Raw genomic sequence first — 45,552 nt, forward strand, 5'->3', positions numbered from 1 at the left:
CGACGTCGTTGTGGGGAGAGCCGGGCGATGACCACCGCCACCGTACTGACCGACCACGAGCGCGCCGCCGTGCAGGCCTATCTGCGCCTCCTGCACACGGTGCGGGCCGGCTTCGACACCGCGCCGGGACCGCCCGGCACCGCCCGCCCGCCGATCGTCCCGCCCTCGGTACTCGCCGAGGCGGACCGCGCCCTGCAGGCGGCGGGCCTCACGGGGAACGAGGGGGAGTTCTTCCGGCTGCTGAGAAGCTGGTGCTCCCACCCCTGACGCCCCCTCAGGCGTGCGGCACCGTGACCGCCGAGGCGACCAGGCCGTCGCGGGCGTTCCAGCGGCCGTCGAAGTGGGTCACGCGCCGCCCGCCCACGGTGGGGCCGGGCACGAGGAGGGCGGCGCGCAGGGTGCCGCGGCGCGGATCGACCGGGTCCACCGTCAGCTCGATGTCCGCCTCGGAGAAGTCCAGCCACAGCCCGGTGAGGGGGAACCACGCCTTGTAGACCGACTCCTTGGCGCTGAACAGCAGCCGGTCCCAGTGGATGCCGGGCCGTCGCTCGGCCAGCAGCCGCAGCCGCTCCACCTCGGCGGGCAGCGCCACGCCCTCCAGGACGCCCTCCGGGAGGGGCCCGTCGGGTTCGGCGTCGATGCCGAGGGAGGCCAGGTCGGTGAGGCGGACCAGTGCGGCGGCGCAGTAGCCGTCGCAGTGGGTCATGCTCCCGGTCAGCCCGGCCGGCCAGCGCGGCGCACCGCGTTCCCCGGTCAGCACGGGCTGCGCGGGCACGCCGAGCTTCTCCATGGCCCGGCGCGCGCAGGACCGGACCACGGTGTACTCGCGCCGCCGCTTGGCGACCGCCCGTGCGATCAGCGGCTCCTCCTCCGGGAGGAGCGGGAGGTGCCCGGTGTCGTCGAGGCCGCGCGCCTCCACGGCCACGACCGTGCCGGGCAGCAGTTCCTCGATCAGGGGAGCGGTCAAGGGGACACCTCCTCGGACACCGGCGACGGCAGGATGCGGCGCAGTTGCCCCGGCGGACCGGTCCGCTTCCGCCACTCGCGCGGATAGCCCACCGAGACCTCCTCGAAGCGGACGCCCTCGTGCCAGGTGGTCCGCGGGATGTGCAGGTGCCCGTAGACCATGGTGGCGACCCGGAACCTGCGATGCCAGTCGGCGGTCCTGTCGGTACCGCACCACATGGCGAACTCGGGGTACCACAGGACGTCGGTGGGGTGACGGTCCAAGGGGTAGTGGTTGACGAGGACCGTCGGCAGTTCCGCCGGGAGCGCGGCCAGTCTGCGCTCGGTGTCCGCGACCCGCGCCCGGCACCAGGCCTCGCGGCTCGGGTACGGGTCGGGGTGCAGCAGGAACTCGTCGTTGCAGACCACGCCGGTGCCGTGCGCGTACGCCAGCCCCTCGTCCATGGTGGCGCACCCGTCGGGCAGGAACGAGTAGTCGTAGAGCAGGAACAGCGGTGCGACGACTGCCGGACCGCCGGCCCCCTCCCACACCGGGTAGGGGTCTTCGGGTGTGGTCACGCCCAGCTCGCGGCACACCTCGACCAGGTGTTCGTAGCGCGCGACGCCGCGGAGGGTGACCGGGTCCTTGGGATGGGTCCACAGCTCGTGGTTGCCGGGGGCCCAGACGACCCGGCGGAAGCGGTCCGCGAGGGTGCCCAGGGCCCAGCGGATGTCGGCGACGGTCTCCGCGACGTCACCGGCGACCAGGAGCCAGTCGTCGTCGGAGCCGGGCCGCATCTTCTCGACCAGCGCCCGGTTCTCCGCGTATCCGACGTGCAGGTCGCTGATGGCCCACAGCTCTCCCCGGCCACCGGACGTCGACGTCATCCCCCACCCCTTCGGCGTGCGCGTTTGCACGCCACGAGATCACATCCCCCACCCCGTCACAAGAGCGGCCCGCCCCGGCCCGGAGCATCCGTGTGACGCTCGTTGCGCTCGGGGGCGCGGGTACCCCTATGATCGCCCCAACACCACCGCCACGACTCTCCCTTCACGCAGAGCGGCCCCGGTGTCCCTCCAATCCCCTGGCCGGGCACGGCCCGCTTCGCCGTGCCCGCGAACCCCGAAAGGCGGCTTGCATGGTTTCTCCCGTACGCGTCTGGCTCAACCGTACGTACGCGGAGAACGTCTTCTTCATGGATCAGCTGCGCAGAAATCCCGCCGACCGGGCCGTCGAGATCCATGCCACGCACGGCGACCCGGACTCCCCGGTGCTGGCCGCCGCGGACACCGCCGACCTGGAGCCGGAGGGGCTGTCCCCGGCCGGCTACGTCGAGTACGCCCTGGCCCAGTGCGCGCGACGCGGCATCGACGTGTTCGTGCCCCGGCTGCACCAGTCCGCGATCGTGGCCCACCGCGCCGAGTTCGAGGCGGCCGGTACCGCGCTGCTCGCGCCGCCCCCGGAGGCGGTGGCGGTCTTCCAGGACAAGGTGATCGCCTACGAGGCGGTCCGCGCGATCGGCGTGCCGGTGCCGCCGTGGTGGCGGGTCCGCACGGCCGACGAACTCGTCCTCGCGGTGGAGGAGCTGGAGGCGCACGGTCACCGGGCGTGCTTCAAGCCGGCCTCCGGCGCGGGCGGCGTGGGCTTCCGGATGGTCACCCGGGACCCCTTCTCCCTCGCGCACCTGAACGGGTTTCCGAGCCCGTCCGTCCCGCTCCCGCTGGTCGTGGAGGCGCTGCGGGCGGCCGAGGAGCCGGTCGACTGGCTGGTGATGCCGCGGCTCGAACAGCCGGAGGTGTCGGTGGACTGCCTCACCGGCCCCGACAACCGGGTGCGGCTCGCGGTCGGCCGGACCAAGAACGGCCGCCGCCGCGGTTTCACGCTCCACGAGCAGTGGCTGGCGCCGGCGCGGCGGATCGCGGAGGCCTTCGGGCTGCACCACCTGTCCAACGTGCAGTTCCGGATGTACGGGGACCGGCCGGTCCTGATGGACGTCAACACCCGGCCGGCCGGCGGGCTGCACCAGCTGGCGCTGTGCGGGGTCAACGTGCCGTGGGCGGCCGTCCGGCTGGCCCTGGGCGACGACCCGGGCGAGCTGGAGCCGCCGTTCCTTGGCCAGGACTACTCGGTGGTGTCCGGCCCGCGCCCGCTGCGGCCGGTGTCGCTGCCCCCGCAGCGCACGGACCTCACCGCCGGTCCGGCCCAGGCGCCCGCCCCGGTGGCCCCGGTCCCGCTCGCGGCACGGTCCGCCCGCCCGCTGGACGTCCCCGCACCGGACCCGGCCGCGGGGGCTCCGGCCTAAGGTGCGGGTCCCGCTGAGGATCTCGCGGGCGACTTCGTCGGCGAGTGCCTCGCCTTGACCGGGCAGGTTCCGGCGTCGGGCGATGGCCTGCGCCATGCGGGTCGGCGGAGGCGCGCCGGCCCGCTTCGGTGCCGGTGCCGCCTTCTCGTGGCCGCCGGACAGGTCGTCGGCCTCGCCTTCGCCCCGCCCGCTATGATCACGGCGCTATTGATCACGGCGCTGTCGAACTGCGCTGCAAGGTGTACCGGTCGAGTGAATCCGGGTCGCCGATCCAGTAGAAGAGGACGGGCTTCTCCTCGGTGCCGCCGGAATGCCAGTCGATGCCCTCCATGCAGCCGCTGACCCGGAGATCGAGCTGCGGGGTTCCGGACGGCGATTCCCTCCGCGTCCACGAGCCGGAGCCACCGCACTGCTCGGGGGCGTCCCCGTCGTTCGCCGGCTCCGCGGTACGGGCCCCCAGATCGTCGGCCACCGCGGTGCCGTCCGCCCGGAGGACGAGGGTGCCGCCCTGGTCGTCGGTCCAGGTACCCACGAGCTTCGCGGCGGTGAGCCGTGGCGGCTCGTACAGCTGGATCAGGCCGGTCCCGTAGGCCACCAGGCCACCGACGAGGACCACCGCCGGCAACGTCACTCCGCAGACGGACACCACCCCGGCCAGACCGAACCGCCGACCGGTGCCGCGCATGACGGTCACGGCCCGTGCGCACAGGACGGCGGGCACCAGGCCGAGGAAAGCCGCGACGAGAACCAGCGGGAGCACCGTCCAACCGCCGCCGAGCAGCCCCGTCGGAACCCCGGAGCACACGGCGGCCACCGTGGCGAACACCCCGCAGGCGGCCAGAGACCGGCGCACCGTCTCCGGCCGCCCGGTCCTGCGGGCCGACCAGCGCGACAGCCGCACGACCGGCAGGACGGCCGCCGCCGATCCGATCAACGCCGCCAGGCCGAGCATGACCACGGTCACCACGGTCACGAGGAGATACCCGACGTAGGCCGGGAGGCCTGCGGCGAAGTAGTGCTCGTCCCGCAAGCCCGCCAGGAAGTAGACGACCAGCGCGAGCGCGCCCTCCGCCGCCAGCGTGACCGCCCCGGTCAGCCACGCGGCCGTCCAGCCCGCGCCGCCGACCCGCTCCGGCCCCGCAGGAGCCGTCGCCCCCTGTCTCTCCACCGTCCAGTGCGCCATCCCCGCCCCTTCCCTGCCATGTCCGCTACATCATCCACCTGACCTGCAGGACCGCCGCAGCAGGGGTGCCGGCCTCCCTCCCGTGTGCACCCTGGAGTCGATACGCGGCTGGGGCCTGTCACCTCCCCGGCGGGCCCCGTACGCTCGACCCCGCAATCCTCCCCCTTCTCGTCCCCTCCCCTCCGGAGGACGCCCGGCCATGACCGACCTCCCTCGCTCCCGCCCCAGCCCGGCCGAGCACACCCCCACCGCGCCCGAACGACTGCTCTCCGTCCTCGCCGCCTTCGACCACGGGCACCCGGCGCTGTCCCTGACGGAGATCAGCCGCCGGGCCGGGCTGAGTCTGACCACCGCGCACCGGCTGGTACGCGCCCTGACCCGGTGGGGCGCGCTGGAACGGGACCCGTCGGGCGTCTACCACGTGGGCCTGCGGCTGTGGGAGGTCGCCGCGCTCGCCCCGCGCGGCCTCGCGCTGCGGCAGGTCGCGCTGCCGTACCTGGAGGACCTGTACGAGGCGACGCACGAGAACGTGCAGCTGGCGGTGCGGGACGGCGGCGAGGTCGTCTACATCGAGTGGCTGGCGGGCCGTTCGTCGGTCGGCGTGCACATCCGCGTCGGCGCCCGCTGGCCGCTGCACGCCACAGGGGTCGGACTCGCCCTGCTCGCGCACGGCGAACCGGAGTTCCAGGAGGCGTACCGCGCGGGACCGCTCGCCTCCTTCACGCCGTACACGATCACCGACCCGGGGCTGCTGCGCCGGGTGCTGGCGGAGGTGCGGCGCACGGGCGCGGCGGTGAGCGACCGTCAGGTCACCGACGACGCGCTGTCGGTGGCCGCTCCCCTGTACGGCCCGGACGGGACGGTGACCGCGGCCGTCTCGGTCGTCGTACCGCACGCCGGTGCCCGGGTGCCGGCGCTCGTCCCGGCCGTGCGGGTGGCGGCGCGGGGGATCTCCCGGGCTCTGGGGTGGCGCCCGGAAGCCGCGGCGGGCAGCCGGGGCACGGAGGATCCCGGGCGGTGCTCGTGACCCTGCCGTGCGCCGCGCGGTTGGAGGAGATCCGCTTCTGCGTCGACGGCAACAACTTCCACACCGTCCGCGCCAACCAGGTCGACGCGACGACGTGGGCGAACGCCACCGACCACGGCTGCTTCATCATCCTCAACGTGGCGATGGGCGGCGGCTTCCCGGACGCCTTCGGCGGCGGCCGCGACGCCTACAGCGCCGTCGAGGCCGAGTCGTACGACGCCCAGTCCGGCACCGTGACCGAGGGCAGTTCGGCCGCGGGCGGCGGTCGCAACCTCGGTTGCCCTCGCCAACGGGGACTGGGTTCAGTACAAGGGCGTCGACTTCGGTTCGACACCGGCCACGCAGTTCAAGGCCCGGGTGGCGAGCGGCGCCCCGGCCGGCGTCAGCGGGCTGGTGGAGGTGCGCCTGGACAGCCGCACCAGTACGCCGGTCGGCAGCTTCGCCGTGGGCAGCACGGGCGGCCGGCAGTCCTGGCGCACGATCCCGGCGAACATCGGCTCGGTGACGGGCACCCACGACGTGTATCTGACGTTCAGCAGCGGGCAGCCCGCCGACTTCGTGAACGTGAACTGGTTCAGCTTCGGCCGCTGAGCCGCGAGCGGCCCGGCCACAACCCGGCCAACAAGCCCCCCGCAGGAGGGCGAAGGGGCTCCACACACCGTGGGGCCCCTTCGTCGTACGTCCGCAGGCGCCGGCGACCGGCCGCTCAGCGCAGCTCGGCGCGGAAGGCCGCCGGCGTCTGGTCGGTGTGCTGCTGGAAGAACTTGGAGAAGTTCGCCGCGTCCGGGAAGCCGACCGCCGCGCCGACCCGGCCGATCGGCATCTCGGTGTGGGCGAGGAGCCGTCTGGCCTCCAGGACCACGCGCTTGTCGATGAACCCCTTGGGCGTCTCTCCGGTGGCCGCGCGCACCGCGCGGACGAGGGTGCGGCGGGAGTAACCGAGCGCGTCGGCGTAGGCGCTGACGCTGTGATTGGTGGCGAAGCCCCGCTCGACCGCCTCGCGGAACAGGGTGAAGGTCGTGTCCCACGGCGTGTCCGCCCGCCCCTCGCGGGCCGCCTGGGCGGAGCTGACGGCCAGATGGGCCAGGCGGAGCAGGAACGCGGAGAGCGTGTGGCGCAGCACCGCGGTGTGCAGGCTGAGCGGCAGGGTCGTCGCGTCCTCGTACTCGCGCCGCAGTTGACCGAGGGCGGCGGTGAGGCCGGCCAGCCGCGCCTCGTCGGGGCGGAGCAGCGGGGGCAGGTCGTAGCGGTAGAGGCCGGTGGCCTCCACGGTGGCGCGCGGCAGGAAGCCGGGCTGCATGGTCAGCACGGTTCCGCGGTACTCGCTGTCCGGCGAGAAGCGGTGGACCTGTCCGGGCCGGATCCACAGCAGATCGCCGGCCGTGGCCTCGTACTCGGTGAAGTCGATCATGTGCCGGACCGGGCCGCCGGTGAAGAGCATGACGACGTGGAAGTCGATGCGGTGGACGCGGTGCAGCGGGGCGTGCGCGTGCCAGGTGCGGCCGGCGCCCATGGGACCGATCTGCATACCGACGCCGAGGAGGCTGAGATCGACCGGGAAGGGGAACGTTCTGATCCCGTCGCCGCCGCTGCCGTCGCCGCCGTCTTGGCTGTTTTCGTCCGCCATGTCCTTCTCGTGCCGTCCCGCCCGTGCGCCCCGGGCCCGGGGCGTGTCCCAGTTTCACCACAGGCTGGCACAGGACGACCTTCCCTCTCAAAAGTCAGACTTTTAAGTTTGAACGCGTCAGGCCAGGTATCCCGCTCCGATCGAGGATTTCTTGAAGATGAGCACGCAGACAGTGGACAGCGCGGACCGCTTCGCATGGACCGAACTCGACCGGCGTGCCGTCGACACCGCCCGCGTCCTGGCGGCCGATGCGGTGCAGAAGGTCGGGAACGGACACCCGGGCACGGCGATGGCCCTGGCCCCGGCGGCGTACACGATCTTTCAGAAGGTGATGCAGCACGACCCCGCCGACCCGGAGTGGACCGGCCGTGACCGCTTCGTCCTCTCCCCCGGCCACACGTCCCTGACCCTCTACACCCAGCTCTACCTCGCCGGGTACGAGGTGGAGCTGGACGACCTCAGGGCCTTCCGCACACACGGCTCCAAGACGCCCGGCCACCCCGAGTACGGACACACCGCGGGCGTGGAGACGACGACCGGACCGCTCGGCCAGGGCGTGGCCAACGCGGTCGGCATGGCGATGGCCGCCCGCTACGAGCGCGGCCTGTTCGACCCCGCGGCGCCCGCGGGCGAGTCCCCCTTCGACCACACCGTCTGGGCGATCGTCTCCGACGGCGACCTCCAGGAGGGCGTCTCCGCCGAAGCCTCCTCGCTCGCCGGGCACCAGCGGCTCGGCAACCTCGTCCTCCTCTACGACGACAACCACATCTCCATCGAGGGCGACACGGCGACCGCGTTCTCCGAGGACGTGCTCAAGCGGTACGAGGCCTACGGCTGGCACGTGCACCGCGTCCAGCCCGCCGAGAACGGCGACGTCGACGTGCGCGCGCTGTACGAGGCGCTCACCGCGGCGCGGGCCGAGACCGGCCGCCCGTCCATCATCGCCCTGCGCACGATCATCGCCTGGCCCGCCCCGAACGCCCGGAACACCGAGGCCTCCCACGGCTCCGCCCTCGGCGCGGACGAGGTCGCCGCCACCAAGCGCGTCCTCGGCTTCGACCCGGAGCTGTCCTTCGAGGTCGCGGACGAGGTCCTGGCCCACACCCGCGAGGCCCTGGACCGGGGCGCCGAGGCGCACGCCGCCTGGGACAAGCGGATCGCCACGTGGCGCGGCGAGCAGCCGGAACGCGCCGAACTGTTCGACCGCGTGGTCGCCGGCCGGCTGCCCGACGGCTGGGAGGACACCCTGCCGGTGTTCGAGACCGGCAGGTCCGTCGCCACCCGCGCCGCGTCCGGCAAGGTGCTCCAGGCGCTCGGCCCGGTCCTGCCCGAGCTGTGGGGCGGCTCCGCCGACCTGGCCGGGTCGAACAACACGACGATCGACAAGACGTCGTCCTTCCTCCCCGAGGGCAACCCCCTCCCCCAGGCCGATCCGTACGGCCGCACGATCCACTTCGGCATCCGCGAGTTCTCGATGGCCGCGGAGATGAACGGCATCGCGCTGCACGGCAACACCCGCGTCTACGGCGGCACCTTCCTGGTCTTCTCCGACTACATGCGCAACGCGGTGCGCATGTCCGCGCTGATGCAGCTGCCGGTGACCTACGTGTGGACGCACGACTCCATCGGCCTGGGCGAGGACGGCCCTACCCACCAGCCGGTCGAGCACCTGGCCGCGCTGCGCGCCATCCCCGGCCTGAACGTCGTCCGCCCGGCCGACGCCAACGAGACCGCGACCGTCTGGGCCGAGATCCTCCGGCGGCACGCCACCCACCCGGCCCCGCACGGCCTCGCCCTGACCCGGCAGGGCGTGCCGGTGTACGAGCCCGACCCGGACGCGGCGCGCGGCGGCTACGTCCTCGCCGAGGCGTCCACCGGCACCCCGGACGTCGTCCTGATCGCCACCGGGTCCGAGGTCCAGCTCGCGGTGGCCGCGCGGGAGACGCTGGAGGCGGAGGGCACGCCCACACGGGTGGTGTCGATGCCGTCGGTCGAGTGGTTCGAGGAGCAGCCGCGCGCGTACCGCGAGGGCGTGCTGCCGCCGTCCGTGCGGGCCCGGGTGGCCGTGGAGGCCGGGATCGGCCTGACCTGGCACCGGTACGTGGGGGACGCGGGCCGCATCGTCTCCCTGGAGCACTTCGGCGCCTCCGCCGACGCCGAGACCCTGTTCGCCGAGTTCGGCTTCACCGCCGGCCACGTGGCCGCCGCCGCCAGGGAATCCCTGGCCAGCGTCCGCGGCTGAGCCGACCGGATCCCACCCCGATCCGGACCCCGACCCGATCGCAGAAAGAGAAGATGATCACTGTGACCGAAGCAACCGCTACCGCGGGAGCACTCACGCGCCTGGCCGGCCAGGGCGTCTCCGTCTGGCTGGACGACCTGTCGCGGCGGCGGATCGAGTCCGGCAACCTCGCCGAGCTGATCAGGACGAAGAACGTCGTCGGCGTGACCACCAACCCCTCGATCTTCCAGGCCGCCATCGGCTCCGGGGAGGGCTACGAGGAGCAGCTGGCCGACCTGGCGACCCGGGGCGTCACCGTGGACGAGGCGGTCCGCATGATGACCACCGCCGACGTCCGCGCCGCCGCCGACGTGCTGCGCGGGGTGTACGACGCGACCGGCGGCCGGGACGGCCGGGTCTCCATCGAGGTCGACCCGCGCCTGGCCCACGACACGCGGGCCACGATCGCCGAGGCCCGCCAGCTGGCCTGGCTCGTCGACCGCCCCAACGTGATGATCAAGATACCGGCGACCAGGGCCGGTCTCCCGGCGATCACCGAGGTCATCGGCGCCGGGATCAGCGTCAACGTCACGCTGATCTTCTCCCTGGAGCGCTACGGCGAGGTCATGGACGCCTACCTCGCCGGTCTGGAGAAGGCGCGGGCGGCCGGCCTCGACCTGGCGGACATTCACTCCGTCGCCTCCTTCTTCGTCTCCCGCGTCGACAGCGAGATCGACAAGCGCCTGACGCTGCTGGGCACCGAGGAGGCCCTCGCCCTGCGGGGGAAGGCCGCGCTGGCCAACGCGCGACTGGCCTACGAGGCGTACGAGAACGTCTTCGCGGGGCACCGCTTCACCGCGCTGGCCGGGGCCCGCGCCAACCCCCAGCGTCCCCTGTGGGCGTCGACCGGGGTGAAGGACCCGGCATTCCGGGACACCCTGTACGTGGAGGAGCTGGTCGCTCCCGGCACCGTGAACACGATGCCGGAGGCCACCCTGGACGCCGCCGCCGATCACGGCGACGTGCGGGGCGACACGGTCACCGGCGGGTACGCCCAGGCCCGGGCGGATCTCGCGGCCGTGGAGCGGCTCGGTGTCTCGTACGACGAGGTGGTGGAGCAGTTGGAGCAGGAGGGCGTGGCCAAGTTCGAGAACGCCTGGCAGGACCTGCTCGATGCCGTGACGAAGTCCCTCGACAGCAAGGGAGTTGACGGGGAATGAGCGAGGAGCTTCCCGCTACGACGGTCCACGAGACCAAGGCGACGAAGGAAGCCAAGGAGGCCCGCACGGCCCGGGAGGCCGCGGGGCCGCTGCACGCCGAGGAGGCCGAGGAGTCCAAGGCCGCCGGGGCGGCGAAGGCGGCCGGTCCCGCCAAGGCGCCGCGGAGCGCGAAGAAGACCGGGCCGGCCCGCGCCGCCAAGGGGGCGAAGGCGAGAGCGGCCGACGGCAAGGCCGTCACGCCCGTGGCACCGCTCGACTGGAGCAACCCCCTGCGCGATCCGCAGGACCGCCGTCTCCCTCGTATCGCCGGCCCCTCCGGACTGGTCATCTTCGGCGTCACCGGCGACCTCTCGCGCCGCAAGCTGATGCCGGCCGTGTACGACCTGGCCAACCGCGGCCTGCTGCCGCCCGGCTTCTCGCTGGTCGGCTTCGCCCGCCGGGACTGGGAGGACCAGGACTTCGCCGAGGTCGTGCACGACGCGGTCAAGGAGCACGCCCGGACGCCGTTCCGCGAGGAGGTCTGGCAGCAGCTCTCCGAGGGCATGCGGTTCATCCCGGGTGACTTCGAGGACGACGACGCCTTCGAACAGCTGCGCAAGGCCGTGGAGGAGCTGGACGCCTCCCGCGGCACCAGCGGCAACTACGCCTTCTACCTGTCGGTGCCGCCGAAGTTCTTCCCGAAGGTGGTCCAGCAGCTCAAGAAGCACGGACTGACCGACGCCCCGGAGGGCTCCTGGCGGCGCGCGGTGATCGAGAAGCCGTTCGGGCACGACCTGGACAGCGCCCGTGACCTGAACGCGCTGGTGCACGAGGTCTTCGACCCGGAGCAGGTCTTCCGCATCGACCACTACCTGGGCAAGGAGACCGTCCAGAACATCCTGGCGCTGCGCTTCGCCAACCAGATGTACGAGCCGATCTGGAACCGCTCCTACGTCGACCACGTGCAGATCACGATGGCCGAGGACATCGGCATCGGCGGCCGGGCCGGCTACTACGACGGCATCGGCGCCGCCCGCGACGTCATCCAGAACCACCTGCTCCAGCTGATGGCGCTCACCGCCATGGAGGAGCCCGCCTCCTTCGACGCGGCGTCGCTGCTCACCGAGAAGCTGAAGGTGCTGAAGGCGGTGCGGCTGCCCGACGACCTCGGCGACCACACCGTGCGCGGCCAGTACGCGGGCGGCTGGCAGGGCGGCGCGCAGGTGCCGGGCTACCTGGAGGAGGACGGCATCGACCCGGCCTCCACCACCGACACCTACGCGGCGATCAAGCTGGGCGTCGACAACCGCCGCTGGGCGGGCGTCCCGTTCTACCTGCGCACCGGCAAACGGCTGGGCCGCCGGGTCACGGAGATCGCGGTCGTCTTCCAGCGGGCCCCGCACTCCCCCTTCGACTCCACCGCGACGGAGGAGCTGGGCGAGAACGCGATCGTCATCCGCGTCCAGCCCGACGAGGGCATGACGGTGCGCTTCGGCTCCAAGGTGCCGGGCACCTCGATGGAGATCCGGGACGTGTCCATGGACTTCGCGTACGGCGAGTCGTTCACGGAGTCCAGCCCGGAGGCGTACGAACGGCTGATCCTGGACGTCCTTCTGGGCGACGCCAACCTGTTCCCGCGCCACCAGGAAGTGGAAGAGTCCTGGCGGATCCTCGACCCGATCGAGCAGTACTGGGACACGCACGGCAGGCCCGCCCAGTACGACTCGGGCGGCTGGGGACCGCGGGAAGCCGACGAGATGCTCGCACGAGACGGACGGAGCTGGCGCAGGCCATGAGGATCGACCTGACCGACACCACGGCAAGCAAGATCAACAAGGCGCTGGTGCAGGGCCGCCGGGCCATCGGCACACCGGCCGTGGGCATGGTGCTCACGCTGGTCATCGTCACCGACGAGGAGAACGCCTACGACGCGGTCAAGGCGGGTGAGGAGGCCTCGCACGAGCACCCCTCGCGCACCCTGGTCGTCATCAAGCGCCACCCCCGCAACCTGCGCGACCGCACCCGCTCCCACCTGGACGCCGAGGTCCGGGTCGGCTCCGAGGCCGGCACCGGCGAGACCGTCGTCCTGCGCATGTACGGGGAGGTGTCCGAGCACGCCGACTCGGTCGTGCTGCCGCTGCTGCTGCCGGACGCCCCGGTCGTCGTGTGGTGGCCGGTGGACGCGCCGGACAACCCCGCGGGCGACCCGCTGGGCGCGCTGGCGCAGCGCAGGATCACCGACCTCTACGCGGTCGAGCGGCCGATGGAGGTCCTCGCCCGCCGGGTCCGCTGCTACGCGCCCGGCGACACCGACCTCGCCTGGACCCGGCTGACCCTGTGGCGGTCCATGCTGGCGGCAGCGCTCGACCAGGCGCGGGTGCCGGTGACCTCCGCGGTGGTGGAGGCCGAGGCGGACAACCCGGCGGCCGAACTGCTGGCCCGCTGGCTGGAGGCACGCCTCGGCGTCACCGTCGACCGCGTGGTCACCGACGGCCCGGTGGTCACGGCCGTCCGGCTCTCCACCGCGAACGGCGAGATCGTCATCGACCGCCCGGAGGGCCCGCTCGCCACGATGACCCTGCCCGGTCAGCCCCCGCGCTCCCTCGCGCTGAAGGTGCGCCCCACCTCCGAACTGATCGCCGAGGAGCTGCGGCGCCTCGACGCCGACGAGATGTACGCCATCGCCCTGCGCGGCGAGGCCGGCAAGGAGACCCCCGTTCATGTCTGACTCCCCGAAGCTCAACCGGCGCCCCGAGTGGACCGCGCTCGCGGACCACCGCACGGACGCCATGGCGCGACCGGACCTGCGCGAGCTGTTCGCCGCCGACCCCGGGCGCGCGGAGCGGTACGTCGTGCGCGTCGGCGACCTGCGCATCGACTACTCCAAGCACCTCGTCACCGACGAGACGCTGGCCCTGCTCCAGGACCTGGCCTCGGCCACCGGCGTGTTCGGGCTGCGTGACGCCATGTTCCGCGGCGAGCGGATCAACATCACCGAGGACCGGGCGGTCCTGCACACCGCGCTGCGCGCCCCGCGGGACGCGGTGGTCGAGGTCGACGGCGAGAACGTCGTGCCCAGGGTCCACGCCGTCCTCGACAAGATGGCGGCCTTTGCGGACAAGGTCCGTTCCGGCGAGTGGACCGGTCACACCGGGCGGCGCATCCGCAATGTCGTCAACATCGGCATCGGCGGCTCCGACCTGGGACCGGCGATGGCGTACGAGGCGCTGCGCGCCTTCACCGACCGTTCGCTGACCTTCCGGTTCGTGTCCAACGTGGACGGCGCCGACCTGCACGAGGCGGTGCGGGACCTGGACCCGGCCGAGACGCTGTTCATCGTGGCGTCCAAGACCTTCACCACCATCGAGACGATCACGAACGCGACCTCGGCGCGCTCCTGGCTGCTCGACGCCTACGACGGCGACGAGAAGGCGGTGGCGAAGCACTTCGTGGCGCTGTCGACGAACGCGGAGAAGGTCGCCGGGTTCGGCATCGACACGGCCAACATGTTCGAGTTCTGGGACTGGGTCGGCGGCCGCTACTCCTACGACTCGGCGATCGGGCTGTCCCTGATGATCGCCATCGGCCCGGACCGCTTCCGGGAGATGCTCGACGGCTTCCGCATCGTCGACGAGCACTTCCAGAACGCCGAGGCCCCGGCCAACGCGCCGCTGCTCCTCGGACTGCTGGGCATCTGGTACGGCAACTTCCTCGACGCGCAGTCGCACGCGGTGCTGCCGTACTCGCACTACCTGTCGAAGTTCACCGCGTACCTCCAGCAGCTCGACATGGAGTCCAACGGCAAGTCCGTCGACCGCGAGGGCCGCGACGTGGAGTGGCAGACCGGGCCGGTGGTCTGGGGCACGCCCGGCACCAACGGGCAGCACGCCTACTACCAGCTGATCCACCAGGGCACCAAGCTGATCCCGGCGGACTTCATCGGCTTCGCCCGGCCGGTCGGCGAGCTGAGCGACGGACTGAAGGCCCAGCACGACCTGCTGATGGCCAACTTCTTCGCCCAGACCCAGGCCCTCGCCTTCGGCAAGACCCCGGACGAGGTGCGCGCCGAGGGGGTGCCGGAAGAACTGGTCCCGCACAAGACGTTCCGCGGCAACCACCCCACCACCACGATCCTCGCCACCGAGCTGACCCCGTCCGTCCTCGGGCAGCTCATCGCGCTCTACGAGCACAAGGTGTTCGTACAGGGCGCCGTCTGGAACATCGACTCCTTCGACCAGTGGGGTGTCGAACTGGGCAAGGTGCTCGCCAAGCGCGTCGAGCCCGCCCTGACCGAGGGGGCGGACGTGCCCGGCCTCGATCCGTCCACGGCCGCGCTGGTGGCCGCCTACCGCGAACTGAAGGAAGTGCACTGACATGCAGATCGGTCTTGTGGGTCTCGGCAAGATGGGCGGCAACATGCGCGAGCGTCTGCGCAACGCCGGCCACACCGTCGTCGGATACGACACCAATCCCGAGCGGGCCGACGTGAACAGCCTGGTCGACATGGTCGAGCAGCTGGACCGGCCGCGTGCGGTCTGGGTGATGGTGCCGGCGGGTGCCGCCACCCAGCACGTCATCGACCAGCTGGGTACCCTGCTCCGGCACGGCGACACGGTCATCGACGGCGGCAACTCCCGCTGGACGGACGACGAGCGGCACGCCGAGGAGCTGGCCAAGCACGGCGTCAACTTCGTCGACGCCGGTGTCTCGGGCGGGGTGTGGGGCCTGCAGAACGGCTACGCCCTCATGGTCGGCGGCGAGAAGGAACACGTCGACGACCTCAAGCCGATCTTCGACGCGCTCAAGCCGGACGGCCCGTACGGGTTCGTGCACGCCGGCAAGGTCGGTGCCGGGCACTTCTCCAAGATGGTCCACAACGGCATCGAGTACGCCATGATGCAGGCCTACGCCGAGGGCTGGGAGCTGCTGGAGAAGGTCGACTCCGTGGACAACGTCCGCGAGGTCTTCCGGTCCTGGCAGGACGGCACCGTGATCCGCTCCTGGCTCCTCGACCTGGCCGTCAACGCCCTCGACGAGGACCACCACCTGGAGAAGCTGCGCGGCTACGCGGAGGACTCCGGTGAGGGCCGCTGGACCGTCGAGGCGGCCATCGACAACGCGGTGCCGCTGCCGGCGATCACGGCCTCCCTCTTCGCGCGGTTCGCGTCCCGGCAGGACGACTCGCCGCAGATGAAGATGGTCGCCGCGCTGCGCAACCAGTTCGGCGGGCACGCCGTGGAGGCGTCGAAGAAGTAGCGCGCCGCGCCGGCGACACGTTGACGTGACCGGCCGGTTCGGGTCAGAGTCCCCGCGATGGAGATCAACGACCTGACACCGGCCGAGGCGCGCGTCTGGCGGGCGTTCGCCACGGGCACGGCGGTGGACTTCCGCACCGCGGACGACGAGGACCCCGCCGACGGCGCCTCCTGGGGGCCCGAACGGACCGTGAGGGCGGCGGTGTTGCGCTCCCTGCTCCTCGACGGCCCCCGGGAGGACGGCGAGGTGCCCGCGCTGAGCCTGGCCGGCGCCCGCGTCACCGGGCGGCTGGAGTTGCAGAACGCGGAGGTCGATCACCCCGTCCGGTTACGGCACTGCCACTTCGGCGAGGCGCCGCGGCTCTACGCGGCGCGGCTGCGCGAGCTGAACCTGAGCGAGTCCGTGCTGCCCGGACTGATCGGGCACGCCGTGCGGGTGGACGGCGTACTGCGCCTGACCCGCGCCCGGTTCGGCGGGATGGTGCGGCTCGGCGGGGCGGAGGTCACCCGCAGCCTGTACCTGGAGAGCACGCGCATCCACGACCCGGACGCCGAGGGGCCGGTACTCCAGCTGAACCAGGCGGTGGTCGGGGCCGACCTGTGGGCGCCGGGCCTGCACGTGCGGGGCGAGGTACGCCTCAACGGGGCCCGGGTGACCGGGACGGTCAACCTCACCGACGCGGTGCTCGACCGGCCCGGCGGCACCGCCGTCCAGGCCGAGACGCTCACGGCCGAGGCCGACGTGCTGATGCGGCACGCGGACGTCCGGGGCCGGCTGGAGCTGCGCGGCGCGCGGATACCCGGCCGGCTGGATCTGTCGCACGCCCGGCTGGCCAACCCCGGCGGGACCGCGCTGCGCGCCAGCAGTTGCGTGATCGGTGAACTCTGGCTGCGCGAGGGCCCGGTGGTACGGGGCACGCTCAACCTGCGCCGCGCCCAGGTGGAGGTGCTCTTCGTCCAGCCGGACGTGGTGGCGGACTGGGTCCAGCTCAACGATCTCACCTACACGTCGCTCATCCCCCACGAGCCCGCCGAGCGGCGGCTGCCGATGCTGGAGATGGGCGACAGCTACCTCCCCTTCACCTACGAGCAGTTGACCGCCGCCTACCGCCGGATCGGCGACGACGACGCGGCCCGGCTGGTGCAGCTCGCCAAGCAGCGGCGGCGGCGCCGCACCCTGCCCTGGTACGGCCGCCTGTGGGGGCACCTCCAGGACGTCACGGTCGGCTACGGCTTCCGGCCGCTGCGCGCGGGCGGCTGGCTGCTGTCGCTGCTGGCGGCCGGCTCCCTCGCGTACGGGCTGCACCACCCGCCGCCGCTCAAGCCGCAGGAGGCCCCCGACTTCAACCCGGTGTTCTACACGCTCGACCTGCTGCTCCCGGTGATCTCCTTCGGCCAGGAGAACGCCTTCTCGCCCGAGGGCTGGTACCAGACCCTGTCCTACGTCCTGATCATCACGGGCTGGATCCTGGCCACGACGGTGATCACCGGCCTGACCCGCACCGTCAGCCGCCAGTGAGGCCGCGCGCCGCGTGCTGGGCGGCCAGCCGCACCGGCGCGTTGGCCGCGCCGTAGCCGCGGTGGCCGCCGTCGCGCTGGACGAGTTCGAAGAAGACCCGTCCGACGGTGCGGGTGTAGCAGTGCCGGAACTCACCGTACGCGTCGCGGTCGTAGAGGATGCCCAGCTCCCGGTACGTCTCCAGCTCGCCGTCGGCGAACTCGAAGCGGGCCGCGAGATCGTCGTGGTAGTTGGCGGGGATCGGCAGCAGCGTGCCGCCGGCGGCGCGGAAGGCGCGGGCGGCGGCGACCACGTCGTCGGTGGCCAGGGCGATGTGCTGGGCGTGCGCGGTGTCGTCGACGGGTGCCGCGCCGACCGTCAGGACGATCCGGACGGCGCCGTCGTCCGTGCTGACGGCGCGGCTGCGCAGCAGTCCGTAGGGGTCGGCGACGTCCACGCTCTCCTGCGGGCGCAGCCCGAGGACGGCACGGTGGAAGAGCGCCGCCTCGTCGAACTGGTGCCAGGGCTGGGTGAGGGAGAGGTGGTCGACCCGCCAGGCGGCGTCGGCTTCGGCCACCGCCCCGGTCTCCTCGAAGTCCGCCCGCCAGTCGGGCAGTCCGGGGCGCCCGGTGGCGCAGAAGAACAGCTCCGTGCCGTCGGGAGCGGCCACCGCCTCCAGCGGGGCGTCGCCCGGCGCGCGACGGCGCGGCAGCACCGGGGAGAGCAGTGCCTCGGCGCGTCGGGCCGCGCCCCGCGGATCCGGCGACTCCAGGCCGACGGCGGCCAGCCGGGTGCCGTCGCGGCGTTCGGCGGGACCGGTGTTGACCAGGACCCGGGCCTCGCCGCGCTGCCAGAGGTCGACGGGTTTGCCCCGGTGCCGTGCGGTGCGGGCGAAGCCCAGCGCGCCGAGCACCGCCGAGACGGGCGCGGCGTCGGGCGTGACCAGCTCGGCGAAGGCGACCCCGGTGGGTGCGGCGGGCGCGGGCGGGGCCGCGAGCCCGACGCTCTCCTGGAGGGTGAGCAGGGAGCGCCGGGCGTCCACGGCGGTGGGTCCGGCCTCGGACTGCCGGAAGACGTCGTTGAAGACCTCCAGCGACAGGGGGCCGGTGTAGCCGGCGCGCAGCACGTGGCGCAGCAGTCCGGCGACGTCGAAGCCGCCCTGGCCGGGGAAGCAGCGGTAGTGGCGGCTCCACTGGAGGACGTCCATCGCGAGCAGCGGGGCGTCGGCGAGCTGGAGGAAGAAGATCTTGTCGCCGGGGATGTCCTCGATCCCTTCGAGGTCCTTGGGGTCACGCGCGCGCGAGAGGATGTGGAAGCTGTCCAGGCAGGTGCCGAGCGCGGGGTGGTCCGCCCGCCGGACGACGCGCCAGGCGTGGTCCCAGGTGTTGATGTGGCGGCCCCAGGCGAGCGCCTCGTAGGCGACGCGCACCCCGTGCTCCCCGGCCAGGCCGGCCAGGCGGCTGAGCTGCCCGGCGGCGAGGTCGTCGTCGTCCACGGCGTGCGGGGAGACGCTGGAGCAGACCAGGACGGTGTCCGTGCCGAGCCTGTTCATCAGCTCGAACTTGTGCCGGGCGCGGCGCAGCGCGCGGGCGAACTCCTCCTCGGGCAGCGCCTCGACGTCCCGCATGGGCTGGTAGAGGTCGATGGTCAGGCCGAGGTCGGCGCAGCGGGCGCGGATCTCCTCGGGGGTCAGCGGGCTGGCCAGCAGGTCGTTCTCGAAGATCTCCACACCGTCGAAGCCGGCCCGGGAGGCGGCCGTGAGCTTCTCGGTGAGGGATCCGCTGAGGGAGACGGTGGCGATCGACGTCCGCACGTCGGTACCTCTTCCTACTCGGGTCCTACTCGGGTCCTACTCGGGTCCTAGCTGGGCACCCACGGCGCCGGCCAGGCCGGCGATGTCGGCGAGCATCCGCACGGCGTCGGGTTCCCGCCCGGTGAACAGCCGGAACGCGTCCACGGCCTGGAAGACGGCCATGCCGCCGCCGTCGAGGGTGGCGCAGCCCAGCGCGCGGGCGGTGCGCAGCAGCTCGGTCTCCAGCGGGCGGTAGACGACCTCGGCGACCCACAGCCCGGGGTGCAGCAGCCCGGCGGGCAGCGGCAGCCCGGGGTGGGCGGCCATGCCGGTGGGGGTCGCGTGCACGATGCCGTCAGCGCCGGTCAGCAGGCCGGGCAGCGCGTCCGGGGTGGCGCAGGCGGCGCGCCCGTCCCCGAAGTGCCCGTTCAGCTGGGCGGCGAGGGCGGCGGCCCGCTCGGGCAGCGCGTCGACGACGGTCACGCGTCCGGCGCCCAGGGTGAGCGTGGCGTGGGCGACGGCCGCGCCCGCCCCGCCGGCGCCGAGCTGCACGATCCGCTCCAGCGGCGCGTCGGACAGCCCGCGGGCGAAGGAGGCGGCGAAGCCGGTGACGTCGGTGTTGTGGCCGGTCGCGCGGCCCGCGTCGTCGAAGACGACCGTGTTGACCGCGCCGAGCGCCTCGGCCTGCGGGGCGAGCGCGTCCAGGTGCTCGATGACGAGCTGCTTGCACGGGTGGGTGATGTTCAGCCCGTCGAAGCCCAGGTCCCGGGCGGCTCGCACCAGGTCGCCCACCGCCTCGGGCGGGACACCGAGGCGGTCGATGTCGATCAGCCGGTACAGGTAGCGCAGGCCCTGCCGGCCGGCCTCCCGCTCGTGCAGTGCCGGACTGAGTGACGGGCCGATGCCGGAGCCGATCAGTCCGACGAGAAACGAGTCCTTGGCCACCGGGGACGACCTCCTGAGCTGCTCGGGCCGCTGCCCGAGCGAACAATGTACGAACCAGTACGTTAGTCATAGCAGAAGGGCGGGGCGTGAGGGAAGGCGGAGGCTTCTACAATCACCGGCACGCCCTCAGCACGCAGTCCCGCCCAAGCCGCCGCAGCCGAAGGAATCCGATGACCAGCGTCGACGAACCGGCACGAACCGGCACGCGCACCCGCGACGCCGCCCGCACCCGGGCCGAGATCCTCGACGTGGCGACGCGCGAGTTCGCCCGGGCCGGCTTCGACGGGGCCCGGGTCGACGAGATCGCCGCCCGCACCCGCACCACCAAGCGGATGATCTACTACTACTTCGGCGGCAAGGAGCAGCTGTTCACGGCCGTGCTGGAGCGGGCGTACGGCGTGATCCGGGAGGCCGAGCAGCAGCTCGACGTCGACCACCTGGACCCGGTGGCGGCCATCCGGCGCCTGGCCGAGGTGACCTTCGACCACCATGAGCGGCACCCGGACTTCATCCGCCTGGTCAGCATCGAGAACATCCACGACGCCGAGCACATCGCGTCCTCGGAGATGCTGGCCAGCATCGGCTCCCCGGCGCTCGACGTGATCCGCCGGATCCTGGACGAGGGGCAGCGCTCCGGCCTCTTCACGGCCGACGTCGACGCCGTCGACCTGCACGCGATGATCAGCTCCTTCTGCTTCTTCCGGGTCGCCAACCGGCACACCTTCGGCGCCCTGTTCGGGCGCGACCTGGTCGCGCCGGACCAGCGCGAGCACTACCGGGCGATGCTGGGCGACATGGTGATCGCCTATCTGACGGCGGAGCGCGCGGCGGACTGAACGCCGGCGCCTCGGGACGACCGGACCCCTTGACACGTGGGAAACCTGCGCGCAACATCCCTTCCCAACCGCGACTAACTACCCAGTGGGTTAATTAGCCGAGCGGCCGACGGCACCTTCCGCGCCGTCCTCCCCTCCGCTCACTCCGCCTACGGTGGAGTCCCCCGAAGGAGCAAGCCGTGTCCGTCCCCGCCCCCGCGTCCCAGGGCGCCGCCCCGCCCGGCCAGCCGAAGAAGGCCGCCACCGCCGCCTGGATCGGCAGCGCGCTGGAGTACTACGACTTCTTCATCTACGGCAGCGCCGCCGCGCTGATCTTCCCCGAGGTCTTCTTCGACGAGTCCGACCCGGCCACCGCGACCCTGCTGTCGCTGGCCACCTTCGGCGTCGCGTACGCCGCCCGCCCGGTCGGCGCGTTCTTCCTGGGCCACATCGGCGACCGCATGGGCCGCAAGAAGATCATGGTCTTCACGCTGATCCTGATGGGCGTCTCGACGTTCCTCATCGGCTGTCTGCCCACGCGCGACCAGGTCGGCACCCTCGCCCCGGTCCTGCTGGTGCTGTGCCGGATCCTGCAGGGCATATCGGCGGCGGGTGAGCAGGCCAGCGCCAACTCGATGACCCTGGAACACGCGCCGGGGCACAAACGCGGCTTCTTCACCAGCTTCACCCTCAGCGGCACCCAGGGCGGGCAGCTGCTCGCCACCCTGGTCTTCCTGCCCGTCGCCGCGCTCCCCGAGGAACACCTGCTGGCCTGGGGCTGGCGGGTGCCGTTCTGGCTGAGCGTGGTGGTCGCGGTCGTCGGCTACGTCATCCGCCGCAAGCTCGACGAGACGCCGGCCTTCGAGCAGCAGGCGGCCACGGAGGGCGTCGTGAAGATGCCGCTCGCGGTGCTGGCCCGGGACCACTGGGCGGACGTCCTGCGGGTGGTCGCGGGCGCGCTCATCGCCTCGGTCAGCACCATCTTCACGGTCTGGGCGCTGGCGTACGCCACGAGCGACTCGGTCGGCATGTCCCGTACCGCGATGCTGTGGGTGGGCGCCCTCGCCAATGTCGTGGCGCTCGGCGCGATCCCGCTGTGGGCGACGCTGTCCGACCGGATCGGACGTCGCCCGGTGTACCTGATCGGCGCGGTCGGCAGCGCGGTGACGATGTTCCTGTACCTGTGGGCGATCTCCACCGGCTCCTACCCGCTGACGTTCCTGCTGGGCATCATCGCCTTCGGCGTGGTCTACAGCGCCGCGAACGGCGTCTGGCCGGCCTTCTACGGCGAGATGTTCTCCACCCGGGTCCGCCTGTCGGGCGTGGCGATCGGCACCCAGATCGGTTTCGCGGTGGCCGGGTTCGCGGTGACCTTCGCGGCGCAGATCGCCGGTCCGGACGGCGACGACTGGTTCGCGGTGGCGCTGTTCACGGCCGCGCTGTGCGTCCCGCCGGTGATCGCCGCGCTCACGGCCCGCGAGACCCACAAGGTGGCGACGGAGCGTCTCGGCCAGCGGGCTGCCCGGGAGTCGGCCGAACCGGAGACGGTCACGGCCTGACCGCCGCGGGGCCGGTGGATCATGAGCGGGGATCCGAGTTCCGAAGGGGGGTACGCGGGGTATGCCGGACGGGTCTTCGACGAACGACCGAGGAGAACGATGGCGATGCCACCCCTGCGGCAGGAGACCGACGCGGGCGCGGCCGGGCTGGACGCCGAGGCGCTGGACCGGCTCGACCTGCACTTCGCCCGGCAGGTGGACGAGGGACGGCTGCCCGGCTTCCTGGTGGCCGTCGCCCGCGGCGGACGCGTCGCGCATCTGACGGTGCACGGCCTGCGGGACCGCGCGGCCGGCCTGCCGGTGACGGCCGGCACCCTGTGGCGGATCTACTCCATGACCAAGCCGGTCACGTCCGTCGCCGTGCTGACGCTGGTGGAGGAGGGCCGGCTGTCCCTGGACGATCCGGTGGCCCGGTACCTGCCGGCCTTCGCCGAGCCGCGGGTGTACGTCCGGGGGTCCGGTGACGACACCGTCACCCGGCCCGCCGAGGGTCCGGTCCTCGTCCGGCACCTGATGACCCACACGGCCGGGCTGACCTTCGGCTTCTACCACTCCCACGCCGTGGACGGGCTGTACCGGGCGGCCGGTCTGGAGTCGTCGGTGCGGCCGGGCGCGGACCTGGCCGAGACCGTCGACCTGTACGCGAGCCTGCCGCTCCAGTTCGAACCGGGCACCGAGTGGAACTACTCGGTGGCCAGCAACGTCCTGGGGCGGCTGGTCGAGGTGGTGTCCGGACAGCCGCTCGACGCGTTCTTCGCCGCCCGGATCTTCGGCCCGCTCGGCATGACGGACACCGGCTTCCACGTCACCGACGAGCAGGCGGAGCGGCTGGCCGAGCTGTACGGCGAGGCGGACGACGGCTCCATCGAGCCGGTGCCCGGCCTGCCGCTGCAAGGCCGGCCGCGGCTCCTGTCGGGCAGCGGCGGCCTGGTCTCCTCCGCGTACGACGTGCACCGCTTCGCCGAGATGCTGCGGCGCCGCGGCGCACTCGACGGCGTCCGGGTGCTCGCCCCCGGGACGGTGGACCTGATGACCCGCAACCACCTCCCCGGCGGCGCCGACCTGCGCGCCCTCGGCAGCCGTCCCGCGCACGACCGGCCCGGCAACGACGGCGTCGGCTTCGGTCTCGGCGTCTCCGTGGTGACCGACCCGAGCCGCACGCAGTCGCCGTCCGGCCCGGGCACCTACGGCTGGAGCGGGGTGGCCACGACCACCTTCTGGGTCGACCCGGGCCGTGACCTGACGGTGCAGTTCATGACCCAGGTGCGGCCCCGGTCCTCGCACACCGTGTATCCCGACCTGAAGCGGCTCGTGCACGAGGCCCTCACGGACTGATCCGGCCGCCGGGGTCAGGACGTCAGGTGGGCCAGCGCGTCCAGGTGCGGCAGGTGGTGGTCGAGGCGCTCCCGCTTGGTCCGCAGATAGGTGATGTTGCTCTCGCACGGCGGGATCAGCAGCGGCACCTCTTCGGCGACCTGGATGCCGTGCCGCACCAACGCCTCACGCTTGCGGGGGTTGTTGGACATCAGGCGCACCGACCGCACCCCGAGGTCGCCCAGGATGCGGGCGGCGACGCCGTAGTCGCGGGCGTCCACCGGCAGGCCGAGGGCGAGGTTCGCCTCCACCGTGTCCAGGCCCTCCGCCTGCAACGCCATCGCGCGGAGCTTGGCGAGCAGCCCGATGCCGCGTCCCTCGTGGCCGCGCAGGTAGACGACGACACCGCTGCCCGCGGCGGCCACCGACCGCAGTGCGGAGGCCAGTTGGTCACCGCACTCGCAGTGCTGGGAGCCGAAGGCGTCGCCGGTCAGGCACTCCGAGTGCAGCCGGGTGAGCACACCCTCGGCGCCCAGGTCGCCGTAGACGAGCGCCACTTGCTCGTCGCCGCGCTCGTGGTCGAAATAGCCGAAAGCCCGGAATTCCCCGTACACGGTGGGCAGCGGCGTCACCACGACGCGTTCCACGTCCGTGCGCTGCGATGCCTTCTTGCCGAGTACACCAATTTTTTCTGTCATGATTCTCGCGTTCCTCAACAGATCTCTCAGCGGATCTCTCAGCAGATCTCTCAACTGGTTGCCCAACAGCGACGAAAGGCCGTGCGGGAATGGATGCTTCACTGGTGCCGGCGGACACCTCGGAGGACGTGCGCAGGCGGGGCGCCGAAGTCCCGCGTCAGGTCGCGGTGTTGCCGGTGGGCAGCTTCGAGCAGCACGGCCCGTACCTGCCGCTGGCGACCGACACGCTCGTCGCCTGCGCCGTCGCCCGGGAGATCGCCGCCGCGTACCCGGTGCACCTGCTCCCGCCGGTGACCATCGGCTGCTCGCACGAGCACGCGGACTGGCCGGGAACCGTCAGCATCTCCTCGGTGACCCTCCACGCGGTGGTCGGGGACATAGCCTCCTCGCTGCGCCGCTCCGGTGTCGAGGCCCTGGTCGTGGTCAACGGGCACGGCGGGAACTACGTACTGGGCAACGTCGTCCAGGAGTCCTCCGCGCGCGGCGAGCGGATGGCGCTGTTCCCGGCCGCGGAGGACTGGGAGGCGGCGCGGCAGCGGGCGGGGGTGACCACCTCGCTGCTCTCCGACATGCACGCGGGGGAAATAGAGACCTCCATTCTTCTGCAGGCGCACCCCGAATCGGTCCGGCCCGGTTACGAGACCGCCGACTTCGTCGCTGACGACCGGCGTCATCTGCTCTCCCTCGGCATGTCCGCCTATACCGATTCCGGTGTCATCGGGCGCCCTTCGCTGGGTTCGGCGGAAAAGGGGAAGGAACTGCTGGCGAGCCTCGCGGATTCCTTCGGGACGTATTTCTCCTTCCTGACCGCGGAGCCGACCGCCGATCCGAGCGCCGGTCCGACTGCCGGTCCGACGGCTGAGAAGAGGCCGGGGCGCCCGTAGGAGCCGTCGGGGCGCGCGAACCGGCGGACGACGAGGACGACGACACCGGGCAGGCTCGCCACGAAGCTGAGCACCCCGTACACCACGGCCACGCCCAGCCCGGTGCCCGCGCCGAGCCCGGCCGCGCCGAACGCCCAGGCGGTGACGCCCTCGCGGGGGCCCCAGCCGCCGACGTTCAGCGGCAGCCCCATGGCGAGCAGCGCCAGCACGGCCAGCGGGGTGAGTTCGGCGACGGTGGCTCCGCTGCCGGCCACCCGGGCGGCGAGCCCGAACATCACCAGGTGTCCGGCGAGTACGACGACGGACGACACCGCGACGCCCGGCAGGTTCCGCCGGGACAGCAGCCCCTGGCGCGCCTCGCCGAGCCTCGCCCGCAGGGCCCGCCCGCCGCGCGCCGGCGCCCGGTTCATGCGCAGGGCGACGAGCACGGCCAGCGCGCCCAGCACGGCCAGGGTGACGAGCGGGGCGGCGCGCCGGGCCTCGCCCAGCACCGGGGACGGCAGCGTGAGCAGCACGACGGCGCCGACACCGATCAACGCGAGCTGTCCGGCGACCCGTTCGAGGACGACGGCCCGCACCCCGCGCCCCAGGTCGCCGGCGCTCCGCCCGTGGTGCACCGCGCGGTGCACGTCGCCCAGGACGCCGCCTGGGAGGGCGGCGTTGAGGAACAAGGCACGGTAGTAGTCCGCGACGGCCGGTCCGAGGGGCAGCCGGATGCGCAGTCCCCGGGCCACCAGGGCCCAGCGCCAGGCGCTGAACACCGTGGTGACCAGCCCGATGCCGAGCGCCGCGAGCACGGTCGGCGCGTCGATCCGGCGCAGCCCGTCCAGGAAGACGCCGGTTCCCATCCGCCACAGGAGTACGCCGAGGATGGCGGTGCCCGCCAGGGTCCCGAGGTGGGCGCGCAGGGCGCGGCGGGCCGGGCGTGCCGCGCCGGCGGGGGTGTCCGGGCGGGGCGGTGTGCGCCGCAGGTCCGCCGGTACGGTCGGAGCGCTCACGAGGCCCCGCCCGTCGGCCGGGACAACGCCAGCAGGTCGGTGTGGTGCACCACCACGCTGAGGGTGCCGTCCGCGCAGGCGGCGAGGCGCTCGTCCAAGTACGCCTCGGCCCGTTCGCTCAGTTCGGGGCGCTGTTCCACGGCCGCGCCGACCCAGCCCCGCAGCCACTGCGCGGTGAGTCCGGCCTCGTTGGGGCCCAGCCGCCAGGGGCTGGGATGCGCCCGCACCGTGGCGCCGTGCGCGGCGAAGGCGTCCTTCGCCGCGGTGACCGCGTCCGGGCCGAGCAGGCCGGTACGCCGCTGGTGGTCGTTGAACGCCTCGGTGATCTCGGCGTCCAGGGGGTGCGCGGGGGTGAGGTCGACGCGTCCGGCGACGGACAGGGTCAGCAGGGCCGCGCAGCCGGCCACGGCACAGGCGGCAGCGAGGGTGCCGACCTCCTCGGTGGTCAGGACGTCGAGGAGCGCGGACGCCGTCACCAGGCCGGCGCCGGACAGCGCGTCCGGGGTGAGGCGGGCGAGGTCCCCGCGCAGTGTCTCGACGGTGACGCGGCTGCCGTCGGCGGCCGAGCGCGGGGCGCTGACGGCGGCGAAGTGCAGGAGGTAGGGGTCGCGGTCGTGCAGCACCCAGTGCTGGGCGCCGTCGAGCCGCGGGGCGAGCCAGCGTCCCATCGAGCCGGTGCCGCAGCCCAGGTCGTGCACGACCAGTCCGCCGGTCCGCCCCGGCGGTCCCGCGAGGTGGGTCCGCAGCGGGTCGAGCAGGTCGTGCGCCCGCGCGGCGGCGTCGGCGGGCTCGCGCAGCCGCAGCCATTCGGGGGCGTAGCGCGGCGGGTCGTCGGGGTGCGGGGCGGCGTCGGGCGCGGGGGCCTCGCGCAGGCGCAGGGTGGCGCGTTCGGCCGAGGCCAAGGCGGGAGCGGGAGCGGGAGCGGACGCGGTGGGCGGCCGGGCCGTGGACCCGCCGGTCGGGCCCGCGCCGGGGATGACGCCGGTCGTGGACTCGGCGATGTGCGTGGACTTGGCGGCGCCCGGGGACTCGCCAGGGTCCGTGGCCTCAGCGACGTCCGACGCTCCGGGCCGGGCCGAGAGGGCTCGCGCGGTCGGCGTGGTGGGCTCGCTCATGCCGTCCCCCCGGGTTCGCCGGGCAGCCGGTGCAGGACGCCGGCCAGGCTCTGGGCCGTACTCGCCCAGCCGTTCAGCGCGGCGCGGCGGCCCCGGGCGGCGCTCTTCAGCCGGCGTCGGACGTCCGCCTCGCCGAACCAGCCGCGCAGCTCGGCGGCGAGCGCGGCCGGGTCCTCGGGCGGGACGAGGATGCCGGGCACCCCTCCGTCGGGCGCGCGTCCGACCGCCTCCGGGAGGCCGCCGACGTCCGTGGCGAGCACGGGGACACCGCGCGCGAGGGCCTCGGTCACCGCCATGCCGTACGTCTCGGCGTACGAGGTGAGGACCATCAGGTCGGCTGTGGCGTAGGTGGCGTCCAGTTCGGCGCCCGCCCTGGGTCCGGCGAGTACCAGCCGGTCCTCCAGGCCGTGCCGCGCGACGAGGGCCCGCAGCTGTTCGACGTACTCCGGGTCGTGGCCGAGGCCGCCGACGCACACGCAGCTCCACGGCAGGTCGGACACCGCCGCCAGCGCCTCGACCAGCCGGTGCTGGCCCTTGCGCGGGGTGACGGCGGCGACGCACACCAGCCGGGACACGCCGTCGGTGCCGGGCGCGAGGGGCGCGATGTCGGCGCCGGGCGCGGCGACGTGGACGCGGCCCGGGTCGAGGCCGTGGTGGGAGACGAGCCGGCGCACCGCCCAGTCGCTGGTGGCGACGACGGCCGGCACGGCCCGCAGCACCGCGCGCTCGCGGGCGTCCAGTTCGGCGGCGACGGCGGGGTCGAGGCCGGTCTCGTCGCCCAGCGGGAGGTGGACGAGGACGGCCATGCGCAGCCGCTCGGCCTCCGGGACGACGATCTCCGGCACCCCGCAGGCGACCAGGCCGTCGAGCAGGACGACCGCGCCGTCCGGCAACCGGCGCAGGACGCGGGCGAGTTCCGCGCGGGCGGTGTCGTCCGGCCGGGGCCAGTCACCGTCGACGGGCAGCCCCCGTACCCGCCAGCCGAAGCCCGGCAGGTCGAGCCGCACCCGCCGGTCGTAGGCGTTGCCGCCGCTCGGCGCGCCCGGATCGTCGATCCCGCCCGGAACGACGAAGTGCACGGAGCGCAGGGACATGGGGATGATCCCGTCGTTCCTCGGGGACGCGGCCCGCGCGGCGACGCGGGCGGGGATCTGGGTGGGGACGTAGGTGAGCCGGGTGCGTCCGGCCGCCGCCTCGACGGACGTGTCGGTCACAGCGCACGCTCGTAACTCGCCCAGGCGACGTGCGACTCGTGCAGGGTCACGGTGAGACCGGCCAGGCCCTTGGCCCCCTCGCCGAGGGCGCCCTTGTGGACGCGTTCGGCGAGCCGGTCGGCGACGACCTTGGCCAGGAACTCGGTGGAGGTGTTGACGCCGGCGAAGTCGGGTTCGTTGTCGAGATTGCGGTAGTTCAGCTCGCTGACGACGGCGCCCAGTTCGCGGGTGGCCAGTCCGATGTCGACGACGATGTTGTCCTCGTCCAGCTGCTCGCGCCGGAAGGTGGCGTCCACCAGGAACGTCGCTCCGTGCAGGCGCTGTGCGGGCCCGAAGACGTCGCCGCGGAAGCTGTGGGCGATCATGATGTGATCGCGGACGGTGATGCTGAACAACGGACGACCCTCCAGGTGTGGCACGTCTGATCCCCCGCCGATCGCTGCGCGGGGTGCCGTCTATTACGGCTGGAGGTCTTCCCTTGTTCAGCGGCCCGTACGTCTTTTCTCAAGGTCAGGCGAGGTCGGGCGAGGCCGGTCCGGGGGTCAGGCGCCGGCGCCCTCCGCGTCGTACCGGATGCGGTGGCACAGGGCGGTGATCTCGCCGGAGGCCAGCCGGGGCAGCACGTCCGGGAGTTCGGCGAACGCGGACTCGCCGGTGACGAGGGCGTCCAGCGCCGGGTCGGCGAGCAGGTCGAGGGCGAGGGCGAGCCGGTCGGCGTAGGTGCGGGTGGCGCCGCGGGCCGGGGAGACGGTGCCGACCTGGCTGCTGCGCAGGGTCAGGCGCCGGGAGTGGAAGGCCTCGCCGAGCGGGAGGGCGACGGGCCGGTCTCCGTACCAGCTCAGTTCGACGACGGTGCCCTCGGGCCGCAGCAGCTCCAGGGACCGGGCGAGCCCGGCCTCGGTCGCGCTGGCGTGCACGACCAGGTCGCGGTCGCCGAGCGCGTCGGCCGGGGACGCGAAGCCCACGCCGAGCGCTTCGGCGACCTTCGCGCGGGCCGGGTCGGCGTCGACCAGCTCGACCCGGACGCCGGGGAAGCGGGCCAGCAGGGCGGCCACCGAGCAGCCGACCATGCCGCCGCCGACCACCGCGACGCGGTCGCCGACCAGGGGCGCCGCGTCCCAGAGGGCGTTGACGGCGGTCTCCACCGTGCCGGCGAGCACGGCCCGCGCGGCGGGCACCGTCGGCGGCACCGGCGTGACGGCGGCGGCGGGGACGACGTAGCGCGTCTGGTGCGGGTAGAGGCAGAAGACGGTACGCCCGACGAGCGCGTCCGGTCCCTCCTCGACCACGCCGACGTTGAGGTAGCCGTACTTCACCGGTCCGGGGAAGTCGCCCTCCTGGAACGGCGCGCGCATCGCCGCGTACTGGTTCTGGGGCACCCGCCCGGCGAAGACGAGGGTCTCGGTGCCCCGGCTCACACCGCTGTGGAGGGTGCGCACCAGGACCTCGTCCGCACCGGGTTCCGGCAGCTCCACCTCGCGGATCGTGCCCCGGCCGGGCGAGTCGAGCCAGAACGCGTGTGCCCTGCGTGTCATCGGATGTCCTCCTGAACGATCGGGAAGCCGCCCACGTACCGAGGGATGCACAGCCGCGCACAAGGTAGCGGCGTTGATCGACTCTGTCACACGGCCGGAGGGTGTTCGGTGGCCCTGAACAACACGTACGACGCACACGACGCGAGGCCCGTTCAGCAGGAGACCGCGGTCGGGGCGGGCGCGCAGATCCTTCTGCTTGCGCTGCTCGGCACGGCGATCGGGATGGGCACGGCGGGCTGGCTGACCGGCCTCGCCTTCGCGTTCGCGACCTGGGCGGTGCTGGCACGGGCCCTGCACCGCTCCCGGCCCGCGTCGTTCGGCCCGGCCAACCGGGTCACCCTCGGCCGGGCCACGCTGGTCGGCGGAGTGACGGCGCTGGTCGCGGACTCCTTCCGCAGCGCGCCGCCCGTCTCCCTCCTCGTCGGCCTCACCGCCGTGGCTCTGATCCTGGACGGCGTGGACGGCAAGGTCGCCCGCCGCACCGGCACGTCCTCGCAGCTCGGCGCCCGCTTCGACATGGAGGTCGACGCGTTCCTCATCCTGGTCCTCAGCGTGTACGTCGCGATGGACCTGGGCCCGTGGGTGCTGCTGATCGGCTCCATGCGCTACGTGTTCGTCGCCGCGGCCCGGGTGTGGCCGTGGCTGACCGCCCCGCTGCCCCCGAGCACGGCCCGCAAGACGGTGGCCGCGCTCCAGGGCGTACTGCTGCTCCTGGCCGGCGCCGACCTGCTGCCGCGCGTGGCGAACGCCGGGGTGGTGGCGCTGGCCCTGGGGCTCCTGGTGTGGTCGTTCGGCCGCGACGTGCTGTGGCTGTGGCGGAGTACGCGGGCGGTGCGGACGCCTGTGCGGCGGGCGGTGCGGGAGCTCGCGGCGCGGTGAGGGCCGGGGGCCCGCTCCACCACCCGAACCCCGGTCTCCACCCCGCCGGCGGACCACCCCGTGGCTCCCGTCGGCACGGCGCGGACGCCCGTGCGGCGGGCGGCCGGGGAACGTGCGGCGCGGTGAGGGGCGGGGCCGAGCAGGTGCCGTACCCACCCGCGCCCCCGGCCCCGGGACTCAGTCCCGCCGGGGCAGCAACCCCACAGCCGCCAGCGGAACGGCGGCCAGCACCAGCCAGGGCACCGCGGGCGGCAGCCCCGTGTCCAGCAGGAGGCCGGTCGCGGAGCTGCCCGCGAGGACGATGAGCCCGGACACCGAGGACAGTGCCCCCGTGTACAGCCCGAGCCGCCCGTCCTCGGCGAGGTCCGGCACCCAGGCGCGGGCGACGGGCGCGACCAGCATCTGCCCGAGGGTGAGCAGGACGACGAACCCGGCGGCGGGCGCCAGTCCACCCACCCCCGTCCACCCGGCGGGCCGGGCGAGCGCGACGGCGGCGAACCCGGCCGAGATCAGCCCCAGCCCCGCGACCATCGACCGGCGCGGCGCCAGCCGCTCCCCCGCCCACCGGGTCACCGGCAACTGCGCGCCCACCACGAGCAGCGAGGAGAGCGCGAACAGCCAGGCCAGCGGCGCCTGCGAACCGGCGGCCCGCTCCACCTCGGCGGGCAGGGCGAGGTAGAGCTGGTTGTAGGCGAGCAGATAGGCGCCGTACGCGCAGCACAGCGCGAGGAAGCGGCGGTTGCGCAGCAGCAGCCGCGCCCCGCCGCCGAACCGGACGCGCGCCCGCCCGGGAATGTGCTGCGGCAGCAGCCACGCGTGCCCGGCGAGGACGAGCACGAAGACGCCGGCCCCGGCGAGACACACGGTACGGAAGTCGACCGCGAGCAGCAGGGCACCCAGCAGCGGTCCGACGAACGCCCCGGCCTGCCCGGCGACGGTGAACAGCGCGAGCACCCGCGTCCGGTCCCCGTTCTCCTCCGCCTCCCACACCACGGCCTGGCGGGCGACCTCGGACTCGACGGCGGGCGAGAACAGCGCGGCGGCGAACCCGATGAGCAGCACCGCGCCGACCACGGCCCAGGTCCGCTCGGCGAACCCGAGCCACGCGAACCCGGCGATCCGCAGCACGCACCCGGCGAGCACCACGGGCCGGATGCCGTACCGGTCGGCGAGCGCCCCGCCGACCACGAACAGCCCCTGCTGGCTGAAGGTCCGCAGCCCGAGCACGAACCCGACCAGCCACCCCGCCATACCGACGGACCGTCCCAGGTGCTCGGCGAGAAAGGGCAGGACGGCGAAGAACCCGATGTTGAAGGCGAGTTGGGTGAGGATGAGCAGCCGCAGCAACGGGGAGAGCGGGGCACCCCGGCCGGTGGCCCCCAGGGGTGACCGGCGGCGGGAGAGGGAGATCATCGGAGTACGGCCGGTTCCTTCCTCCCGGCGGGCCGCTCACCGGCGACCGCCGCCGAACGAGGAGGGCGGGGCCGACGCAGCCCTCCGGCCGCGGTGACGGCCAGCGCGCCGAGCAGGGCGAGGACGGCGGCGGGGGCGAGGACCGCCCAGGGGGCGCGCTCGGCGTAGGGCTGGTTCTCGGCGAGGAGGAGTCCCCACTCGGGCGACGGCGGCTGGGCGCCGAGCCCGAGGAAGCCGAGCGAGGCGAGGGCGAGGGCGACGCCGGGCAGCCGCAGCAGAGCATGGCGCAGGATCGGCGGCAGTACGGCGGGCAGCAGTTCGCGCCGCAGCAGGTACCCGCGCCCCGCGCCCAGCCCTTTCGTCGCGGTGATGTGCAGGGTGGCACGCTCCTGCCGCAGCAGTGCGGCGGTGTGGGTGGCGAGCGGCGCCCAGGCCACGGCGCCGACGGCGAGCGCGGGCGTGGCCGCCCCGCTGCCCGCGACGGCGGTGACGAGGAGGGCGACGAGTACCGGTGGTACGGCGTTGACGGTGTCGACGAGCGGCGCGGACACGCGGGGAACGAGCCCGAGGAGGACGCCGGCGAGCAGCGCGGCGGTGGTGATGGCGGAGGCGAGGAGCAGGGTGTCCAGCGCCCCGTGACCGACGCGGGCCAGCAGGTCGCGGCCGAGGGCGTCGGTGCCGAAGGGGTGGTCGAGGGAGGGGGCCCGCAGCTTCTGCCCGGTGTCGAGGGCCAGCGGATCCCGGGCAAGCCCGAACCCGACGACGGCGGCCAGGACGGCGGCGTAGAGGAGGGGAGGCAGTGACCGGGCCGGCGGGGCGGGCCGGTGCAGGGAGGACAGGGCGCCGTCGCGCAGGGCGGGCCCGGTGAGCAGACGGGCCGCGAGCCGCGTGGCGGCGGTGGCGAGCGCGGCGAGGAGCACGAGGGCGAGGGTGCCGGCCTGGAGGACGGGAAGGTCCTGGGCGAGGGCGGCCTGAAGCGTCGTACGTCCGAGCCCCGGGATGTCGAAGACCTGCTCGACGGCGACGGCACCGCCGGTCAGTCCGACGACGAAAAGCCCGAGGTTGGGCAGCAGCGCGGGCACGCACCGGCGTACGGCCTGGCGGGCGATCGACCGTCCGGTCAGCCCGCGGGCGGCGGCAGCCAGCGCCCACGGTTCGCCGAACGCGCCGGGCAGCAGGTCGTCGAGCAACCGCCCGAGCACGGCCCCGGCGGGCAGTCCGAGGGCGAGCGCGGGCAGCACGGTCCACTGGAACCCGTACCACCCCAGCGCGGGCAGCCACCCCAGCTGCACCCCGACGACGGTGGCGAGCACGGTCGCGACGAGGAATTCGGGCAGCGAGGCGAGGACCGCGGACCCGGCCCCGCCGACGCGCCGCTCGTCGAGCCGCCGCCGGGCGCCCAGCCGGAGCGTACGTGCGCAGACGAGCCCGGCGGTGACGGCGGCGACCAGCAGCGCGACGCCCATGAGCAGGAGCGAGGCGCCGAGCGCGTGGAGCACGCCGGGCAGCACGTCCCCGCCGGAGATCCACGACTGTCCCGCGTCACCGCGTGCGATCCCGCCCAGCCAGGTGGTGAGTACGTGCAGGGGCCCGCCGTCGAGCCCGAGCTGGTGCCGGATGTCGGCGAGCACCTCGGGCGTCGGTTCCCGCTCGGCGGACCGCGCCTTGAGGACGGTGTACGCCGGGTCGGTCTGCGTGAGCCAGGGCAGCAGTCCGATCCCGCAGACGAGCCCGCCCGCGAGCACGACCCGCCACACCAGGGTGGCCGCTCGCTGCCGCACGGTTCAGCGCCGGGTACCGGTGCCGACGAGGGTGCGCTCGTACGGGTCGAGGACGACGCCCTGTACGGAGCCGGCGACGCCGGTGATGATCCGCTGGTGGACGAGCGGGACGACGGCGTCGCTGCCGAGGACGCGCGCCTCGGCGGCCATGGCGGCGTCCTGCCGCTTCGCGGTGTCGGCGATCTTCCCGGCGTCGGCGACGGCGCGGTCGACGCCCTTGTCGCAGAGCTGGGCGATGTTGTAGCCGCCGTCGCAGGTGTAGTCGCTCGCGAGGACGGCGACGGGGTCGCCGGTGTCGAGCAGGGTGTTGCGGGCGAGCACGAAGGCGTCGAACTTGCCGTCGAGGGCGTCGCCTTCGAGCCGCGAGTACTCCCGCACGGTCAGCTCGACCTTGAACCCGGCCTTCTCCAGCTGCTGCTTGACGACCTGGGCGACCTCGGGCAGCTCGGGCCGGTTGTCGTACGTGGCGAGGTGGATGGTCTCGCCGCCCGGCTTCTTGGCGTCCGCCCTCCCGACAGGCTCGGTCCGCTTCCCCTCGGCCCAGGTCACGGCGGGCCCGTAGACGCCGGCCCCGGGGTCGCCGTACCCCTCGTAGACGTCCTTGGCGAACACGGAGGTGTCGAGCCCGGTCCTGGCGGCGGCCCGCAGGCCCGCGTCCTTGAAGGGACCGGACGAGGCGTTGAGCAACAGGCTGGTGGTGCGGGTGGTGGCGGTGTCGCGCCGTGTCTCCTCGTCGAGACTCGCCGCCTGGGCGACCGGGACGGCCTCGGCGATGTCCAGCTCCCCCGTCCGCAGGGCGTTGGCGCGGGCCGTGCCGTCGGCGATGAAGCGGGCGTCGATGCCGGAGGCCTGAGCGCGCCCGCCCCAGTAGTCGTCGAACCGGTCGAGGGAGGCGGAGGTGGCGCCGTTGACCTTGGTCAGCTCGAAGGGCCCGGTGGCGTGCCCGACGGGATCGACACGGTCGCCCTTGCCGTAGGCGCCCTTGGACAGGATCGCGAGGCTGGGGCTGGAGAGCCGCAGTGGCAGTACGGGGTCGGGCTCGTCGGTGGTGATCCGGAGCACCCGGTCGCCGCTGCCCTCGGCGGTGAGGGTGACGCCCTCGAGGGCGGCCGGGGCGGGCTCGGCACCGGTGGCCTCGGCGAGGGAGGCGGCGACGGCGGCGGGCGTGACGTCGGTCCCGTCCTGGAAGGTGGCATCCCGGAGGGTGAACTCCCACGTCTTGTCCCCGTCCCGGCGCCAGGACGCGGCGAGCGCGGGGGCGGCGGAGCCGTTGGCGTCCAGCGAGGTGAGCCCCTCGGTCACGCCGAGCCGGCTGAGGAGGGTGGCGTCGGCGCCGTACGGGGACAGGTTCTCGGCGGGCGGGAAGGCGAGGGCGACACGGAGCCGGGACCCGTCTCCGCCCTTGCCGTCACCGGTACCGGAATCGGTGGCGCCGCCTCCGGAGGCGAAGCAGCTCGATATGAGCGGTATGAGCAGGAGCGGGGCGAGCAGCCGGGGGCGGCGGTGGGAGGGCATGGTCCTCGGATCGATCTCAGAGCGGGAGGGGGCGGGCGTCGATGCACGTAGGAGAAGAGCCTACATGGAAACGATTTTCACACTTAACTCACCCCAGGGGAACGTCGAAGTGCACGATCCCCTGCCCACCCCCGCGGTCCTCCCGCTCGTCGTGTACGACCTTGGCAATCGACCGCCAGAAGGGCTCGGCACCGGTGACGGCGGGGTCGGTGTGCAGGTAGACGGCGCGATATCCCCCATCGGCGACGGCGAACGCCATCAACTGGTCGACAAGTCGACGCGCGAGCCCACGCCGCCGGTGCTCGGCCCGCACGTACACGCGCCGCAGCTGCGCGGTCACCCCGGAGGGGTAGCGCTCGGCGACATGGGCGGGGTTCGGTGGGTGCGCGGGGCCCCGGGAGTCGATGGCACCGGTGGCCACCACCTCACCCTCCGCGTCGACGGCGACGAGAAGCGTGTGCCGGGCAGGGTCCACGTAGGCCCCGGCGAGGTCGATGATGTCGGCGTGCCAGCGGGGAACGTAGCCGGTGCCGAAGTCGCGGTAGACGGTGTCGAGCATGACGGCTCGGGCGGCGGCGAGGTCGGCGGTGGCGGCTGGCCTGATGCTGTAAGGACGATCGTGCACCTGCACATGGTACGCATTAACCGGAATCAGGCGTTCGTGATCTCCCCCTGCCGCTGTCCTCTACTGTCACTCCACTGGGACCACGCGAGGAGCCGGAATGGACAACGCGATTCAGCTGAGAGGGATGTCGACCGGTTCCTCAGCTCTGAGGGACTGTTCTCGCGGGCCCCGGGGCTGCACCGGCTCAAGTCCGTCCTCGGGACCGGTGCCGCAATCGCGCAAGCGGGTTCGGACATCTCCGCCGACTCCGTCCGCTGGGTCAAACTGACTCAGGAATCGACGCTGCGCGTCAAGAAGTACGGACTGAGAGAGAGCTCGCCGCGGCGCTGATGGCGCAGTAGGAGAGCGCCGAGGAAGGCTGAGTGCGCGACGGACGGTGTCCGGCCTCAGCCGCCGACATCACCTCGGTAGACCATCAAGGGAGGCTCCACGGCTCCTTGCGCGGCTTGGAGGGGCGGATGCCGGGCCACCACCTCCGGACGCACCCCCAGGACATCGGGCCATCCTGCGATCCCGGCCGGTTGTCCCAGCATCACGGCGTCCCAGTCCGTGTCCTCCGTGAGCCCGCTTCGGTCGATGACCAGCCCCCAGGTGCTTTCCCGCTCGTTGTCTACGGCGTGCGAGATCGCCTCGACTGCCAGTTCCTGTTCTGTCTTGAGCATTCCGTCCAACCCGAACTCGACGACCAGCCACTCGTCGGCCAGGCGGCGAAACCTGGTGAAGAGGTCCGTCTGCTCATTGAGCCAGAATTGGAAGTTCACCTCTGTTCTGTCCGTCAAGGTGAGACGGCCGATCAGTTCGGCTCGCTCAAGGCGGATCTGCTCCCCCCAGGAGTCCGGCCCGTCGGTGATGGCGGTGATGACGCGGGACACGGGATGAGCGAGGTGAACGCCACGCCGCTCCAGTACGCGCAGGACTCGCTCGACACCGCCCCGGTCATGCACGCCCGTGTACCAGAAGTAGAAACCGTCACTCATCCCAATATCACCTCGTGAACGTGTGCACATTCGCATCGCCCAGGATCCTCCTGGCGAGCGCTAGCGCCGCTTCCAGTGTTCCCTCTTCCACCTTCGCGAGGTTTCTCGCCTTCGCCGGTCCCCCGACGGCGATGTACGACCGTCGGCACCAATCACGTCCACGTCGGCCACGACACCGCCACCAACTGCAGCACGCTGTATAGGGCTGCGGCGACCATCATGAACGACACGCACGCACTCCCGTCGAGTCGCGAACCGCCACCGCCAACACGGTCTGGCGTCACTCCTGAGCGACCGAAACCACGCCCTCAGAGCCCTACCCGCGCCAGCAACACTGCCAGGGCCTCCGGCTTGACCTTCTGCACCGACCGCACCTGCCCCAGGGCCAGTTGGTCACGGCCCACCGGGTGGTGGTATAGCGCCTTCGTCGCCTCGGGCAGCAAGGAAACCGCGACCAGGTAGGCATCGGGTACCTCAGGGTCTTCGCGGGGCTCCTCGTCGACCTCGGCCACGGCCGCGACCGCCGACTCCGGGGCGGTGAAGAAGAACCAGAGGCGGTCACCCGGCCGCATGCGATAGGGGCGACTGAGCCAGAACTCCAGTTCCGGCTCCTCTTCCGCCAACTGACGCATCGTCTCCTTGTCGGAGAGTTCCCCGTCCAGCGTGTCCTTGCGCGGATTGAGGATGTAGATCCAGTCCGCCATGGAGTTCCCTCTCGGTCAGGACCACTGGGTCCGCGAAAAGACACATCGGATGCAGCTCTTCATGATGCCAGGCAATCGAACCCGAGTGCGTACGCGTTTCGAGAGGCTGGAAAGTCTGCCGTCGCGCCGGATGCGACGTCTCAGGCGTGCCTCAGCCCTTGACCGTCCACGTCACCGAGTTCGCCGCAATCCCCCGCACCTCCGCACGCCGCACCGCCGCAGTCCTGTCCACCACCCTGGCCGTCACCGTGTGCGCCCGACGGCCCGACGGGACCCCGAGGACCGCCGGCACGACCGACGTCCTGCCGCGGGCCTGCCTCGCCTCGCGGCCGTCGACGTACCAGCGGAGCTGGGGGCGGGCGAGGGCACTGTCGCTCAGGTCGGCGAGGGTGACGGCGAGGCGGGCGAACCGGGAGGTGCGGGTGGCGGGGTCGGTCACGGGGGTGAGGGTGTTCGCCGAGCGGTAGAAGCCGGCGATCATCGCCTCGCGGCCGGGGAGGTTGAACTGGTCGGTGTTCAGGGAGCGCATGATGGAGTTGGCGGTGGGGCGGTAGATGCCGTACTCGTAGTAGTCGCCGCCCTCGAAGGTGTCGACCACGCCGCCGCTCGGGTCGGTTTCCCCAAGCCACGCCGACCACTTGGTGCCCTGCGCGGCCATCCGGTCGGCGGTGAGCTTCGAGACGTTGGCCGCCGCCGGTTCGTCGCCCGGGTAGGGGCCGTAGCCGTCGTACTGGTACTCGTCGGCGAGGAGGCCGATGGAGTGGGCCATCTCGTGGGCCGCTATCAGGGTGGACTGGGCGTTGTCGGAGGAGAGGGTCGAGACGCCGTCGTAGCCGTAGTCGCCCGCCAGACCGGAGTAGCCGGCGCCGCCGTATTTGGTGGAGTTGGAGACCACGATCACCAGGTCGGTCGCCGGGGCCTTGTCGGCGTAGGACTTGGTCTTGTCGAGGTCTACACAGATCAGGCGTTCGATCTCGTCGCAGAAGAAGTACGAGCCGAGTGCGGTGTTCCTCGTCACGTCCTGTGTCGGGTCGCCCGTGACGCCGGAGTCCTGGGAGACCGCCTGCACCGCCCAGACGTTGAAGAGGCCCTCGTAGCTCTTGTACGGCTCGATGTCCGTCACCGCGTCCCATTTTGCGCGGGCGTCCTGGAGGAAGTCCTCCTGCTGTGCGGCGGTGTAGCCGTCGCCGATGATCGTCACGTCCAGGCGGTCGGCCGTCGGGCCCGTCTCGGCGATCGCGACCACCTCGCCGTCCTCCGCGGCCGTCCGCTGCCGGGGGTTCGTCGGCGGCTGGGTGTGCGGGCTGTCCGCCGGGACCCGCGTGCGGGCACCCTCGCCGGCCGGGTCGGGGAAGTACTCCACGCCGACCTGGCCGGACACCTCCGTCCCCGTCGCCGCCGGGGCGTCCGCCGCGACGGCCACCGTGCTGGTCGCGGGCAGGAGTGCGGACAGGGCGAGGGCGGTTGCCGCCGCGGATCTGCGAATGCGTGTGTGCACGGTGCCAGGTCCCCACGACGACGACAGTGACGTAAGCGGTGATGTAAATGCCCTTACAGACGGTGCTTAAGTTAAAGGGTCTACTTCCCTTTGGGCAAGGGGTGTTGAGGATGTGGTGGGCGCGTCAGGTGGAGACTCGCAGCGCCTCCAGGAGTATCGGCAGCGATGCGTGCAACTCCCTCTCCCAGTAGGCCCATCCGTGGGTTCCCGGGCCGTAGAAGTTCTTCGTCACCTGCCTCGCGCCCACCCGCTTCAGCTCCGCCGCCAGTGCGTGGTTCTGGCGGTTGAAGTCGGCCTCCAGGGCGCTCGTGCTGCCCGGCGGGTCCAGGGGGCCCGTGGTGCCGTCGCCGCAGGACAGGTAGACCGGGATGGACTTGAGGCGCCGCGCGAGGTGGAAAGGATCGTGGGACTGCCAGATGCGGCGCTGTGCCACGGGGTCGCCCCAGACGCGCAGCGGGTCGTCTCCCTGGCCGGCGAAGAAGCCCATGATGCGATCGGTCGACTCGTCGTTGAGGAGGGGGTGCGCCGACGCCGAGTAGGCCGCCGTCGCCCGGAACATGCCGGGGTGCCGGGCCGCGTACGACAGGGCTCCCTGGCCGCCCATCGACAGGCCCGCCACCACTCGGTTGGCGCCGGCGCCCCAGTCGCGTTCCAGTAGGCGGCGCAGTTCCACCGTGTGGAAGGTCTCCCAGGCCGGGTCGCCGCCCTTGCCGTGGTTCCACCAGTCGCTGTACCAGCCGTTCCAGCCTGCCTCGGGCATGACGACCAGCACGTCGCGCAGGCTGTCGGTCTCCGCCACGTCGGTCATCGCGGTCCACGACGTGTAGTCGCCGCAGCAGCCGTGCAGCAGCCAGAGGGTGGGCCAGTGTTGGCGGTGGTGCCGGTCGGAGGGCTTCCAGCCGTCGGGGGTGAGGAGGCGGACCTTGACGGTGCGGCCGCCCAGGGCCGTTGAGCGGACCGACAGGTCGACCTGCCGGTCCGCGACCTGGGTGACGGCCACCACCTCCGCGCCGGGGCGGGAGGCGTCCGGCGGGCCCGCGGCACGCGCGGGTGTCGTCGGAGCCAGCGTCGCGAGCAGCACGATCACGAGCAGGGCCGGGGCGAGGAACGCTCTGGCGCGCGGGCGGGTCGGGGCGGTGGGCACGTTCGCGAACACGGCGGCTCCCTGGGAGTGGGTGGCTCTTCGTCGCGCTGTGGTGCGGGCACTCGTACGTCACATGGGCGTACGTCTCATGGGCGTACGTCACATGAGGTGCGTCAGTGGCGGTGGTTGCGGGGCAGGATCAACAGGGCGTCACCGACCGGGCGTTCGCCGGTCGCGTCGGACGGGGTGTTGATGACGGTGTCGTCCGTCACCATCGTCGTGGAGCCGCCGCCGTCCAGGTTGACCGCGTCGCGCAAGCCGAGCGACCTGGCGACCGCGGCGCTCTCGGCGATGCTCAGTCCGAGGGACCGGGTGCCGCGTCCGTCGGCGGTGACGAGTACGGTGCGGCCCGCGGCGTCCACGCCCGCCAGGGTGCGTGGATTGCGCTTGTGCACCCAGCCGTAGTACCAGCTCGGGTCGTCGGGGTGCACCATGCCGTCGGCGGCGGGGGTGATGTGGATACGGCCGTCGCGGACCAGTTCCGGGCCGGCGTTCACGATGTCGGTGCGGGGTGAGGGCCGGTACGCATGGCCCCGGGCGTCCAGCAGCGTCGTGTGCACGCGCAGGCGGTCGCCCACGTGGGCCATGCCCGTCAGGTCCGCCACGCGCCGTCCCGTCGCCTGCACCGAACTGCCGCCCGGCGGGAGGGATCCGCCCCGGGGTGAGCGGACCTCCACCACCCGGTCGTGCGCGTCCAGTACGGCTTCCACCCCCTCGCCCCCGGGTGTCCGGCCGCCCTCGAACTCAGGCGTGAAGGCGACCAGGTCGTCCGGGTTGGTGCAGGTGACGTCGTGCAGCGGCAGCGACGTGGGGGTGTCGCCCGGGGAGCCGCCGCAGTTCCTGATCAGGCCCGGTACGCGGTTGACGCCGCCCAGGCGGAGGGTGGCCGTGGCGCCGGTGACCCGGCCCCGCCAGGTGAAGCGGGTGACCCGCGTTCCGCGGGCGTCGTCGTGGAGTACCAGGCTCGGGCGGCCCGCCACCGGTTCGCTCAGGAGGCGCCCGTCGTACACGCCAACGCCGGCCGGGTCGCCCGGCGCGCCCGCCTCGGGGTCGAGGACGAAGAAGCCCGCGTTGACCGCGGCGGTCGCGTCGGCCGCCGCCGACAGCCGGCTGGTGGTCTCGCGGGCCTGAAGGTCGGGGCCGTACGACGCGCCGAGGCTGCCGCGGAACCTGCGCGGGTCGACGGTCAGTACGTCCACGCGCCACGGGCCCCGGTCGGTGGCCTCGCCGTCCCAGCCCGTGTACACGGCGGATCCCGTGTACCCGGCCGCGGTCAGGCGGGCGCGTTCGGCCGTCGCGTCGGACTGCGTGTCGTACGCGCCGATGCGGACCCGCCAGCCGAGGGTGCCGCCGGAGTAGTCGGCCGTGCGCGTCGTCCGGACGCGCTCGACACGGGCTTCGAAGCCCTTCTGACGGAGATCGGCGGCGAGTTCGTCCGCGCTCGCCCGGTCCTTGAGGGCCGTCGGTGGCGCGTCCGGGTCGGGGGAGGTGTCGCCGCCCGGGATGGAGACCTCCACCGTCCAGTGCAGTGCCGGGTCCTCGACGTTCCCGCGCACGATGCGGGTGAGGGTGACGCCCGGCTGGAGGGTCGTCGTGGTGCGGGTCTCCGGGAGGTCGCCGGGGCCCAGGGGGAGAGTGGTTCGGCTCGATGGATGAGGGTGCGGAATCGCCGACGCGGGCGGGTCCGCGTGGGCCGGCAGTGCGCCCAGCGCTGCGATGATGCCGAGTGCGGCGCCCGTGGCGCTCAGTCTCAGGTTCGTCCGGCTCTTCATCCGACCCGCCTCGTGCCGACCACGGACACCAACCGACGCATGCTGCGCACAAGTATCGACCCGTTCCGGCTCGCGTCAAGAAGCAGTCTGCCAAGATGATGTTCAGACAGTCGGTCGCCATGCTCTCCCCGCCGGTGGCCCGCGAGTTGAGGACGGAGTCAGGCCGCATGACCTCCCTGAGCGGTGGCGAGAACGCCGCCCACCCGTACCGGGTCGACACGAGCAAGCCCCATCCCGCCCGGATGTACGACTACTTCCTCGGCGGCAAGGACAACTACGAGGTCGACCAGCGGGCCGCCGAGGAGTTCATGAAGGCGGCGCCCGAGGTGCGCGAGGGCGTCCTCGCCAACCGGCGCTTCATGCACCGCGCGGTCCGGCACGTGGTGGCCGAGGGCGGCGTCCGTCAGATACTCGACGTGGGCACGGGTCTGCCCACCGAGCCCAACGTCCACCAGATCGCGCGGTCCATCGCCCCGGAGACCCGGGTCGCCTACGTCGACAACGACCCCATCGTCAGTACGCATTCGGCGGCGCTGTCGGACGACCCGGACACCGCCGTCGTCCTGGCCGACCTGCGCGACCCCCGCGCGATCCTCGACCACCCCGAGGTCCGCCAGGTCATCGACCTGGACCGGCCGGTGGCGCTGCTGCTGGTGGCGGTCCTGCACTTCGTCTCCGACGCCGAGGACCCGGCGGGCGTCGTCGCCACTCTGCGCGACGCGCTGCCCGACGGGTCCTACCTGGTGCTGTCCCACGCGACGGGCGACGTCCACGAGGACCGGCGCGCGGACGCGGCGGCCGTCTACAAGAACGCCACCGCGTCCATGAACCTGCGCCGGCACGCCGACGTCCTCGACCTGTTCGGCGACTTCGCGCTGGTCGAACCGGGGCTCGTCCGGGTCACCGACTGGCGCCCGGAGGAGACGCCCCGTCCTGACGCGCCGCCGATCGGCATCTACGGCGGGGTGGCGAGGAAGGGCTCCTGACGGACGGGCAAGCCCAGACGGCCTTCCCGTCCGCTATCCCTTCTGCTCCACCCGCACCCAGTCCACCTCCGCCTGCACTCCCCCGGCCGCGATCCGGTCCACGCTGGACTGCGGCAGCCCCCAGTACGGGCTGGTGACCTTGTTCCAGCCGGCCGGGTAGGCGCCGCCCAGCGCCAGGTTCAGGATCACGTACTGGTCGTGGTCGAAGACCCACTCCCCCCGCGTCGACTCCAGCTTGTTCCGCGTCGTCTCCTGGACCACCCGGTCGTCGACGGAGAACTTCATGCCGGTCGGCGTCCACTCCACCGCGTAGGTGTGCCACTGGTCGGCCCGGCCGCCGCCCGGGTACACCTGACGGGCCCCGATGTTGCCGTCCGCGGAATAGCCGGGGCCGTGCAGGGCGCTGCTGGTCCAGTCGCCGTAGCCGATGTTCTCCATGATGTCGGTCTCGCCGGAGGCCGGCCAGGACACCGACGGGTCGTCCACGTTGCTTCCCAGCATCCAGAAGGCCGGCCAGAAGCCGTCGCCGACCGGCAGCTTCATGCGAGCGCTGACCTTGCCGTAGGTGAAGTCGAACTTGGTGTTGGTGTCGATGCGACCCGAGGTGAAGTCGTAGGTGCCGCCGCCCGCCTTGGTGCAGCCCTTGCAGTGCTTGGCGCGCAGGACCAGGGCGCCGTTCTCCAGGCGGATGTTGTCGGCGGAGTCGACGTACGCCTGGGACTCGCCGTTGACGGAGCCCATCTCCGTGCCGGTGCGTACGACGCGCCACTTGGCCCGGTCGAGGGAGCCGGACGTGAAGTCGTCGAAGAACGTGGTGCGGTACGTGCCCGACTGCTCGCCCGGCAGCGCCGGGTACGCCGCCGACGCGCTGCCTCCCGTGCCCCAGACCTCGAACTCGTAGAGCGAGTATCCGAACTGGGCGGTCGACGGGGCCGGGTTGTAGAAGGAGCGGCGTTCCTTGCCCAGCATGCGGACGTAGCGGCCGGTGGCGGGCTGCGGCAGGCGGACGCTGTCGTGGCGGCCCGTGGCCTCGCCCGGGGACTTCACCTCGGCGCGGCGGGCGGCGACCTCGCTCGCGGAGGGGCGGTACACGGTGCGCCAGGTGCGGTTGTCGTCCGAGACCTGCAGCTCGTAGTCGACCGCGTACGCCGCCTCCCAGTACAGGTCCACGGTGTCGACGACCGAGGTGGCGCCGAGATCGACGGAGACCCAGCGGTCGGCGTTCCAGTCGCTGGACCAGCGGCTCACGTCGGCCTTCAGGTCGGCCGGGCGGCCGCCGTCGGTGACGAACGCCGGTGAGTTGCCCGCGTGCTGGTAGAAGTTGGCGTACGCCGGGTGGTTCAGGGCGAGGTTGGTCCGGGTGGTGGACGCGGGGGCCGGTTCGCCGCCGTAGACCTTGAAGGAGTAGAGGGAGTAGCCGTAGGGGGTGGCCCGTTCGACGCCGCGCATGCGGACGTAGCGGGCGGTGACCTCCTGCGGGTAGGTGTGGGCGGTGACCGACCCGCCGGTGCCGGCCGTCTCCGTGTAGAACGGCGTCCAGTCGGTGCCGTTGCGGGACGCCTCCAGCACGTATCTCTTGCCGTAGGCCGCTTCCCAGTCCAGGGACACGCGGTCGACGCGGATCGTGGCGCCGAGGTCGACGCGGATCCAGGCTCCGTCGGTGAAGTCGCTGGACCAGCGGGTGCCGCCGTCGCCGTCGAAGGCCAGGCCGGGTGCGGTGCCCGCGTTCTCGCTGGCCGAGGCGGTCACCGCGGCGGGGTTCGCGGTGACCGCGGCTGCTGCGCGGTCGGTGTCCCAGGCCGCCGCAGCGGCGGCGGACGGCTCGGCGGCCGCTGGGGTCGTGAGGACCGGGCCCGCCGCCAACAGGGTCAGCGCGGTGAGGGCGGTCAGGAGCGTGCGGGGGGTACGGGATGGCATGGGGGTCTCCTCCGGACGAGTTACTGCCATGTGTGGATGCCATGTACCTGACGTGCACGTGCTCGGCCGTACGGACGGTGCCGGGGTGGGGGCGGGCGCCCCCCAACCCCCCCCCCCCCCGGGGCCGCCCCCGAGCGGGCGCCGATCACCGCCCCGCGGGTGTTTGACCCCGAGTGCCGCCCCCAGCCCCTGAACGGGCGGGCCGGGGGGGCGG

Annotated in this window: 37 protein-coding genes and 2 pseudogenes; 17 read left to right on the plus strand and 22 right to left on the minus strand. The window is 72.9% G+C overall.

The features are described 5' to 3' along the window. The first annotated feature begins 27 nt into the window (after positions 1-27). A complete protein-coding gene (locus ACFW01_RS04070) occupies positions 28-267 on the plus strand; it encodes a hypothetical protein (protein ID WP_234956879.1) in 240 nt (79 codons plus the stop codon). Between the two features lie 7 nt (positions 268-274). Here the strand turns inward: ACFW01_RS04070 and ACFW01_RS04075 are convergent, their stop codons facing one another. Both ACFW01_RS04075 and ACFW01_RS04080 read right to left on the minus strand, forming a co-directional pair. After that, positions 275-955, minus strand: coding sequence for a 4'-phosphopantetheinyl transferase superfamily protein (locus tag ACFW01_RS04075; RefSeq protein WP_234956983.1), 681 nt, complete (start codon positions 953-955; stop codon positions 275-277). Positions 956-963: 8 nt separating this feature from the next. Further along, entirely contained in the window at positions 964-1,833 is an 870-nt protein-coding gene (locus ACFW01_RS04080) for a metallophosphoesterase (protein ID WP_234956878.1), read from the minus strand. 251 nt (positions 1,834-2,084) lie between these two features. On the opposite strand from ACFW01_RS04080, the gene ACFW01_RS04085 reads away from it, so the two are divergent. Next, positions 2,085-3,248 (plus strand): ATP-grasp domain-containing protein, encoded by a 1,164-nt coding sequence (locus tag ACFW01_RS04085; protein WP_234956877.1) that lies wholly within the window; start codon positions 2,085-2,087, stop codon positions 3,246-3,248. Positions 3,249-3,459: 211 nt separating this feature from the next. Here ACFW01_RS04085 and ACFW01_RS04090 read toward each other — a convergent pair whose 3' ends face one another. Beyond that, positions 3,460-4,431, minus strand: a complete 972-nt coding sequence (locus tag ACFW01_RS04090; protein WP_234956876.1) for a hypothetical protein — start codon at positions 4,429-4,431, stop codon at positions 3,460-3,462. A 199-nt stretch (positions 4,432-4,630) separates the two neighbouring features. Here ACFW01_RS04090 and ACFW01_RS04095 point away from each other — a divergent pair, with 199 nt between their 5' ends. Both ACFW01_RS04095 and ACFW01_RS04100 read left to right on the plus strand, forming a co-directional pair. After that, entirely contained in the window at positions 4,631-5,458 is an 828-nt protein-coding gene (locus ACFW01_RS04095) for an IclR family transcriptional regulator (protein WP_234956875.1), read from the plus strand. 23 nt (positions 5,459-5,481) lie between these two features. Continuing rightward, positions 5,482-6,049: pseudogene (locus ACFW01_RS04100) on the plus strand (carbohydrate-binding protein); the annotation flags it as partial. Between the two features lie 115 nt (positions 6,050-6,164). Here the strand turns inward: ACFW01_RS04100 and ACFW01_RS04105 are convergent. Continuing rightward, positions 6,165-7,085, minus strand: coding sequence for an AraC family transcriptional regulator (locus ACFW01_RS04105; protein WP_234956874.1), 921 nt, complete (start codon positions 7,083-7,085; stop codon positions 6,165-6,167). A gap of 157 nt (positions 7,086-7,242) precedes the next feature. Here ACFW01_RS04105 and tkt point away from each other — a divergent pair, with 157 nt between their 5' ends. The 7 genes from tkt to ACFW01_RS04140 are packed head-to-tail and all read left to right on the plus strand — an operon-like array spanning position 7,243 to position 17,279. Next, entirely contained in the window at positions 7,243-9,327 is a 2,085-nt protein-coding gene (tkt, locus tag ACFW01_RS04110) for a transketolase (protein ID WP_234956873.1), read from the plus strand. Between the two features lie 53 nt (positions 9,328-9,380). Next, positions 9,381-10,526 (plus strand): transaldolase, encoded by a 1,146-nt coding sequence (tal, locus tag ACFW01_RS04115; protein WP_384502313.1) that lies wholly within the window; start codon positions 9,381-9,383, stop codon positions 10,524-10,526. Continuing rightward, positions 10,523-12,301, plus strand: a complete 1,779-nt coding sequence (gene zwf / locus ACFW01_RS04120; RefSeq protein WP_234956871.1) for a glucose-6-phosphate dehydrogenase — start codon at positions 10,523-10,525, stop codon at positions 12,299-12,301. The genes tal and zwf overlap by 4 nt, the downstream gene beginning before the upstream one ends. Further along, the gene (gene opcA, locus ACFW01_RS04125) at positions 12,298-13,233 is read left to right on the plus strand and encodes a glucose-6-phosphate dehydrogenase assembly protein OpcA (RefSeq protein ID WP_234956870.1); all 936 of its coding nucleotides are present in this window, start codon (positions 12,298-12,300) and stop codon (positions 13,231-13,233) included. The genes zwf and opcA overlap by 4 nt, the downstream gene beginning before the upstream one ends. Beyond that, the gene (gene pgi, locus ACFW01_RS04130) at positions 13,226-14,878 is read left to right on the plus strand and encodes a glucose-6-phosphate isomerase (RefSeq protein ID WP_384502314.1); all 1,653 of its coding nucleotides are present in this window, start codon (positions 13,226-13,228) and stop codon (positions 14,876-14,878) included. Before opcA ends, pgi begins: the two co-directional genes overlap by 8 nt. A gap of 1 nt (position 14,879) precedes the next feature. Then, positions 14,880-15,761: a phosphogluconate dehydrogenase (NAD(+)-dependent, decarboxylating) gene (gnd, locus tag ACFW01_RS04135; protein ID WP_234956868.1), complete on the plus strand. Its 882-nt coding sequence runs from the start codon at positions 14,880-14,882 to the stop codon at positions 15,759-15,761. Between the two features lie 57 nt (positions 15,762-15,818). Then, on the plus strand, positions 15,819-17,279 hold the full coding sequence (locus tag ACFW01_RS04140) for a membrane-associated oxidoreductase (RefSeq protein WP_384502315.1): 1,461 nt from the start codon (positions 15,819-15,821) through the stop codon (positions 17,277-17,279). Here the strand turns inward: ACFW01_RS04140 and ACFW01_RS04145 are convergent. Together ACFW01_RS04145 and ACFW01_RS04150 are read right to left on the minus strand one after the other, a co-directional pair. Beyond that, positions 17,266-19,071, minus strand: coding sequence for a bifunctional sugar phosphate isomerase/epimerase/4-hydroxyphenylpyruvate dioxygenase family protein (locus tag ACFW01_RS04145; protein WP_384502316.1), 1,806 nt, complete (start codon positions 19,069-19,071; stop codon positions 17,266-17,268). The genes ACFW01_RS04140 and ACFW01_RS04145 overlap by 14 nt on opposite strands. A gap of 36 nt (positions 19,072-19,107) precedes the next feature. Beyond that, complete coding sequence (locus ACFW01_RS04150) at positions 19,108-19,995, minus strand: shikimate dehydrogenase (RefSeq protein ID WP_234956865.1); 888 nt, start codon at positions 19,993-19,995, stop codon at positions 19,108-19,110. A 170-nt stretch (positions 19,996-20,165) separates the two neighbouring features. Here ACFW01_RS04150 and ACFW01_RS04155 point away from each other — a divergent pair, with 170 nt between their 5' ends. The 3 genes from ACFW01_RS04155 (at position 20,166) to ACFW01_RS04165 (ending at position 23,704) form a co-directional block, all read left to right on the plus strand. Continuing rightward, the gene (locus tag ACFW01_RS04155; protein WP_234956864.1) at positions 20,166-20,831 is read left to right on the plus strand and encodes a TetR/AcrR family transcriptional regulator; all 666 of its coding nucleotides are present in this window, start codon (positions 20,166-20,168) and stop codon (positions 20,829-20,831) included. Positions 20,832-21,010: 179 nt separating this feature from the next. Next, the gene (locus ACFW01_RS04160; RefSeq protein ID WP_234956863.1) at positions 21,011-22,369 is read left to right on the plus strand and encodes an MFS transporter; all 1,359 of its coding nucleotides are present in this window, start codon (positions 21,011-21,013) and stop codon (positions 22,367-22,369) included. Between the two features lie 105 nt (positions 22,370-22,474). Beyond that, entirely contained in the window at positions 22,475-23,704 is a 1,230-nt protein-coding gene (locus tag ACFW01_RS04165) for a serine hydrolase domain-containing protein (protein ID WP_234956982.1), read from the plus strand. Between the two features lie 14 nt (positions 23,705-23,718). Here ACFW01_RS04165 and ribA read toward each other — a convergent pair whose 3' ends face one another. Next, entirely contained in the window at positions 23,719-24,381 is a 663-nt protein-coding gene (ribA, locus tag ACFW01_RS04170; protein ID WP_161327816.1) for a GTP cyclohydrolase II, read from the minus strand. A gap of 89 nt (positions 24,382-24,470) precedes the next feature. On the opposite strand from ribA, the pseudogene ACFW01_RS04175 reads away from it, so the two are divergent. Continuing rightward, positions 24,471-25,196 (plus strand): annotated as a pseudogene (locus ACFW01_RS04175) (creatininase family protein); the annotation flags it as partial. On the opposite strand, the gene ACFW01_RS04180 reads toward ACFW01_RS04175, so the two are convergent. The 5 genes from ACFW01_RS04180 to ACFW01_RS04200 form a co-directional block, all read right to left on the minus strand. Next, entirely contained in the window at positions 25,079-26,236 is a 1,158-nt protein-coding gene (locus ACFW01_RS04180) for a lysylphosphatidylglycerol synthase transmembrane domain-containing protein (protein ID WP_234956981.1), read from the minus strand. The pseudogene ACFW01_RS04175 and the gene ACFW01_RS04180 sit on opposite strands and share 118 nt — an antisense overlap. A 23-nt stretch (positions 26,237-26,259) precedes the next feature. Next, positions 26,260-27,378 (minus strand): hypothetical protein, encoded by a 1,119-nt coding sequence (locus ACFW01_RS04185; protein WP_384502317.1) that lies wholly within the window; start codon positions 27,376-27,378, stop codon positions 26,260-26,262. Next, positions 27,375-28,592 carry a glycosyltransferase family 4 protein gene (locus tag ACFW01_RS04190; RefSeq protein ID WP_384502318.1) on the minus strand — a complete coding sequence of 406 codons (1,218 nt, stop codon included), beginning with the start codon at positions 28,590-28,592 and terminating at the stop codon, positions 27,375-27,377. Before ACFW01_RS04190 ends, ACFW01_RS04185 begins: the two co-directional genes overlap by 4 nt. Beyond that, entirely contained in the window at positions 28,589-28,987 is a 399-nt protein-coding gene (locus ACFW01_RS04195; protein ID WP_122619063.1) for a 6-carboxytetrahydropterin synthase, read from the minus strand. Before ACFW01_RS04195 ends, ACFW01_RS04190 begins: the two co-directional genes overlap by 4 nt. Positions 28,988-29,134: 147 nt before the next feature. Beyond that, on the minus strand, positions 29,135-30,127 hold the full coding sequence (locus tag ACFW01_RS04200; protein ID WP_384502319.1) for a dehydrogenase: 993 nt from the start codon (positions 30,125-30,127) through the stop codon (positions 29,135-29,137). A 108-nt stretch (positions 30,128-30,235) separates the two neighbouring features. Here ACFW01_RS04200 and ACFW01_RS04205 point away from each other — a divergent pair, with 108 nt between their 5' ends. Beyond that, positions 30,236-31,006: a CDP-alcohol phosphatidyltransferase family protein gene (locus ACFW01_RS04205; RefSeq protein ID WP_384502320.1), complete on the plus strand. Its 771-nt coding sequence runs from the start codon at positions 30,236-30,238 to the stop codon at positions 31,004-31,006. A 177-nt stretch (positions 31,007-31,183) separates the two neighbouring features. Here the strand turns inward: ACFW01_RS04205 and ACFW01_RS04210 are convergent, their stop codons facing one another. From ACFW01_RS04210 to ACFW01_RS04250, 9 genes are all read right to left on the minus strand, one after another. Further along, positions 31,184-32,419 (minus strand): MDR family MFS transporter, encoded by a 1,236-nt coding sequence (locus ACFW01_RS04210; protein WP_384502321.1) that lies wholly within the window; start codon positions 32,417-32,419, stop codon positions 31,184-31,186. After that, positions 32,416-34,200, minus strand: a complete 1,785-nt coding sequence (locus tag ACFW01_RS04215) for an ABC transporter permease subunit (RefSeq protein WP_384502322.1) — start codon at positions 34,198-34,200, stop codon at positions 32,416-32,418. The genes ACFW01_RS04210 and ACFW01_RS04215 overlap by 4 nt, the downstream gene beginning before the upstream one ends. A 3-nt stretch (positions 34,201-34,203) precedes the next feature. After that, positions 34,204-35,715 (minus strand): ABC transporter substrate-binding protein, encoded by a 1,512-nt coding sequence (locus ACFW01_RS04220; protein ID WP_384502323.1) that lies wholly within the window; start codon positions 35,713-35,715, stop codon positions 34,204-34,206. A gap of 88 nt (positions 35,716-35,803) precedes the next feature. After that, positions 35,804-36,274, minus strand: coding sequence for a GNAT family N-acetyltransferase (locus ACFW01_RS04225; protein WP_384502346.1), 471 nt, complete (start codon positions 36,272-36,274; stop codon positions 35,804-35,806). Between the two features lie 452 nt (positions 36,275-36,726). Further along, entirely contained in the window at positions 36,727-37,317 is a 591-nt protein-coding gene (locus ACFW01_RS04230; protein WP_384502324.1) for a hypothetical protein, read from the minus strand. Between the two features lie 308 nt (positions 37,318-37,625). Next, positions 37,626-38,021, minus strand: coding sequence for an EVE domain-containing protein (locus ACFW01_RS04235; RefSeq protein ID WP_234956853.1), 396 nt, complete (start codon positions 38,019-38,021; stop codon positions 37,626-37,628). Positions 38,022-38,172: 151 nt separating this feature from the next. Then, complete coding sequence (locus ACFW01_RS04240) at positions 38,173-39,519, minus strand: M64 family metallopeptidase (protein WP_384502325.1); 1,347 nt, start codon at positions 39,517-39,519, stop codon at positions 38,173-38,175. Between the two features lie 124 nt (positions 39,520-39,643). Next, the gene (locus ACFW01_RS04245; RefSeq protein WP_384502326.1) at positions 39,644-40,675 is read right to left on the minus strand and encodes an alpha/beta hydrolase; all 1,032 of its coding nucleotides are present in this window, start codon (positions 40,673-40,675) and stop codon (positions 39,644-39,646) included. 101 nt (positions 40,676-40,776) lie between these two features. Next, on the minus strand, positions 40,777-42,435 hold the full coding sequence (locus tag ACFW01_RS04250) for a phosphodiester glycosidase family protein (protein ID WP_384502327.1): 1,659 nt from the start codon (positions 42,433-42,435) through the stop codon (positions 40,777-40,779). 167 nt (positions 42,436-42,602) lie between these two features. On the opposite strand from ACFW01_RS04250, the gene ACFW01_RS04255 reads away from it, so the two are divergent. Further along, a complete protein-coding gene (locus tag ACFW01_RS04255; protein ID WP_384502328.1) occupies positions 42,603-43,421 on the plus strand; it encodes an SAM-dependent methyltransferase in 819 nt (272 codons plus the stop codon). Positions 43,422-43,454: 33 nt separating this feature from the next. Here the strand turns inward: ACFW01_RS04255 and ACFW01_RS04260 are convergent, their stop codons facing one another. Then, positions 43,455-45,338: a discoidin domain-containing protein gene (locus ACFW01_RS04260; protein ID WP_384502329.1), complete on the minus strand. Its 1,884-nt coding sequence runs from the start codon at positions 45,336-45,338 to the stop codon at positions 43,455-43,457. Between the last annotated feature and the right edge of the window lie 214 nt (positions 45,339-45,552).

Source organism: Streptomyces sp. NPDC058985, assembly GCF_042740985.1.
Taxonomy (GTDB): domain Bacteria; phylum Actinomycetota; class Actinomycetes; order Streptomycetales; family Streptomycetaceae; genus Streptomyces.

Excerpts from the sequence above, each read along its gene's own strand:
- gnd (WP_234956868.1), top strand. The coding sequence starts at position 14,880 with ATGCAGATCGGTCTTGTGGGTCTCGGCAAGATGGGCGGCAACATGCGC.
- ACFW01_RS04080 (WP_234956878.1), bottom strand. The coding sequence starts at position 1,833 with ATGACGTCGACGTCCGGTGGCCGGGGAGAGCTGTGGGCCATCAGCGAC.
- ACFW01_RS04165 (WP_234956982.1), top strand. The coding sequence starts at position 22,475 with ATGCCACCCCTGCGGCAGGAGACCGACGCGGGCGCGGCCGGGCTGGAC.
- ribA (WP_161327816.1), bottom strand. The coding sequence starts at position 24,381 with ATGACAGAAAAAATTGGTGTACTCGGCAAGAAGGCATCGCAGCGCACG.
- ACFW01_RS04250 (WP_384502327.1), bottom strand. The coding sequence starts at position 42,435 with ATGAAGAGCCGGACGAACCTGAGACTGAGCGCCACGGGCGCCGCACTC.
- ACFW01_RS04070 (WP_234956879.1), top strand. The coding sequence starts at position 28 with ATGACCACCGCCACCGTACTGACCGACCACGAGCGCGCCGCCGTGCAG.
- ACFW01_RS04185 (WP_384502317.1), bottom strand. The coding sequence starts at position 27,378 with ATGAGCGAGCCCACCACGCCGACCGCGCGAGCCCTCTCGGCCCGGCCC.
- ACFW01_RS04140 (WP_384502315.1), top strand. The coding sequence starts at position 15,819 with ATGGAGATCAACGACCTGACACCGGCCGAGGCGCGCGTCTGGCGGGCG.
- ACFW01_RS04255 (WP_384502328.1), top strand. The coding sequence starts at position 42,603 with ATGACCTCCCTGAGCGGTGGCGAGAACGCCGCCCACCCGTACCGGGTC.
- ACFW01_RS04230 (WP_384502324.1), bottom strand. The coding sequence starts at position 37,317 with ATGAGTGACGGTTTCTACTTCTGGTACACGGGCGTGCATGACCGGGGC.
- ACFW01_RS04085 (WP_234956877.1), top strand. The coding sequence starts at position 2,085 with ATGGTTTCTCCCGTACGCGTCTGGCTCAACCGTACGTACGCGGAGAAC.
- opcA (WP_234956870.1), top strand. The coding sequence starts at position 12,298 with ATGAGGATCGACCTGACCGACACCACGGCAAGCAAGATCAACAAGGCG.
- ACFW01_RS04095 (WP_234956875.1), top strand. The coding sequence starts at position 4,631 with ATGACCGACCTCCCTCGCTCCCGCCCCAGCCCGGCCGAGCACACCCCC.
- tal (WP_384502313.1), top strand. The coding sequence starts at position 9,381 with ATGATCACTGTGACCGAAGCAACCGCTACCGCGGGAGCACTCACGCGC.
- ACFW01_RS04090 (WP_234956876.1), bottom strand. The coding sequence starts at position 4,431 with ATGGCGCACTGGACGGTGGAGAGACAGGGGGCGACGGCTCCTGCGGGG.
- zwf (WP_234956871.1), top strand. The coding sequence starts at position 10,523 with ATGAGCGAGGAGCTTCCCGCTACGACGGTCCACGAGACCAAGGCGACG.
- ACFW01_RS04260 (WP_384502329.1), bottom strand. The coding sequence starts at position 45,338 with ATGCCATCCCGTACCCCCCGCACGCTCCTGACCGCCCTCACCGCGCTG.
- ACFW01_RS04105 (WP_234956874.1), bottom strand. The coding sequence starts at position 7,085 with ATGGCGGACGAAAACAGCCAAGACGGCGGCGACGGCAGCGGCGGCGAC.
- tkt (WP_234956873.1), top strand. The coding sequence starts at position 7,243 with ATGAGCACGCAGACAGTGGACAGCGCGGACCGCTTCGCATGGACCGAA.
- ACFW01_RS04220 (WP_384502323.1), bottom strand. The coding sequence starts at position 35,715 with ATGCCCTCCCACCGCCGCCCCCGGCTGCTCGCCCCGCTCCTGCTCATA.
- ACFW01_RS04235 (WP_234956853.1), bottom strand. The coding sequence starts at position 38,021 with ATGGCGGACTGGATCTACATCCTCAATCCGCGCAAGGACACGCTGGAC.
- ACFW01_RS04225 (WP_384502346.1), bottom strand. The coding sequence starts at position 36,274 with ATGCTCGACACCGTCTACCGCGACTTCGGCACCGGCTACGTTCCCCGC.
- pgi (WP_384502314.1), top strand. The coding sequence starts at position 13,226 with ATGTCTGACTCCCCGAAGCTCAACCGGCGCCCCGAGTGGACCGCGCTC.
- ACFW01_RS04200 (WP_384502319.1), bottom strand. The coding sequence starts at position 30,127 with ATGACACGCAGGGCACACGCGTTCTGGCTCGACTCGCCCGGCCGGGGC.
- ACFW01_RS04210 (WP_384502321.1), bottom strand. The coding sequence starts at position 32,419 with ATGATCTCCCTCTCCCGCCGCCGGTCACCCCTGGGGGCCACCGGCCGG.
- ACFW01_RS04155 (WP_234956864.1), top strand. The coding sequence starts at position 20,166 with ATGACCAGCGTCGACGAACCGGCACGAACCGGCACGCGCACCCGCGAC.